This window comes from Nocardioides sp. NPDC059952, assembly GCF_042730435.1.
Lineage (GTDB): Bacteria > Actinomycetota > Actinomycetes > Propionibacteriales > Nocardioidaceae > Nocardioides.
In genome coordinates, this window is record NZ_JBHWLY010000031.1 from 1 (window position 1) to 57,671 (window position 57,671).

The 57,671-nt window shown below is 69.4% G+C and carries 51 protein-coding genes; 17 read left to right on the forward strand and 34 right to left on the reverse strand.

Annotated features, from left to right (window positions below):
* Positions 1-49 precede the first annotated feature (49 nt).
* From ACFV9G_RS15575 to ACFV9G_RS15605, 7 genes are all read right to left on the reverse strand, one after another.
* Positions 50-373 (reverse strand): Lsr2 family protein, encoded by a 324-nt coding sequence (locus tag ACFV9G_RS15575; RefSeq protein WP_141801691.1) that lies wholly within the window; start codon positions 371-373, stop codon positions 50-52.
* Positions 374-493: 120 nt separating this feature from the next.
* The gene (locus ACFV9G_RS15580) at positions 494-1,276 is read right to left on the reverse strand and encodes a type III pantothenate kinase (protein WP_378728382.1); all 783 of its coding nucleotides are present in this window, start codon (positions 1,274-1,276) and stop codon (positions 494-496) included.
* A 6-nt stretch (positions 1,277-1,282) separates the two neighbouring features.
* Positions 1,283-2,212: a carboxylating nicotinate-nucleotide diphosphorylase gene (gene nadC, locus ACFV9G_RS15585; protein ID WP_378728383.1), complete on the reverse strand. Its 930-nt coding sequence runs from the start codon at positions 2,210-2,212 to the stop codon at positions 1,283-1,285.
* Positions 2,212-3,867: an L-aspartate oxidase gene (locus ACFV9G_RS15590; RefSeq protein ID WP_378728384.1), complete on the reverse strand. Its 1,656-nt coding sequence runs from the start codon at positions 3,865-3,867 to the stop codon at positions 2,212-2,214. Before ACFV9G_RS15590 ends, nadC begins: the two co-directional genes overlap by 1 nt.
* Before the next feature lie 9 nt (positions 3,868-3,876).
* Positions 3,877-4,302, reverse strand: a complete 426-nt coding sequence (panD, locus tag ACFV9G_RS15595; protein WP_176883766.1) for an aspartate 1-decarboxylase — start codon at positions 4,300-4,302, stop codon at positions 3,877-3,879.
* The gene (panC, locus tag ACFV9G_RS15600) at positions 4,299-5,165 is read right to left on the reverse strand and encodes a pantoate--beta-alanine ligase (RefSeq protein ID WP_378728386.1); all 867 of its coding nucleotides are present in this window, start codon (positions 5,163-5,165) and stop codon (positions 4,299-4,301) included. The genes panD and panC overlap by 4 nt, the downstream gene beginning before the upstream one ends.
* The gene (locus tag ACFV9G_RS15605) at positions 5,165-6,115 is read right to left on the reverse strand and encodes a Rossmann-like and DUF2520 domain-containing protein (RefSeq protein ID WP_378728388.1); all 951 of its coding nucleotides are present in this window, start codon (positions 6,113-6,115) and stop codon (positions 5,165-5,167) included. The genes panC and ACFV9G_RS15605 overlap by 1 nt, the downstream gene beginning before the upstream one ends.
* A 302-nt stretch (positions 6,116-6,417) precedes the next feature.
* Between ACFV9G_RS15605 and ACFV9G_RS15610 the strand changes: the two genes are divergently transcribed.
* Genes ACFV9G_RS15610 through ACFV9G_RS15620 form a run of 3 tightly spaced genes read left to right on the forward strand, consistent with a single transcriptional unit; the run spans position 6,418 to position 10,543 of the window.
* Entirely contained in the window at positions 6,418-7,833 is a 1,416-nt protein-coding gene (locus ACFV9G_RS15610; RefSeq protein ID WP_378728389.1) for an SDR family NAD(P)-dependent oxidoreductase, read from the forward strand.
* A gap of 4 nt (positions 7,834-7,837) precedes the next feature.
* Entirely contained in the window at positions 7,838-8,974 is a 1,137-nt protein-coding gene (locus tag ACFV9G_RS15615; RefSeq protein ID WP_378728390.1) for an acyltransferase family protein, read from the forward strand.
* A gap of 9 nt (positions 8,975-8,983) precedes the next feature.
* Positions 8,984-10,543 carry a class I SAM-dependent methyltransferase gene (locus ACFV9G_RS15620; RefSeq protein WP_378728391.1) on the forward strand — a complete coding sequence of 520 codons (1,560 nt, stop codon included), beginning with the start codon at positions 8,984-8,986 and terminating at the stop codon, positions 10,541-10,543.
* A 10-nt stretch (positions 10,544-10,553) separates the two neighbouring features.
* On the opposite strand, the gene ACFV9G_RS15625 is transcribed toward ACFV9G_RS15620, so the two are convergent.
* Entirely contained in the window at positions 10,554-12,491 is a 1,938-nt protein-coding gene (locus ACFV9G_RS15625) for a glycosyltransferase (protein WP_378728392.1), read from the reverse strand.
* A gap of 147 nt (positions 12,492-12,638) precedes the next feature.
* On the opposite strand from ACFV9G_RS15625, the gene ACFV9G_RS15630 reads away from it, so the two are divergent.
* Complete coding sequence (locus ACFV9G_RS15630) at positions 12,639-14,993, forward strand: hypothetical protein (RefSeq protein ID WP_378728393.1); 2,355 nt, start codon at positions 12,639-12,641, stop codon at positions 14,991-14,993.
* A 74-nt stretch (positions 14,994-15,067) separates the two neighbouring features.
* On the opposite strand, the gene ACFV9G_RS15635 is transcribed toward ACFV9G_RS15630, so the two are convergent.
* The 5 genes from ACFV9G_RS15635 to ACFV9G_RS15655 form a co-directional block, all read right to left on the reverse strand.
* Complete coding sequence (locus tag ACFV9G_RS15635) at positions 15,068-18,625, reverse strand: CDP-glycerol glycerophosphotransferase family protein (RefSeq protein ID WP_378728394.1); 3,558 nt, start codon at positions 18,623-18,625, stop codon at positions 15,068-15,070.
* 66 nt (positions 18,626-18,691) lie between these two features.
* Positions 18,692-19,096 carry a hypothetical protein gene (locus tag ACFV9G_RS15640; protein WP_378728395.1) on the reverse strand — a complete coding sequence of 135 codons (405 nt, stop codon included), beginning with the start codon at positions 19,094-19,096 and terminating at the stop codon, positions 18,692-18,694.
* Complete coding sequence (locus ACFV9G_RS15645) at positions 19,096-19,872, reverse strand: SDR family NAD(P)-dependent oxidoreductase (protein WP_378728396.1); 777 nt, start codon at positions 19,870-19,872, stop codon at positions 19,096-19,098. The genes ACFV9G_RS15640 and ACFV9G_RS15645 overlap by 1 nt, the downstream gene beginning before the upstream one ends.
* Positions 19,865-21,088, reverse strand: a complete 1,224-nt coding sequence (locus ACFV9G_RS15650; protein WP_378728397.1) for an AMP-binding protein — start codon at positions 21,086-21,088, stop codon at positions 19,865-19,867. The genes ACFV9G_RS15645 and ACFV9G_RS15650 overlap by 8 nt, the downstream gene beginning before the upstream one ends.
* A complete protein-coding gene (locus tag ACFV9G_RS15655) occupies positions 21,085-21,336 on the reverse strand; it encodes a phosphopantetheine-binding protein (protein ID WP_378728398.1) in 252 nt (83 codons plus the stop codon). The genes ACFV9G_RS15650 and ACFV9G_RS15655 overlap by 4 nt, the downstream gene beginning before the upstream one ends.
* Before the next feature lie 99 nt (positions 21,337-21,435).
* On the opposite strand from ACFV9G_RS15655, the gene ACFV9G_RS15660 reads away from it, so the two are divergent.
* Both ACFV9G_RS15660 and pseI read left to right on the forward strand, forming a co-directional pair.
* On the forward strand, positions 21,436-21,972 hold the full coding sequence (locus tag ACFV9G_RS15660; RefSeq protein ID WP_378728399.1) for a GNAT family N-acetyltransferase: 537 nt from the start codon (positions 21,436-21,438) through the stop codon (positions 21,970-21,972).
* The gene (gene pseI / locus ACFV9G_RS15665) at positions 21,972-23,027 is read left to right on the forward strand and encodes a pseudaminic acid synthase (protein WP_378728400.1); all 1,056 of its coding nucleotides are present in this window, start codon (positions 21,972-21,974) and stop codon (positions 23,025-23,027) included. Before ACFV9G_RS15660 ends, pseI begins: the two co-directional genes overlap by 1 nt.
* Here pseI and ACFV9G_RS15670 read toward each other — a convergent pair.
* Positions 23,024-24,082, reverse strand: a complete 1,059-nt coding sequence (locus ACFV9G_RS15670) for a PseG/SpsG family protein (protein ID WP_378728401.1) — start codon at positions 24,080-24,082, stop codon at positions 23,024-23,026. The genes pseI and ACFV9G_RS15670 overlap by 4 nt on opposite strands.
* A 108-nt stretch (positions 24,083-24,190) precedes the next feature.
* Between ACFV9G_RS15670 and pseB the strand changes: the two genes are divergently transcribed.
* From pseB to ACFV9G_RS15690, 4 genes are all read left to right on the forward strand, one after another.
* On the forward strand, positions 24,191-25,225 hold the full coding sequence (gene pseB / locus ACFV9G_RS15675) for a UDP-N-acetylglucosamine 4,6-dehydratase (inverting) (RefSeq protein ID WP_378728402.1): 1,035 nt from the start codon (positions 24,191-24,193) through the stop codon (positions 25,223-25,225).
* Positions 25,225-26,346, forward strand: coding sequence for a DegT/DnrJ/EryC1/StrS family aminotransferase (locus tag ACFV9G_RS15680; protein ID WP_378728403.1), 1,122 nt, complete (start codon positions 25,225-25,227; stop codon positions 26,344-26,346). Before pseB ends, ACFV9G_RS15680 begins: the two co-directional genes overlap by 1 nt.
* The gene (locus ACFV9G_RS15685) at positions 26,343-27,065 is read left to right on the forward strand and encodes a cytidylyltransferase domain-containing protein (RefSeq protein WP_378728404.1); all 723 of its coding nucleotides are present in this window, start codon (positions 26,343-26,345) and stop codon (positions 27,063-27,065) included. The genes ACFV9G_RS15680 and ACFV9G_RS15685 overlap by 4 nt, the downstream gene beginning before the upstream one ends.
* 75 nt (positions 27,066-27,140) lie before the next feature.
* The gene (locus ACFV9G_RS15690; protein WP_378728405.1) at positions 27,141-28,289 is read left to right on the forward strand and encodes a hypothetical protein; all 1,149 of its coding nucleotides are present in this window, start codon (positions 27,141-27,143) and stop codon (positions 28,287-28,289) included.
* A gap of 102 nt (positions 28,290-28,391) precedes the next feature.
* Here ACFV9G_RS15690 and ACFV9G_RS15695 read toward each other — a convergent pair whose 3' ends face one another.
* On the reverse strand, positions 28,392-30,704 hold the full coding sequence (locus tag ACFV9G_RS15695; RefSeq protein ID WP_378728406.1) for a hypothetical protein: 2,313 nt from the start codon (positions 30,702-30,704) through the stop codon (positions 28,392-28,394).
* A 73-nt stretch (positions 30,705-30,777) separates the two neighbouring features.
* On the opposite strand from ACFV9G_RS15695, the gene ACFV9G_RS15700 reads away from it, so the two are divergent.
* Genes ACFV9G_RS15700 through ACFV9G_RS15720 form a run of 5 tightly spaced genes read left to right on the forward strand, consistent with a single transcriptional unit; the run spans position 30,778 to position 36,063 of the window.
* Entirely contained in the window at positions 30,778-31,776 is a 999-nt protein-coding gene (locus ACFV9G_RS15700; RefSeq protein ID WP_378728407.1) for a glycosyltransferase, read from the forward strand.
* The gene (locus ACFV9G_RS15705) at positions 31,773-32,777 is read left to right on the forward strand and encodes an NAD-dependent epimerase/dehydratase family protein (protein WP_378728408.1); all 1,005 of its coding nucleotides are present in this window, start codon (positions 31,773-31,775) and stop codon (positions 32,775-32,777) included. The genes ACFV9G_RS15700 and ACFV9G_RS15705 overlap by 4 nt, the downstream gene beginning before the upstream one ends.
* Positions 32,774-33,532: a class I SAM-dependent methyltransferase gene (locus ACFV9G_RS15710; protein ID WP_378728409.1), complete on the forward strand. Its 759-nt coding sequence runs from the start codon at positions 32,774-32,776 to the stop codon at positions 33,530-33,532. Before ACFV9G_RS15705 ends, ACFV9G_RS15710 begins: the two co-directional genes overlap by 4 nt.
* A gap of 60 nt (positions 33,533-33,592) precedes the next feature.
* Positions 33,593-34,432, forward strand: coding sequence for a hypothetical protein (locus ACFV9G_RS15715; RefSeq protein ID WP_378728410.1), 840 nt, complete (start codon positions 33,593-33,595; stop codon positions 34,430-34,432).
* Complete coding sequence (locus tag ACFV9G_RS15720) at positions 34,429-36,063, forward strand: hypothetical protein (RefSeq protein WP_378728411.1); 1,635 nt, start codon at positions 34,429-34,431, stop codon at positions 36,061-36,063. The genes ACFV9G_RS15715 and ACFV9G_RS15720 overlap by 4 nt, the downstream gene beginning before the upstream one ends.
* 8 nt (positions 36,064-36,071) lie before the next feature.
* On the opposite strand, the gene ACFV9G_RS15725 is transcribed toward ACFV9G_RS15720, so the two are convergent.
* The 8 genes from ACFV9G_RS15725 to folP form a co-directional block, all read right to left on the reverse strand.
* Positions 36,072-38,366, reverse strand: coding sequence for a glycosyltransferase (locus ACFV9G_RS15725; RefSeq protein WP_378728412.1), 2,295 nt, complete (start codon positions 38,364-38,366; stop codon positions 36,072-36,074).
* Between the two features lie 9 nt (positions 38,367-38,375).
* Entirely contained in the window at positions 38,376-38,738 is a 363-nt protein-coding gene (locus ACFV9G_RS15730; protein ID WP_378728413.1) for a hypothetical protein, read from the reverse strand.
* Positions 38,735-39,415, reverse strand: coding sequence for a hypothetical protein (locus tag ACFV9G_RS15735; RefSeq protein WP_378728414.1), 681 nt, complete (start codon positions 39,413-39,415; stop codon positions 38,735-38,737). The genes ACFV9G_RS15730 and ACFV9G_RS15735 overlap by 4 nt, the downstream gene beginning before the upstream one ends.
* A gap of 226 nt (positions 39,416-39,641) precedes the next feature.
* Positions 39,642-40,235, reverse strand: a complete 594-nt coding sequence (locus ACFV9G_RS15740; RefSeq protein WP_378728415.1) for a hypothetical protein — start codon at positions 40,233-40,235, stop codon at positions 39,642-39,644.
* A 15-nt stretch (positions 40,236-40,250) separates the two neighbouring features.
* Positions 40,251-40,688 carry a DUF3180 domain-containing protein gene (locus ACFV9G_RS15745; RefSeq protein WP_378728417.1) on the reverse strand — a complete coding sequence of 146 codons (438 nt, stop codon included), beginning with the start codon at positions 40,686-40,688 and terminating at the stop codon, positions 40,251-40,253.
* Between the two features lie 82 nt (positions 40,689-40,770).
* The gene (folK, locus tag ACFV9G_RS15750; RefSeq protein ID WP_378728418.1) at positions 40,771-41,337 is read right to left on the reverse strand and encodes a 2-amino-4-hydroxy-6-hydroxymethyldihydropteridine diphosphokinase; all 567 of its coding nucleotides are present in this window, start codon (positions 41,335-41,337) and stop codon (positions 40,771-40,773) included.
* Positions 41,334-41,726, reverse strand: coding sequence for a dihydroneopterin aldolase (gene folB / locus ACFV9G_RS15755; protein ID WP_378728419.1), 393 nt, complete (start codon positions 41,724-41,726; stop codon positions 41,334-41,336). Before folB ends, folK begins: the two co-directional genes overlap by 4 nt.
* Complete coding sequence (gene folP / locus ACFV9G_RS15760; protein ID WP_378728448.1) at positions 41,723-42,526, reverse strand: dihydropteroate synthase; 804 nt, start codon at positions 42,524-42,526, stop codon at positions 41,723-41,725. The genes folB and folP overlap by 4 nt, the downstream gene beginning before the upstream one ends.
* A gap of 105 nt (positions 42,527-42,631) precedes the next feature.
* Here folP and ACFV9G_RS15765 point away from each other — a divergent pair, with 105 nt between their 5' ends.
* Positions 42,632-44,158: a polysaccharide pyruvyl transferase family protein gene (locus tag ACFV9G_RS15765; RefSeq protein ID WP_378728420.1), complete on the forward strand. Its 1,527-nt coding sequence runs from the start codon at positions 42,632-42,634 to the stop codon at positions 44,156-44,158.
* Here ACFV9G_RS15765 and folE read toward each other — a convergent pair.
* The 6 genes from folE to dacB all read right to left on the reverse strand — a co-directional run bounded on the left by folE (position 44,155) and on the right by dacB (position 51,025).
* On the reverse strand, positions 44,155-44,793 hold the full coding sequence (folE, locus tag ACFV9G_RS15770; protein WP_378728421.1) for a GTP cyclohydrolase I FolE: 639 nt from the start codon (positions 44,791-44,793) through the stop codon (positions 44,155-44,157). The genes ACFV9G_RS15765 and folE overlap by 4 nt on opposite strands.
* A gap of 10 nt (positions 44,794-44,803) precedes the next feature.
* Positions 44,804-46,867, reverse strand: coding sequence for an ATP-dependent zinc metalloprotease FtsH (ftsH, locus tag ACFV9G_RS15775; protein ID WP_378728422.1), 2,064 nt, complete (start codon positions 46,865-46,867; stop codon positions 44,804-44,806).
* 151 nt (positions 46,868-47,018) lie between these two features.
* Positions 47,019-47,570 carry a hypoxanthine phosphoribosyltransferase gene (gene hpt, locus ACFV9G_RS15780; RefSeq protein WP_378728423.1) on the reverse strand — a complete coding sequence of 184 codons (552 nt, stop codon included), beginning with the start codon at positions 47,568-47,570 and terminating at the stop codon, positions 47,019-47,021.
* 10 nt (positions 47,571-47,580) lie between these two features.
* Positions 47,581-48,564, reverse strand: a complete 984-nt coding sequence (tilS, locus tag ACFV9G_RS15785; RefSeq protein WP_378728425.1) for a tRNA lysidine(34) synthetase TilS — start codon at positions 48,562-48,564, stop codon at positions 47,581-47,583.
* A gap of 7 nt (positions 48,565-48,571) precedes the next feature.
* The gene (locus ACFV9G_RS15790; RefSeq protein ID WP_378728426.1) at positions 48,572-49,621 is read right to left on the reverse strand and encodes a zinc-dependent metalloprotease; all 1,050 of its coding nucleotides are present in this window, start codon (positions 49,619-49,621) and stop codon (positions 48,572-48,574) included.
* A gap of 24 nt (positions 49,622-49,645) precedes the next feature.
* Positions 49,646-51,025, reverse strand: a complete 1,380-nt coding sequence (dacB, locus tag ACFV9G_RS15795) for a D-alanyl-D-alanine carboxypeptidase/D-alanyl-D-alanine-endopeptidase (protein WP_378728427.1) — start codon at positions 51,023-51,025, stop codon at positions 49,646-49,648.
* Positions 51,026-51,111: 86 nt separating this feature from the next.
* Here dacB and ACFV9G_RS15800 point away from each other — a divergent pair, with 86 nt between their 5' ends.
* A complete protein-coding gene (locus tag ACFV9G_RS15800; protein WP_378728428.1) occupies positions 51,112-51,603 on the forward strand; it encodes an inorganic diphosphatase in 492 nt (163 codons plus the stop codon).
* A 157-nt stretch (positions 51,604-51,760) separates the two neighbouring features.
* Here the strand turns inward: ACFV9G_RS15800 and ACFV9G_RS15805 are convergent, their stop codons facing one another.
* The 5 genes from ACFV9G_RS15805 to ACFV9G_RS15825 all read right to left on the reverse strand — a co-directional run bounded on the left by ACFV9G_RS15805 (position 51,761) and on the right by ACFV9G_RS15825 (position 57,564).
* Positions 51,761-52,312, reverse strand: coding sequence for an AAA family ATPase (locus tag ACFV9G_RS15805; protein WP_378728429.1), 552 nt, complete (start codon positions 52,310-52,312; stop codon positions 51,761-51,763).
* Between the two features lie 26 nt (positions 52,313-52,338).
* A complete protein-coding gene (locus ACFV9G_RS15810; protein WP_378728430.1) occupies positions 52,339-53,280 on the reverse strand; it encodes a type IV toxin-antitoxin system AbiEi family antitoxin domain-containing protein in 942 nt (313 codons plus the stop codon).
* Positions 53,281-53,512: 232 nt separating this feature from the next.
* Positions 53,513-55,426, reverse strand: coding sequence for an acyl-CoA dehydrogenase (locus ACFV9G_RS15815; protein ID WP_378728431.1), 1,914 nt, complete (start codon positions 55,424-55,426; stop codon positions 53,513-53,515).
* A 30-nt stretch (positions 55,427-55,456) separates the two neighbouring features.
* Complete coding sequence (locus ACFV9G_RS15820) at positions 55,457-56,524, reverse strand: phosphatase PAP2 family protein (protein ID WP_378728432.1); 1,068 nt, start codon at positions 56,522-56,524, stop codon at positions 55,457-55,459.
* A gap of 11 nt (positions 56,525-56,535) precedes the next feature.
* The gene (locus tag ACFV9G_RS15825; RefSeq protein ID WP_378728433.1) at positions 56,536-57,564 is read right to left on the reverse strand and encodes an ABC transporter ATP-binding protein; all 1,029 of its coding nucleotides are present in this window, start codon (positions 57,562-57,564) and stop codon (positions 56,536-56,538) included.
* Positions 57,565-57,671: the final 107 nt, after the last annotated feature.

Sequence of the window (57,671 nt, forward strand, 5' to 3'; positions counted from 1 at the left end):
GGCCCCGGAGGGCGCGGCAGCCGCCTTGCGGTGCCTCGAGACCTGTCGGTCAGTGGGCCGCTTCGAAAGCCGCCCGGACGTCAGCCGGAATGCGACCGCGGTCGGGAACCGTGTAGCCGTTGGCCTTTCCCCACTCGCGCATGACCTTCGGGGTGGACCCGCCGGCCGCGGGGGCCTTCTTGGCGCTGCCACGACGGCCGCTCACCTTCTGGGCGTGACCCACGAAGAGCGCAAGAGAATCACGGAGCTTTGCCGCATTGGCGTCGCTGAGATCAATCTCGTAGGACGTGCCGTCCAGAGCGAAAGAAACCGTCTCCGCAGCTTCCGAGCCATCGATGTCATCCTCGAGGATGATCTGAACCTTCTTAGCCATGTTCCTACCTTCACTGCTCTTCACCCGGAAATGGGCCGATTATCGCCATCGCGGTTAAGCGAGATGCCCATAGCATTACATACGATCCGGATGAATCAACAGGTCGCCATACTGAAATGACTAACGAACGGCATTTCGCTGGAATATGAGTTCCAGTCCTTGCATCGTCAGCCACGGAGAATGCAACGAGAAACATTTACTCTCGTCGAGAACGAAGTCCGCCAGATAGCCGGTCGCAATCACTGTCACTTCGTCGGCGGAGACACCCAGCTCGGCGATGATCCGAGCGACCAGACCCTCGACCTGCGCCGCGACTCCGTAGACCATTCCGGACTGCAGCGCCTCGACCGTGTTCTTGGCGATCACCGACCGCGGGCGAGCGAGCTCGACCTTGCGCAGCTGCGCACCACGCCGTCCCAGAGCCTCCAGCGACAGCTCGATCCCAGGCAGGATCGCGCCACCGACGTACTGCCCGGCGGCGTTGACCACGTCGAAGGTCGTCGCCGTGCCACGGAAGTCGACCACGATCGCCGGGCCACCGTGGAGCGCCACGGCCGCGACGGCGTTGGCGATCCGGTCGGTGCCGACCTCGCGCGGGTTGTCCATGAGGATCGGGATGCCGGAGCGTACGCCCGGCTCGACCACGACGCTCTCGACCGAGTCGAGATGGCGGGTGATCATCTCGCGCCACTCGTGCAGGACCGAGGGCACCGTCGCGCACACGACCACGCCGTCCACGCTCGCCACCAACTCATCGCCCATGGTCCCCCGCAGCAGCGCCCACCATTCGTCGGCCGTGCGGTGCTCGAGCGTGGAGACCTTCCAGTCCGCGGACACCACGCCATCGGCGATCAGCCCGAGACCCGTGTGGCTGTTGCCGATGTTGACAGCGAGGAGAGCCACCGTCGGTCAGCCCTCGGACAGGTCGAAGCCGATGTCGAAGACCTTCACCGAGTGGGTCAGCGCACCGACGGAGAGATAGTCGACACCGGTCTCGGCGACCTCGCGAGCCCGGTCGAGGGTCAGTCCACCGGATGCCTCGAGCACCGCACGTCCGGCGGTGATCTCGACGGCCTCCTTCATCGTCGCGGTCGACATGTTGTCGAGCATGATCCGGCCGCAGCCGGCGTCGAGAAGGGCCTTGAGCTCGTCGAGGGTGGTGACCTCGACCTCGATCGGCACGTCCGGGTAGGCGAACTTCACGGCCTCGTAGGCCTGCACCGCGCCACCGGCGGCGACGATGTGGTTGTCCTTGACCAGCGCCATGTCGGACAGCGACATCCGGTGGTTGGCACCGCCGCCGCAGCGCACGGCGTACTTCTCCAGGGACCTGAACCCCGGGAGGGTCTTGCGGGTGTCGAGGACCTGCGCGCCGGTGCCCTCCAGGGCCTCGGTCCAAGCCGCGACACCGGTGGCGACACCGGAGAGGTGGGAGGCGTAGTTGAGCGCCGTACGCTCCGCCGTCAGCAGCCCGCGGGTCGGCCCGGCGATCCGCATGATGACGTCCCCCGCCTTCACCTGGGAGCCGTCCTTGACGCGGTCGGTCACCGTGACCGAGTCACCCATGACGTACGCGAAGACGAGCTCGGCCACGCCGAGGCCGGCCACGACGCCGTCCTCCCGAGCGGCGAAGACGCCGATCCCGGTCGAGTCGGGGGCGATGGTCGCCACCGAGGTGACGTCCTCGCTGGGCATCTCACCGGGAGCGGACGTGGGCAGGTCCTCGTCGAGAGCGAGCTCTACGGCGTCGTAGACCTCGCCGGCGTCCAGGCCGGCCTTGGTCAGCTCGTCGCGCAGAGACTGCGGGATCTCGTCGAAGGGCACGCGTCGGATGGTCATCAGGCTCCTGCCATGGTTGAGGGGTCGGTCGCGGGCGTCGGGGTGAACGCGGCAACAGTCTCGCCGTCCCGGAGCCGTACGTCGAAGTGGCCGGCGAACCCGGCGTCGTCACGCTCGGCGAAGTCCTCGCGCCAGTGGGACCCGCGGGTCTCCTCTCGCAGCAGCGCCGACTTCGCGAGCGCGAGCGAGACGGTCAGCAGGTTGGTCGCCTCCCAGGCGGCCGGGTCGATCTCGGTCGCCGGGGTGTCACCGAGCTGCTCGAGCTCGTCGATCGCCTCGGCGAGGCCGGTCGCGTTGCGGAGGACTCCGACCTTGGTCGTCATCGTCTCCTGCAGCTGCTTGAGCGCCGCGCCAGGGACGAGCGGGCGCCCGGCGCCGAGGCCGGGGGCGGGATCCTCCAGCTGACGCAGCTCGCCGGGCAGGACCTCCGCGATCCGGCGCGAGAAGACCAGCCCCTCGAGCAGCGAGTTGGAGGCGAGCCGGTTGGCGCCGTGGACACCGCTGCAGGCGACCTCGCCGGTGGCGTAGAGGCCGGGCACGTCCGAACGGCCCCACAGGTCGGTGCGTACGCCGCCCGAGGCGTAGTGGCACGCCGGGGCGACGGGGATCAGGTCGACGGAGGGGTCGACGCCGTGCCGCTCGCAGGAGGCGAGGATGTTGGGGAACCGCTTCTCCCAGAACTCGCGACCGAGGTGGCGGGCGTCGAGCCACATGTTGGGGTGGCCGGTATCGAGCATCCGCTTCATGATCGCCTTGGAGACGATGTCGCGCGGAGCCAGGTCGCGGAGCTCGTGCACGCCCTCCATGAGCCGGTTGCCGTCCCAGTCCACCAGGAAGGCGCCCTCGCCGCGTACGGCCTCGGAGATCAGCGGCTGCTGGCCGCGGGAGTCCTCACCGAGGTACATCACCGTGGGGTGGAACTGGACGAACTCCAGATCGCGCAGCGTCGCACCGGCTCGCAGCGCGATCGCCATCCCGTCGGCGGTGGCGACGGCGGGGTTGGTGGTCTGGGAGAAGACCTGGCCGAGCCCGCCGGAAGCCAGGACGACAGCCCTCGTACGCACGATCCCGACGCCGTCGGCATCGCCCTCGCCCATCACATGGATGGTCAGGCCCGCCACGCCGCCGTCGGCAGCCGTCAGCAGGTCGACGACCATGGCGTGCTCGAAGACCAGGATCTCGGGAGCCCGTCGGACGGCCTCCATCAGCGCCCGCTGGATCTCGGCGCCGGTCGCGTCGCCGTCGGCGTGCGCGATCCGGTCGCGGCGGTGGCCGCCCTCGCGGGTGAGCGACAGGTTGCCGTCCGGGTCCTTGTCGAAGTCGGCGCCCCACTCGATCAGCTCACGGACCGCTTCGGCGCCCTCGCCGACCAGGACGCGTACGGCCTCCAGGTCGCACGCCCCGGCGCCTGCCACGAGCGTGTCGACCTCGTGCTGAGCCGGGGTGTCGCCCTCGCCGAGAGCCGCAGCGATGCCGCCCTGGGCCCATTGCGTCGAACCGGCCTTGAGCTCGTCCTTGGTGACGACGGCGACCCGCTCGACCTGGTCCTTCAGCCGCAGTGCCGCGGTCAGCCCGGCGATCCCCGAGCCCACCACGATCACGTCCGCCCACTCGGTCCAGCCCGGATCGCGGGCGGACAGGAGCTCGATGTTCATGCCCGCACGCTACTGCGTGAGAACGAGCGGTCCACGCATCTGGTCGGTTCCTGGAACCGGCTCGCTCCGGTCGGAGCCGAGCGCGACGATGTGGTTGGCCCCGTCGACGTGGACGACGTGCGGCTCGAAGGCCTTCGCCTCCTCGGTGGTCATCTGCGCGTACGCGATGAGGATGACCAGGTCACCGGGGTGGACCAGGTGGGCGGCAGCGCCGTTGATCCCGAGGACACCCGAACCCCGCTCGCCCGCGATCGTGTAGGTCTCCAGGCGGGCACCGTTGGTGATGTCGACGATGGAGACCAGCTCGCCCGGGAGGATGTCCGCGGCGTCGAGGAGGTCGGCGTCGACGGTGACCGAGCCGACGTAGTGGAGGTCTGCCTGGGTGACCGTGGCGCGGTGGATCTTGCCGGTCATCATGGTGCGCAGACGAGTCATCGGGATGCTCCGATCGTGAGGCTCATGTTGTCGATGAGTCGGGTCGTGCCGACCCGGGCGGCGATGAGGATCCGGGCTTCGGTGGCCGGCTCAGGGTGGGTGGACAGCTCCGCGAGCGCGGGGTCGGTGACCACGAGGTAGTCCACGTCGACCCCCTTCGCCTGGCGCAGCTCGGTGCGGGCCGCCTGGAGAGCGGCCTCGACACCGTCGGCGGCCTCGCGCTGCGCGGCGTAGAGCGCCCGCGACAGCGTCGTCGCCTCCTCCCGCTGCTCGGGCGAGAGGTAGCGGTTGCGCGAGGAGAGGGCCAGGCCGTCGGCTTCGCGCTGCGTAGGTGCGCCGACGACGTCGACCCCGAGGCACAGGTCGGCCGACATCCGGCGGATCAGTGTGAGCTGCTGGTAGTCCTTCTCGCCGAAGACGGCGACATCGGGCTTGACCAGTCCGAACAGCTTCGCGACGACGGTGAGCACACCGCCGAAGTGGCCCGGCCGGGTCTTGCCCTCGAGCACGTCGGCGAGCGGCCCGGGAGCCACGGTCACCTGCGGCAGCCCGCCTGGGTAGACCTCGTCCACCGACGGCGCGAAGACGACGTCGACGCCCTCCCGTTCGCAGACCTCCAGGTCCGCCTCGAGCGTGCGCGGGTAGCGGTCGAGGTCCTCCCCGGCGCCGAACTGCAGCGGGTTGACGAAGATCGACACGACGACGGGACCGCCGCCGACCCGCTCACGGGCGACGCGCATCAGCGACGCGTGTCCCTCGTGCAGCGCGCCCATCGTCGGCACGAACCCGACGCTCGCGCCTTCACGGCGGGCGGAGTCGAGGAGCTTCGCAAGCTCCTCGCGAGTGGAAGCGAGAACGGTCATCACTGGTTCCAGAGGTGGGCGGGACGCGGGAGCGGCTGCACGGCAGCCCTGTCCGCGTCGTCGAGCAGGTTCTTGATCTTGAGCGCCCGGATGGGCAGCAGCCGTCCGTCCGAGACGGCTCGGTCGAGCGTGGCCCGCGCCATGGAGACGTACGACGCCAGGGTCTGCGGAGCGTTGGTGCGGATGTCGTCGAGGTGGGCGGCCACCGTGCCGGCGTCGCCGCGGACGATCGGGCCGGTCAACGCGGCGTCGCCGTGGTCGAGGGCGTTGTCGAGCGCGGCCGTCAGCAGGGGACGCAGGGTGCCCGCGGGGTCGGTGGCGCCGGCGGCGGCGAGGATCTCCATCGCCTCGGAGACCAGGGTGACCAGGTGGTTCGCGCCGTGGGCGAGCCCGGCGTGGTAGAGCGTCCGCATCTCCTCGGGCACCCACATCGGCTTCCCGCCGAGGTCGAGCACCAGCGACTCGGCGAAGGCGCGGTCGGCGGGCGTGGCGGCGGTCAGGCCGAAGACGCAGCCGGAGAGCCGGGCGAGGTCGACCGAGGTGCCCGAGAAGGTCATCGCCGGGTGGACGGCCATCACGTGGGCGCCGATCGCGGCGGCCGGCTCGAGGATCGCCAGGCCGTGGCGGCCGGAGGTGTGCGCGACGTACATCCCGGGCCGGATCGCGCCGGCGTCGGTCATCGTCTTGACGACGTTGCCGAGCATGTCGTCGGGGACGGTGAGCAGAAGGAGGTCGCACGCGCGAGCGACAGCTGTCGGCTTCTCGACCGGGACACCCGGGAGAAGCGCGGCGATGCGTGCGCGAGAGGCGTCGGACTCGCCGGCGACCGCGACGATCTGATGACCTCCTGCCGAAGCGGAGCCCGAGGCGATCGACGGAGTGCGAAGCGCTGCTGCCAGGACGGCCCCGACGCGACCCGCGCCGACGACGCCCACCCTGAGTGGGTTCATGGTTGTAGACCTTTCGTTCCAGTCCCTCCGACCACTCCCCCGTGTGAGCGGAGCCGGGATGGGTACCAGACGTTGTGCCTGCCTGCTCAGCCACCGTGACCGAGCCGAAACAACCGTACGCCGCCCGTCACCCATCCGAAACATCAAGATCACGTGACTGCCATCACATCAACGCGACCCCGGTCACGGACCACACGCTGAGCCAACGGCTGGGTATCACCTCGCCCCCAGCATTGGAGTCCCCGGTGCGGGGCGTGGAACAATCCACCCCTCCTCGTCATCTACCAAAGGGTCTGAGTTCAGTGCTTCGTAACGTTGCCGTGCTGCTTGCCGGCGGTGTGGGCTCCCGCGTGGGTCTCGACATCCCGAAGCAGCTCATCAAGATCGCCGGGATGCCGATCATGGAGCACACCCTCGGCGTGCTCGACCGCCACCCGCAGATCGACGAGATCATCATCCTGATGGCCCCCGGCCACCTCGACGCCGTGCACGCGATGACCCGCGACGGCCGCTACCCGAAGGTCTCCAAGATCCTCGAGGGCGCCGACACCCGCAACGAGACGACCAAGCGCGCCCTGGCCGCCCTCCCCGAGGGCGAGGACTGCAACGTGCTCCTCCACGACGCCGTACGTCCGCTGCTCAGCGAGGACGTGATCACCGACTGCTTCAAGGCGCTGGTGACCTACCAGGCCGTCGATGTCGCCATCCCGTCCGCGGACACGATCATCGAGCTCAACGACGACAACACCATCTCGCAGATCCCGGACCGCTCGCGGCTGCGACGCGGCCAGACCCCGCAGGCCTTCCTCGCCTCGACCCTGAAGCGGGCCTACGAGATCGCCGACCAGGACCCGGAGTTCAGGGCGACCGACGACTGCAGCGTCGTGCTGAAGTACCTGCCCGACACCAAGATCTGGGTGGTCGACGGTCACGAGCAGAACATGAAGGTCACCGAGCCGATCGACGTCTACATCGCCGACAAGCTCTTCCAGCTCACCGCTCACCAGCAGTTCCCGCAGAAGACCGAGGACGACTACCGGGCCGCCCTCGAGGGCAAGAACATGGTCGTCTTCGGCGGCAGCTACGGCATCGGGGCCGACATCGCGGAGCTGGCAGAGTCCTACGGCGCCAACGTCGCCTCCTACAGCCGCTCGGCCACCAGCACCGACGTCTCGAAGCGGGCCGACATCGTCGCCGCGGCCGCCGACGCCGGCAAGCGCTTCGGCTCGATCGACTTCGTGGTCAACACGGCCGGTGTGCTGCCGCGCGGCGAGCTCGCCACCGTCTCGGAGGAGACGATCTACAGCGCGACCGAGATCAACTACATCGCGCCGGTCCTGATCGCCCAGGAGTTCTTCCCCTACCTCGCCCGGGCGAAGGGCTCGCTGCTCTTCTTCACCTCGAGCTCCTACACCCGCGGTCGCCGCGGCTACGCGCTCTACTCCTCCGCGAAGGCGGCCACGGTCAACCTGACCCAGGCCCTCGCCGACGAGTGGGCCGACCAGGGCGTACGCGTCAACGCGATCAACCCCGAGCGCACCGGCACGCCGATGCGCACCAAGGCGTTCGGCCAGGAGCCGTCCCACACGCTCCTGGAGTCGAAGGCGGTCGCGCGGGCGTCACTCGACACCCTGATCGCGTCGAGCACCGGCCACGTCATCGACCTGCGCCGCATCGATCCGATCCAGGAGGCCCTGGACGCCGCGGCGGGGAACTGACCCGATGACCAGCGCTCCCACGGTTTCCGAGGACACGGCCCCCGCCCCCGCACCCGCGCCCGAGCCCGCGCCGAAGAAGGCCATACGCCGCTCCCGGCTCGGCGCGCTCGACGCGCTCCGCTTCATCGCGGCAGCGGTCGTCGTGGGCTACCACCTCACCGGCATCGCGACCCCTTACTGGGGCATCGACCCCCGGGAGGTCTTCCCGACCCTCAACCACGTCACCCGCTACGGCTACCTCGGCGTGGAGCTCTTCTTCATCATCAGCGGCTTCGTGATCCTGATGACCGCGTGGGGTCGCGACCTGCCCCGGTTCGTCTCCTCCCGGGTCGCCCGGCTGTTCCCGGCCTACTGGGTCGCGGTGATCATCACGCTGATCCTCCAGGCCTACTGGAAGGGCGGCCGCGACCAGGGATTCGTGGGCGGCCTCATCAACATGACGATGACCCAGGACGGCTGGAACGTACTCAGCGCCCAGGGTGCCTTCTGGACGCTCTGGATCGAGCTCAAGTTCTACCTGCTGATCGGGGTCTTCCTGCTCGTCGGGATCACCAAGCAGCGGGTGATCGCGGTCGTGTTCTTGTGGCCGCTGCTGGCCCAGATCGCCCGGGCGACCGACTCCGGCATGCTCAACTCGCTCCTGTTCGCCGAGTACGCCCCGTTCTTCGCGATGGGCATGGCGCTGTTCCTCATCTACCGGTTCGGCAACTCGTTCATCGCCTGGCTCGCGGTGGCCTACAACGTGATCCTGGGCATCCGCCAGGCGACCGAGTACGCCGACCGCGCCACGGAGCTCGTCGGCGCCACCGTGTCGCCGGTGGTCACCGGCTGGGCGATCGTGGGGTTCGCGGCGCTCGTCTGGCTGGTCTCGGCCGGTCCGCTGGGTCGGGTGGAGGCGCGTTTCCTGACGACGCTCGGGGCGCTGACCTACCCGCTCTACCTGATCCACGCGCAGTTCGCGTTCTGGATCATCGACGAGTTCCACGGCCGCTACGACGAGTACGTCGTCCTGGCCGCTGCCGTCTCGACCGCCCTCGTCCTGGCCATCGCGCTGCACTATCTCATCGAGCGCCGCCTTCACGACCCGGTGCGCGACGCCGTCTTGCGTGGTTTACGGGAGACTCCGCTTCCGGGGCGCTAATGTCGCTCCATGTGGCCCAGAGGCCGGCAGGATCGCGGCAGAGCGGTTCAGCCCCGGCACATCAATCCATCCCGCGTACGTCTCCGTCAGGAGATGGCGCGCTTCGCCAAGGGCACCAAGCGCGGCATGCGTGTGCTCGACGCCGGTGCGGGCCGCTCGCCCTACCGGAAGCTGTTCAAGCACGCCCGCTACGAGGCCGCTGACTTCGCCCAGCTGAGCTCGGCGTACGCCCCGCTGGACTACGTCTGCGACATCACCGACATCCCGGTCGATGACGGCAGCTTCGACCGGGTGATCTGCAACCAGGTCCTCGAGCACGTGCCCGAGCCGGAGAAGGCCATCGGCGAGCTCTACCGCGTGCTCAAGCCGGGCGGGCGGATCTTCCTCTCCGCGCCCCTCTTCTTCGCCGAGCACCAGAAGCCCTACGACTTCTTCCGCTACACCCAGTTCTCGCTGCGGAAGATGTTCGAGGAGGCCGGCTTCGAGATCGCCCGGATGAACTGGCTCGAGGGCTACTTCGGGACGGTCGCCTACAGCTACCAGATGATGGCGAAGAACCTCCCCGCAGGCGTTGATGAGCTCCGCGGGCGAGGCCTGCGCTGGAAGCTCGCCTACGTCGCCCCGATCGTGCTCCTCAACCGGAAGCTCGCGGTCCGGCTCAGCCGCCTCTACGCGCGGCTGGAGGTCTCCGGCCGTCGCCTCGAGCGAGGGATGCCGAAGAACTACGTCGTGGTCGCACGCAAGCCGGCCGACGACACGCGGCCCGTGACGAAGCGGCCCGAGGCCGAGACGAGGGCCGCGCACACCACCGCGGAGCTCCAGGCCGAGGTCGAGAGGCTGAGGACGGAGACCGTACGCACCCGGGAGTCCGTACGCGACCCACTGGTCGACCTCACGCTCCCCGACGAGGTCCGCACCGTCCTCGACGCGGTCCGCGCCGAGCACCTCACCTACCTCAAGCCCGAGAACCTGCAGGTGCTCGCCCGCCAGGTGCTGGACGCCGACATCCAGGATCGGCCGGGCCTGATCATCGAGACCGGAGCCGCGCTGGGCGGCTCCGCGATCGTGATGGCGGCGGCGAAGGACCCGAAGCGGCCGATGCGGGTCTATGACGTCTTCGGGATGATCCCGGAGCCCTCCGAGCGCGACGGTGAGGACGTGCACGAGCGCTATCGGAAGATCGTCAGCGGCACCTCGAAGGGGATCGGCGGCGAGACCTACTACGGCTACCGCGACAACCTCTACGACGAGGTGGGCGACTCATTCACCAGGCACGGGATCGACCCGGCACAGCACAACGTCGAGCTGGTGCAGGGCCTGTTCCAGGACACCCTGAAGATCGACGAACCGGTCGCCTTCGCCCACCTGGACGGCGACTGGTACGAGTCGACGATGACCTGCCTCGAGCGGATCGCCCCTCACCTGGTCGCGGGTGGACGGATCGTGCTCGACGACTACTTCCACTACAGCGGGTGCCGCGACGCGGTCGACGAGTACTTCAAGGACCGTCCCGGTTTCCGGCTGGAGCGGCGTACGAAGCTCCACGTCGTCCGCACGGGCGGATCCTGACGACCGCCGGTCAGCGCCGCTGCAGGTGAAGCACGTCGTTCGGACCGAACGACACCTCGAAGTTCGGACGGACCTCGCGGGGCCGGCCGAGCCTGGTCTGCCAGTTCCAGTTGTGGACGGTGAACCGGAGCCGCAGGTCCAGGTTGCGCGCGTCCTCGGAGAACTCCTCGAAGACCTCCGCGAGGTCGAACCTGGAGGCGAGCCGGAACTCGCCCCGGCCACCGGGCGAGACGTCGAGCGGCAGCGCGGCCACCTCGCCGGTCTCGTTGCAGACGGCGTCGAGGGTGACGATGCGGTCGGCCATCACGCCCTTCGGCCACTCGCCCATCACGGTGAGCGTCGCGTCGAAGCGGAGCGTACGAGAGTCACGGAAGGCGGCCGAGCTCGCCTGGGTGCGACCCAGCCGGCCGGCCGGACCCGGCAGTCGGGTCGCGACGCCCTCGGGCATCGGGCGTGCCCAGCCGAGGGCGTGCACGTCGAGCCGGGCGCGTGCCTTCTCGATCCGGCCCGGCCGCTGCGCGACCGCACCCTCGAAGGCGACCCGCCAGTCCTCGAGGAACGCGCGCCAGTCGTGCTTGCTCGCCTTCTCCAGCGCCTTGCGGGACATCTCGGCCACCTTCGCGGGGGCGTCGATCATCTGGATGCAGCGCTCGGCGACCGCGTCGATGTCCTCGGCCTCGACGATGAAGCCGTCGACACCGTCGGAGATCTGCTCGCGCGGACCGTAGTTGATGTCGTAGCTGATCACGGGGCAGCCGAAGGAGAGCGACTCGAGGGTGGCGAGCGGGTAGCCCTCGTTGACGCTGGTCATGATGAAGCCGGTGGCGTGCAGCAGCGCTTCCTTGGCTCGTGGGTCGTGACCCATGAGCTGGACGTTCTTGCCGACGTCGAGGGTCTCGATCAGGTCCGCGAGCGGCTTGTAGAGCTTGCCGTCACCGTAGATCTGGAACTTGGCCTCGGGCCGCTTCTCGATCACCTTCGCGAAAGCCTTGATGGCGTGCTCGAGGCGCTTCTGCGGCTCGAGCCGCGCGACGGTCACGAACGTCGCCGGCTCGCGCTCGGGCATCGTCTCGGGCAGCTCCGGCAGCTCGACCGGGTTGGGCACGACGAACCGGTGCGAGGTCGAGCCGTATCGCATCGCGAGGTGCTCGGACTGACGATGGGTCAGGTTCACCAGGGCGTCGTACTCGTGGATGTTGTCGAGCAGCGGCGCGTACTTGCCGGAGAGCTGGGAGTTCCAGCGGCGCTCCCTCACGACATGGTTGTTGTGCATGAGGTGGAGGAAGTAGAAGCGGTCGTCCTGGCGGGGCATGACGTCGCGCAGCGCGAACCGGGAGTCGGTCACGAAGAAGACCCGCTCGGCGTCGCCGGCGAGGATCTCGAGCCAGTGCCACAGCCAGCCGCCCACGGTCTCCCACGACCGGATCGGCAGCCCCTCGGCGTCGGTGAGGATGTAGGGCACCCGGGACGCGGCCGGGGCACCCGGACCCGGCGCCCGCAGGTAGATCGACCCGTCGGCGCGGCGGTAGTCGCGCGCCAGGTCCTTCCCGGACTGCGAGTGGGCCGTGTAGTAGACGGTGCCGTCGGGGTGGAGCACGTCCGAGGTGGTCGTGCCGGCGACCTCGGCCAGCCGGCCCCCGAGCGCGGCCACGGACTCGTCCGGCGCGTCGGTCGGGGTGTTGTGGCGGTACCACTCGTAGAGGTTGAGGAGGTCCATGCCCTCGACCAGCTGACCCGAGTCGCGCAGCACCTGGCGCACCTCGTCGTAGACGGGCTTCGACTCGGTCGTCAGCAGGGTCGTCGGGATCCCGGTGTGCTGGGTGATCAGGCGGTTGCGCATGATCATCGCCCGCGTCTGTCCACCGAACTTGGTCGCGATCTCGTTGCACATCGTGAGGTAGCGGCCCTCGGGGAACGCGACCTGCTCGTGGGGGTTGGGGATCGGCATGCGCAGAGATTAGTCGGCGTCTTTGGGGATTGCCGATTCTTCGGGCAGGATATCCGGCCTGGATCATAGGGGGAAACGTGTGAACGGACCGCGAACATCGCGGCTCCGCCCGACGACACTGCGTCGAACCATCAATGAAGGAGTCCCATGGCCAGCCCAGCTCGACGACTCGCTCGCCAGCTGCTTCCCGAGCGCCTGCGTCAGAGCCTGACCGCTCGCGTCCCGTCCATCTCGGAGGGCGCACCGCAGGCGGACGTGGCCGGCAAGCCGGCGCCGATCTCCATCGAGGTCGAGCCGCTCGTCGTCGCTGCTGACCTCGACGGCGCCGTCAACGCCGCCGGTGGCGGCTTCTACGAGCGCGCCTGGGCCCTCTTCCAGGGCATCCCGGTCGAGCAGTGGGCCGCCAAGGCCGCCGACGAGTACGTCATGTCCGGCCTCCACGTCGACCCCGACGCCACCCGCGCGACCCTGCGCGACCTCGCCGAGTCCGGCGCTGCGTACGTCCCGGGGCGCGCCTGGCTCGCGATGACCAGCCGCGTCTTCGGCTTCGGCGACCAGGAGCTGGCCCGCAGCCTCTACGCCCGGCTCGACGAGGCCGTCGGCGACGGCACCAACGGCGACACCAAGTGGGTCGTCGAGAGCCGTGACTGGCTGCGCTCGTGGGTGGCGGCCGACAACAACGAGCCCGACGCCCCGGCCGCGCCGGAGGGCACCGTCTCCTACGCCGTCGTCGACTACGGGCACCCGGGCCGTTCCCGTGCCTCGGCCAACATCGGCGACCACGTCCAGACCGTCGCCTCGCTCGGTCACGTGGTGCGCCACAAGGACCTCGAGTTCACCGGCGAGTCCGAGCTCGACGACCTGGCCAACCGGCTGCGCGAGCGGGTCCGCCCCGAGCGCGTCCGCGAGGGCCTGTCCGCCAAGGTCCAGCTGATGACCCTGCAGCGTGACGCGTCGATGTACCAGCCCGTCCCGAAGGACACCTGGATGCTCGGCTTCGGGTGGTACATGCACCCGATCTTCGAGATGCGCTACGGGATGCCGTTCCACAAGAACCTGCGCCCGATCTTCGTCTCGTTCCACTGCAGCACCCGCGCCATGATGACCGACGAGACGATCGAGTACCTCAAGAAGTACGCCCCGATCGGCTGCCGCGACTGGACGACCGTCGACATCCTGCTCTCCGTCGGTGTGCCCGCCTTCTTCTCCGGCTGCCTCACCACCACGGTCTCGACCGTCTTCCCCGACGCGGACGAGCTGCCCGGTCCCGACGCCCCGATCGGCTACGTCGACGTCTTCGACGGCAGCATCCCCGAAGGCGCCCCGACCTACGCCCAGGGCGGCCTCGACGAGGTCCGCTTCCGGCCGTTCGTGCAGAACATCGACGACGCGATCACGATGCTCGAGGGCTACCGTCGCGACCACCACACGCTGGTCACCAGCCGCCTGCACTGCTACCTGCCCGGTCGCAGCATCGGCATCGACATCGACTTCCGCCCGAAGAACCTCTCCGACCCGCGCTTCGCCGGGCTCAACCCGCTCACGCCGGACGAGTTCGACGGCATCCGCGAGGGCATGAACGACCGGCTCGAGACGATCCTCACCAAGATCTTCTCCGGCGCCAGCGTCGAGGAGGTCTACACGCAGTGGCGCGAGATGAACGCCGCCGACGTCGAGATCGCGCGTGAGCGCCGGGCCGGTGCCCGCAAGGTGGGCGAGCTGGTCAGCTCGATCGCCGAGGACGTACGCAGCAACCCGGTCAGCACTCCGGAGCAGGTCCCGGCCGACGCGATCCACGTCGCCGTCTCGGCCCGCCCGAAGCAGCGCCCCAAGCTGCGCCGGCTGATCAAGTCCATCGCCGCCTACTCGTCCCGTCCGGTCCACCTGTGGGTCCACACCGGCGGCACCGACCTGCGGCTCGACGAGCTCGCCCGGCCGGGGATCACGCTCAGCGCGCTGGACGTGTCGGGCTTCGACGGCATCAAGCAGCCCGACGGCAGCACGCTCCCGATCGGCCAGGTCGAGCGGCTCGTGGTCGCCGACCTGCTGCCCGACGTCGACAAGCTCGTCGTCCTCCCGGTCTCCGCGGTGCTGACCGAGGACATCGCCGGGCTGGCCGACACCGACCTGCAGGGCAACCTGCTGGCTGCCGCCGACGTCGTCGGCACCCGTGCGGTCAGCGGTTTCCAGCAGATCCACGCCGCCGCCAACAAGCAGGCCGAGCGCACCACCGAGGCGGCCGACCTGCGTCGTGACGGCCACCAGCGGCACGCCTTCGACTTCGACGCCTTCGACACCGACGTGCTCGTGCTCGACGCCGCTCAGTGGCGTGCGAAGGACCTGCTCACCTCGCTGGCGCCCTATGTCGAGACGTACGGGATGACCTACCGCAGCGTGGTCCTCCTCGAGGTCGGCCCGCACCGCGCGATCCTGCCGGAGCGCTGGAACGCGATCCCCGAGAAGACCTCGGTGGCCAAGCCGGCTCTCGCCCGGTTGCCGTGATCCTGGGCTGAGCCCGTAGAACGCAGATGGCGCGGTCCCCGCAAGGGGACCGCGCCATCGTCGCGTCTGGGGCCTCAGGGCTTGTCGAAGAACCGCTCCACGACCCGCTCGGTGGCCTTCCCGTCCTGGGTGTACTGGTACTTGGCGTTGAACTCCGCGATCCGGTCACGGTGCTCCGCCTCGAGCCGATCCAGGTCGGACAGGGCCGCGACGACCTCCTCGGCGGTGTCGAGCATCGGCCCGGGGGCGGTGTCGGCGTAGTCGTAGAGGAAGCCGCGGATGCCGCCGGTGTAGTCGGACAGGTCCGGCACCAGGAACACCATCGGCCGCCCGGTGAGGGCGAAGTCGAAGCGCAGGCTGGAGTAGTCGAGCACCGCCGCGTCGGAGGCCAGGATCAGGTCGTTGATCTCCGGGTAGTCGGTGACGTCGATGATCCGGGCGGTGCGCTCGCTGCGCTCGCTGCCCTTGGAGTTGAACCGGTGACCGCGCAGCAGGATGACGTACTCGTCGCCCAGAGCCTCGCTGGCCGCGACTACGTCGAGGTGCTCCACCATCTTCGCCGAGCGGTAGTTCAGCGCCAGGTGGTCGCGCCAGGTCGGGGCGTAGAGGACCACCTTCTGGTGGGGGGCGATGCCGAACAGGTTGCGCGTACGCTCGCGGTCCTCCGTCGCCGACGGGCGGACCAGCGCGTCATCGCGCGGATAGCCCTCGCTGTGGATCGGGCCGTCGTAGGCGTACTCCTCGCGGTAGTAGCGGTCCATCTCCGGCGTCGGGGTGAGGATCAGGTCCCACCCGGCGGTCGTACGGTCCAGCTCGGCCTCGCAGCGCAGCGGCGAGAACATCTTCGCGCGCCACATCCGCAGGCCCATCGACTTGGCCGGGTAGCCGTGGAAGGTCTGCAGGAAGCGCTGGCCCTCCCGCTTGTGCCACCAGCGGTCGAAGTCGATGTTCTGCACGAGGTATTTCGCGGTGCCGATGACCCGGTACCACTCCGGGCTCTGCAGCACGACCGCGATGCCGCCCTCGGGGACCCGGGAGGCGTGGTCGGCGACGCCCCAGTAGAGGGTGAGGTCGGGCCGGGTGCGACGCAGGTGCTCGTGGATCGCGAGCTGCGAGTCGGTGCCGGTCGAACCGGCGTAGGTGGAGAGGTAGACCGCGGACTCGTCGATCGGCTCCTCGGCCGCCAGGACGCGCTCGCGGGCGAGGTTGTGGGCGTAGCTGCCGGCGTGGTCGACGGAGATCGGCGGCTGCAGGGTGACGCCCGGGCCGTTGCCGTTGACCGGGCGCAGCCGGACCTCGTCACTGGTCTGGAACTCGGCCTGATGCTCGAGGAACGCGCTGGTGTGGCGTACGTTGCCGCTGCGCTTGGCGCCGCAGGTGAGCTGGAACTGGTAGATGCCGCTGGGCAGGACGGACTCGCCCAGGCCCCACTCGTCCCAGCGCAGCGTGAAGACGACCTCGAAGCTGTCGGCACCGGTGTCGATCTTGATGGTCTCGCTGTGTCGCGAGCCCGACATGGTCAGCCGGGCGTGCTTCGGGATGGAGCTGAGCCAGTGGCCACGCACCGTGACGCGGCCCTCGCCGAGCTCGACCTGGTCGAGCGCGACGGTGTCGGCCACCTCGATGATCTGGGCGTAACCGCGGCCGTCTCGCGAAGCCAGCACGCTGCCGCCGCGTTCGCCGGTCCACGGCTCACCGACCGCGTCGGTCCAGACGATCCGGCCCGAGGTGCCGTCCTGGAGGGTCTCCAGCCGCCAGGCGGCGGGCGCCCCCGGCTCGACGGCCCCGTGGGCGGGGAGGCTGAGCGTGACCGTGGCGTCCTTGACCGGGGCCTCGATGCGTACGCCGCCACCGATCGCCCGCACGGCCTGCGGAAGCTGACCGGCGAGGGTGAGCGAGATGCTCCGGCCCTCCACCCGCACCTGCTCCACGGTGGTGGTGGTCGTCGTCGGGACTGCGCGGAAGCTGAGCTGGTCCTCGAAGCGGTCGCAGGCCACGGACAGTCCGGCGGAGGTGTGGACCCGGGGCCGGTAGCGCGTGGCCAGGTTGCCCGCCGGGCCGCGGGTGTCGATCTGGACCTCGCTGGTGGTGCGGACGACGCCGTCGACGGCGACGGTGACCTCGAGGTGCCAGCGCCCGGCGGAGAGCCGGGTGAGGTCGATCTCGGTGCGGCACCCGCCGGCGCGGTAGTCCTGGTATTTGTGACCGATGGTCATGTTGGCCTGCTCGTCGCGCCGCGGCGTGACGGTCAGGTCGATCGGGTCGGGCAGCGCCGCGTCGGGGTCGCTCGCGACCCCGTCCTCGTCGTCCGCGCTGACGTAGTCCGGCACCAGGCGGGCGGTGAAGAACGGGGTCGTCTCGGCGAGGTCGACGAGCTCGATCCGCGCCACCAGGTCGACCAGGACCCGGTCGGAGTCGAGAGGACGTACGTCTCGCACCAGCACCCGCGCCGGCGTCTCGTGCTCGTTGAGCGTGGTCACGGCCGCGGGCAGGTCCGTGTCGGGGAAGATCCCGTGGATCTGCCCGCCGGCGACCCGCGTCCGCAGGTTGCCGCGCTCGAACCAGCGCGACGCGACGAACGCGGTCAGCTCCTCACGCTGGTCGGCGATGAGGTAGGTCAGCCGGGCCCGCACCTCGACCGGGAGCTTGAGCCACACCTCCGGAGCGACGTCGCGCTCGATCTCGACGACGAGGTCGCGCAGGGCGGTCCACTGCTCCGCGCTCATCCGCTCGACGTCACCGAGGATGGTGTTGGCACGACCGGCGAGCCCGCCGAGCGCCCAGTGGTCACGCAGGCCCGAGGCCAGCTCTCCGATCGCGACCCACGTCGACCGGGTCTGCTCGATCCACTCCTCCATCCCGAGGGTCTGGTCGTGGAGCTGCTCGACCGGGGTGCCGTCGGCGCGGTCCATGTCCACGCACACCGGCGCCGTGACCACGTCGAAGCGGTTGGCCCTCAGGTAGCCGTCGAACCCGACGGCGTCGGCGCCGCCGCGGCCGCCGAAGCTGAATCCCTGCCGGCGCCAGAACGAGGTGCGGAAGAGCCGGTTGCTCACCCCGACGTCGCTCAGCGCCACCGGGAACTCGTCGAGGGTGAGGCCGGAGCGGTTCTCGGCGTGCACGAGATCGTAGGCCGGCACCACCGGCGGGGAGAGCCGCTGGCGGCTCTCGATGCGACCGACCGCGAGGTCGGACCCGCTCTGCTCCAGGGAGGTCACCAGCGTACGCATCGCGTTCGGGGTGAGGAGGTCGGCGGCGAGCAGGAAGCAGACGTAGGCTCCCCGCGCCGCGCGACCACCACGGTCGCGGGCCTCGGCCTGCGTCGCGGAGCTGTCCAGCAGCCGCAGGCGGTAGTCGTCGGGGAGGTCGGCGAGGATCTGGTCGCTCACCACGCTGGCCTGGCCGTAGGGCGCGATCAGGATCTCGAGGGTCGTATGGGTCTGCTCACGCACGGAGAGGAGCGACTCGGCCAGGTATTGCTTGTCCTGGTCGGTCACCGTCACCACGACCGAGACGAGCGCGCCACGCTCGTGGCCGAGAACGCGATGCCCGGCGTCACGAGCCAGTCGACGGACGCCCTGCGGCATCCTTCGTTCGGCGCGACGCAGGACGTCGACGATTCCCTGACCCATGCACAATCCCTCTCGGTTCGAGGTCGTCCCGATTGACGCGCTCGCGAATCTGATCGAACTCAGAGGTTACAGGCGAACGAACAGTCTCCCGCACTCCGGCCGATACCCCTCCGGGGAACCTTCGCCAGGGAGTCTGCCGATCGACACCACGATCCCGTCCCGTAGACGCAGGGTGCTCAGGCGCACGTCGGTGGTGGGCACCTCGCCCGCCATCAGGGCCACGATGTCGACGACGCCGCGGCCGGTGAGCTTCACGACGCACTCCGCCCGGGTCCATCGCTCCCAGAACCCATCGGTGCCGAACCGCCTCGCGAGGGCCTCCGGGACCGTACGCTCCACCTCGGCGTCGACCGCCACCGGGACGTCGTCGGAACCCGTCCAGGCGACCACCCGGCCGTCGTGGAGGTGGCTGCGGGCGCGATATCCGGCGAGCTCGGCATCGCTGCCGACCCGGAGCCGGCCGCCGGACATCAGATCGAGCCGCCGCCGTCGATGACGATCGACTGACCGTTGATGTTGGTCTGCTCGAGCAGCAGCATCCGGACGGTCGGCACGACGTCCTCGGGTGTGGTCATCGCGCCCGAGGGCGTACGCCGCGCGATCGACTCGAGCTGGTTCGCACCGAGCACCGCGGACATCTCCGAGGCGAAGAACCCGGGAGCGACCGCGTTGACCAGCACCCGGCCACCGAGCTCGCGGGCCAGCGAGCGGGTCGCGGCGTCGAGACCTCCCTTGGTGGCCGAGTAGGCCACCAGGCCCTGGTAGCCACGCTGGCCACAGATCGAGGTCACGTTGACGACCCGGCCCTTCAGGCCCTTGCCGATCAGGCGCCGCAGCACGAACCGGGTCAGCACCAGGGGCGCGGTCAGGTTGGTCTCGATGATCTGCGCGATCCGGTCCGAGGAGGTGTGCACGTGCAGCGAGTCCTGCCCGATCGCGGCGTTGTTGACCAGCCCGTCGATGACGCCGAGCCTCGCCTCGACCTCCTTGACGAACGCCTGGGCCGCCTTCTCGTCGGTCACGTCGACCGAGCCGACGTGGGTGGCCTCGGGGTACTTCGAGGCGAGCGCCTCGAGCTCGGGGGTCACCGTGCGTGCGAAGGCCGCGACCTTCACCCCGCGCTCGAGCAGGTCGCTGACGATGGCGAGACCGAGGCCGCGGGAGGCACCGGAGACCAGCACGACCGATACGGGCGGAACAGCACTGATCGCCTCGGGCTTCGCTTCGGCAAGTTGGAAATCAGACATCACTCTTCAGCGTCTCCTTGGCCGGGATCTCGTCGAGCATCTTGATACGCCGCGGCACGGCGTACTCGGGCAGTCGCTCGGCGGCCCAACGGGTCAGGTCGTCAGCGGTCACGCCCGAGTCCTGGCCGGCGACCACGTCGGCGACGACCATGGTCCCGACCAGAGGCGCCTTGCGACCGCGTACGGCCGCCCAGGCGATCGCGGGGTGGGACTGCAGCAGGTCGCGTACGGCACCGGCCGACACCTTGGAGCCGCCGACGTTGAGCTCGTCGCGGTCGAGGCGACCGGTGACCAGGACCCGGCCGTCCTCGACGCGGGCGGCATCGCCGGTGCGTACGGCCCCGGCCATCTCCGCGCCCGAGGCGTCGGTGCCGTGGTGCGGCGAGGTGATCACCAGCTCGCCGTCGACCACTGACAGTCGCGGGCGACCGGGGAGGTCACGGTCGAGCCACTCGGCCGGGAAGCCCGCGCGACCGTCGTGGACGACGATCGAGGCGCCGACCTCGGAGGAGGCGTAGATCCAGGACACGCGCGCGTCCGGGAAGACCTCGCTGAGCTGCGACAACACCGCCTGGTCGACCGGTTCACCACCCAGCGTGACCTGCTCGAGCGCGAGCTTCCTCAGCTCGGCGCCGTGACGCATCAACGTACGTCGCCAGAACGTCGGGGTCCCGGACACCGCGGTGACGCCGTGCTCGAGCGCGGGCGTCACCCAGTCGTCCAGGTCGGCAGGGTCGACGAGCACCAGGTCCTGACCGGGCACGCCCAGCCCGAGCGTGATCACCTGCCACCACGCGTAGGTGCCGGGCGAGTAGGGGCACAGCCAGGTGCGCGGAGCCAGCTCGCCGGTCACGGTCGAGAGCGACGCCAGGGTGTGGCCGACCCGCTTGGGCCGGCCGGTCGACCCGGAGGTGAGCAGCCAGACCCGGCCGTCCTCGGCCACCCGGGGGCTGGTCGCCTCCTGGACGTCGTCGCCGGCGGCGAGGTCGAAGCCGGCCCCGCGCAGCTCCGCGCGGAGTGCCTCGTCGAGCCGTCCCGCGGCCACGACGAGGAGCTCGCCGCCGTCCTTCAGACCGGCGACCGCCGGCAGCGCATCGACGCTGTGCTCCACCACGCGGGCCGTCGGCGCCGGCCGTGGGCCGGCGTGCCGACCGAGCTCACCCCAGGTCGCGCGCCTCCCCGTCCGGGCGTCGACGACGAGGTTGTCGGCGATCACTGCCCCTGGATCTCCACGAGCAGGTCGAGCACGTCTCCGATCGTCTCGATCGAGCGGAGTCCGGCCGCCTCGAAGTTGAGCTCGTCACCGATCTCGTCCTCGACGCGGAGCGCGAGCTCGGAGAAGTCGAGGGAGCGGAAGCCGATGTCGGCCAGCTTCGCGGCGTCGTCGGCGGGCAGGGTCTTTCCCTGCACCGCCAGCACCTCGCCCATGAGCTTGCGGACCGCCGGTCGGTCAAGAGTCTCCATGGCCTCGGACCATATCGTGACGCCCGGCGAGGAAAACCTCTCCGGTCCTGAACGTGCGGGTAACGTGAGCGCGCATTCCACTGACGTCTGAGGAGATCGATGTTGCGACGGGCGACCGCCGACGACCTGCCGAACATGCTCGCGTGGCGCAACCAGGACGCCAACCGGTCGGTGAGCATCAACCAGCATCTGATCACCGCTGAGGAGCACGCCGCCTGGTGGTCCCGGGTCTGCCAGGATCCGACCCGGCGGGTGCTCATGTTCGAGTACGCCTCCCGCCCGCTCGGCGTGGTGACCTTCTTCGACCACGACCCCGCCGCCAGGTCGGCCTCCTGGGGTTTCTATCTCGACCACGACGGCACCACCGCCGACGGCACCGCGCTGCTGGCGTGGACCAAGATCATGCGGGAGGCCGTGGCGTACGCCTTCGCTCCCGGACCGGACGGGCTCGACATCGACGTTCTGGAGGGCGAGGTGCTCCCCCACAACGAGTCCGTGCGCGCCATGAACCGCCGGCTCGGGTTCACCGAGGGCGAGCCCTATGAGCAGACCGTCGGCGACGGCTCGGTGACCGCGATCCCGGTCAGGCTGCACCGCGACGACCGACCCACCCGACGTTCCGGCAAGGAGCAGTGATGACCGTCCACGAGATCACCGTCGGCGACCGGCTGATCGGTCCCGCGCACGAACCGTTCGTGATCGCGGAGATGTCCGGCAACCACGGCGGCGACCTGGAGCGGGCGCTCGACATCGTGCGGGCCGCGGGCGAGGCCGGCGCGCACGCGCTCAAGATCCAGACCTACACCGCCGACACGATCACGCTGGACGTCGACACCCCCGCCTTCCGGCTCTCGGCCGACCACCCGCTGTGGCCCGGCCGTCGCCTTCACGAGCTCTACGAAGAGGCGCACACGCCGTGGGAGTGGCACGAGCCGATCTTCGCGCTGGCATCCGAGCTGGGCATGGTCCCCTTCTCCGCCGCCTTCGACCCGACCGCGGTCGACTTCCTGGTCGGGCTCGGCGTGCCGATGCTGAAGTCGGCCTCCTCCGAGATCACCGACCTGCCGCTGGTGCGCGCGATCGCCGAGACCGGGTTGCCGACGATCATCTCCACCGGCACGGCGACCCTCGCCGAGATCGACGCGGCGGTGCGTGCGGCACGGGCGACCGGCAACGACGATCTCGTCGTGCTGGCCTGCACCGCGTCCTACCCCGCTCCTCCGGAGGCCTCCAACCTCCGCGGGATCCCGGTGCTGCGCGACGGGCTCGACGTCGCCGTCGGCCTCTCCGACCACACGCTCGGTATCGGCGCCTCGGTCGCGGCCGTCGCGCTCGGCGCGTGCGTGATCGAGAAACACATCACGCTCTCCCGCGAGGACGGTGCCGTCGACTCCGACTTCTCCCTGGAGCCGGACGAGTTCGCCTCGCTGGTCAGTGAGACGCGGATCGCCTGGCAGGCGCTCGGCGAGGCCCGGATCGGCCCGAAGTCGGCCGAGCGCGAGGGCCTGCGCTTCCGCCGCTCGCTCTTCGTCACCCGCGACGTGCGTGCCGGGGAGAAGGTCGGACCGGACAACGTACGTTCCGTCCGCCCCGCCGACGGGCTGCCGCCGGGCGACGTCGACATCGTCTTCGGCCGCACCTTCACCAAGGACGCCCCGGCCGGCACCCCGCTCAGCTGGGACCTGGTCTAGACGCGATCGCGGTCGAGGGCGAGGAGCGCGTCGGCGACGCGCTCCGGCCCTCGGCCGTCGACCATGGCCCAGCAGGCGGCGCGCAGCCTCTCCCGAAGGCGTACGTCACCCAGGAGGTCACGCATCCGAGCCACGGCGTCCGCGGAGTCGCCGTCGAGCTCGGCCAGGGTGGCGATCCCGACGGCGAGCTGTTCCTGGTCCATCCGGACGTACGCGTCCTTCTGGTTGTCGGCGACGCAGACGAACCCGACGGCCGCGCCGAGGCAGAAGAGCTCCCAGGCGGAGGTCCCGGCGGCACTGAGGACCACGTCCGAGTCGGCGACGAGCTCGGCCAGGGTGTCGGTCGGCCCGATCACGTGGACGGCCTGGCCCGGCGCAGGAACGATGCCCGCGATCTCCTCGGCCAGCTCCGCGGTGGCAGCGACGGCGGTCAGCTCCACGGCGATCCCCGCTCGCGTGACCAGGCGCACGATTCGTGGGGAGACTCCGAAGGCGTCCGTCCCGCCGAAGAACGCCAGCACCCGCACGGGCGTGTGCTCGTCGGCGGCGGCCTTCGGCGCGCTCGGACGCTGCCGGACGATCTCACGTCGCTGCTGGGCGTAGGCGAGCCCGCCGAGATGCCCGGACCCCTCGGGGAGTGCCCAGGTGGAGGCCTCCGCACCGAGGTTCTGGTCCAGGTACAGGTCGGCGACCCGACCGCGCGGGTCACCGTCGATGAGCGCCAGCAGCGGCCAGCGGTCGCGCAGGTCGGCGTAGACCGAAGCCGGGAGGAGATAGGAGTCGACGACCACCGACGACGGCTCGAGGCGGGCGAGGACGTCGCGGACATCGCCCGGCCCCGGCGACGCGATCTCGATCCCCCGGCGACGCACCTGCTCCGCCGCCCACGGCACCCGGTCCAGGTCCGCGACCATCACGACGCGTACGCCTCGGGCGACGAGCTCCTCCCCGAGGGCCAGGCAGCGCATGACGTGCCCGATCCCGACATCGGGACCGGCGTCGCACACCATCGCCACCCGCCGCAGCCGTACGTCCTCGGACGATCCCACGGACATGTCAGCGCAACCTCCCGGATTCGTCCGTTCCGACGGACGGCACGTGTGTCACCTTTTGCGCGCCACATCGTTGGCGCACCAGTGAGGCCCAGAGTAGAGAGCATCCCCGTGACCGTGCCCAATTCGGACCCCCGAGAGTCCGTCGCCCCGATCGACCATCCTCTCGACGGTGCCAGCGTCCTGGTCACCGGCGGGACGGGCTCCTTCGGGAAGGCGTTCATCCGCCACGTCCTGGACAACCTCAACCCGCGGCGCGTGATCGTCTTCTCGCGCGACGAGCTGAAGCAGTACGAGTGCCGCCAGCTGTTCGGCAACGACCCGAGGCTTCGCTGGTTCATCGGCGACATCCGCGACCGCGACCGCCTGCACCGGGCGCTCCACGGCGTCGACTACGTCGTGCACGCCGCGGCGCTCAAGCAGGTCGACACCGGGGAGTACAACCCCTTCGAGTTCATCAAGACCAACGTCCTGGGTTCGCAGAACGTCGTCGAGGCCTCGATCGACGCCGGCGTCAAGAAGGTCGTCGCACTCTCGACGGACAAGGCCTCCTCGCCGATCAACCTCTACGGCGCGACCAAGCTGACCGCCGACAAGATCTTCATCCTCGGCAACAACTACGCCTCCTCCTACGAGACCCGGTTCTCCGTGGTGCGCTACGGCAACGTGACCGGCTCGCGCGGTTCGATCATCCCGAAGTGGAAGGCGATGGCCGAGCGCGGCGAGGCGCTCGGCATCACCGACATGCGGTGCACCCGGTTCCTGATCACGCTGCCGCAAGCGGTGCAGATGGTGCTCGACACCTTCGAGATCATGCAGGGCGGCGAGCTGCTCGTCCCGCACATCCCCTCCCACAAGGTCGTCGACCTGGCGAAGGCGGTCGCCCCCGACGCGAGCTTCGTCGACATCGGGCTGCGCCCCGGGGAGAAGCTCCACGAGGAGATGATCAGCCCCGAGGAGGGCCGCCGCGCGGTCAGCATCCGCGACGGGAAGTACTACGTGATCGAGCCCGAGAACCCGCAGTGGGGCTACAAGCCGATCATGGACGCCGTGCCGGTTCCCGACGGCTTCCACTGCGCCTCGGACAAGAACGACATCTGGTACGACGCCGAGGACCTCCGCAAGGTCCTGGAGTCGGGGATCTAGTGCTGCCCTACGGCCGCCAGTCGGTCTCCGAGGAGGACATCGAGGCGGTCACGGCGATCCTGCGTGGCGACTGGCTCACCACCGGGCCGACCGTCGCCGCGTTCGAGCAGGCGCTCTCCGACCTGGTCGGTGGGCACCGGGCGGTCTCGTGCACCTCCGGCACCGCTGCCCTCCACATCGCGTACGCCGCCGCCGGGGTGGGTGCCGGCGACGAGGTCGTCACCACCCCGATGACGTTCGTCGCGACCGCGTCGGGGGCCTCGCTGCTCGGCGCGAAGGTCGTCTTCGCCGACGTCGATCCGGACACAGCGCTGATCGACCCGGCCGCGGTCGACGCGCTCGTCACCGACCGCACCAAGGTGATCGCCGCCGTCGACTACGCGGGCCACCCGGCCGACTACGCCGTGCTGCAGCCGATCGCCGACCGGGTCGGCGCGCTGACCCTCGGCGACGCCGCCCACTCGATCGGTGGATTCTCCGGCGGACGCCCGGTCGGAGACCTGGCCGACCTGACCACGCTCTCGTTCTTCCCGACCAAGAACCTCACCACGGCCGAGGGCGGTGCCGTCGTCGCCAAGGATGCCGCCGTCGCGCAGCGGGCCCACGAGTTCCACTTCGTGGGGCTGATGCGTGACGCCGACCGGTTCCGGATCAAGGACGAGGGTCCGTGGCACCAGGAGGTCCACGAGTTCGGGCTCAACTACCGGCTCACCGACCTGCAGTGCGCCTTCGGCCTCTCCCAGCTCAAGCGCCTGGCCGGGTTCAAGCAGCGGCGCGCGGAGATCACCGCCCGCTACAACGCAGCGCTCGCCGACGTCGACGGGCTTCGGCTGCCGGTCCGGCGCGAGGGCGTCGACCCGGCGTGGCACCTCTATCCGGTGCGTGTCCTCGAGGACCGGCGGCGCGAGGTGTTCGAGAAGATGCGGGCGGCCGGCATCGGCGTACAGGTCAACTACATCCCGGTCTACTGGCATCCGGTCTACGCCGACCTGGGCTACCAGCGCGGGATGTGCCCGAACGCGGAGGCGTTCTACGCCGAGGAGCTGTCCCTGCCGCTCTACCCCGACCTGACCGACGACCAGGTCGACCAGGTCGTCGAGACGCTGGTCGGAGTCCTGTGAAGACCGCAGTCATCACCCAGGCACGCATGACCAGCACCCGCCTCCCCGGCAAGGTGCTTCGCGAGGCGGCCGGCGTCACCATGCTCGAGCACCACCTCGCCCGGCTCACCGCCGCCGGGCTGCCGGTGATCGTCGCGACCACCACCAACCTCGACGACGATCCGGTCGCCGTCCTGGCCGACAAGCTCGGCGCCGGGGTGGTCCGCGGCAGCGAGCCCGACGTACTCTCGCGCTTCGCGCTGGCGGTGCGGGAGTTCGAGCCCGACGTCGTCGTCCGGGTGACCAGCGACTGCCCCTTGATCGACGGCGAGGTCGTACGCCGCGGCATCGACGCCTGGGCCGCCGCCGACGATCCCGCGCTCTATGCCAGCAACGCCCTGGAGCGCACCTACCCACGAGGCCTCGACTTCGAGGTCTTCTCCGCGACGGCGCTGCTGGAGGCCGACGAGCTCGCGACCGAGACGCCCCACCGCGAGCACGTCACCCCGTGGCTCTACACCGACGAGACCCGGCCCCAGCTCAACCTGCCGTGGGAGCGGGACGCCTCGGCGTACCGGATCACCCTCGACACCCCCGAGGACCTGCGGCTCCTGCAGCTCCTCATCGAGGACCACGACGCCCACCGGCTCGACACCCGCGGTCTCGTCGCCCTCCTGGAGACCCATCCCGAGCTGGTCGAGATCAATGCCCAGATCGAGCAGAAGAAGCTCGGCCAATAAGCCCCGGAGGGTAAGATTCGCACTACGCGGGACGTCGCGCCGCTCTCCATCCCAGCGACATTCGGGGAGCGTTGCATGCAGAAGACTCTGATCGTCCATTCCGGCACCTTCAAGACCGGGAGCACGGCGATCCAGACCTTCCTGGCCCGCGCCCACCGCGAGGGAAAGCTCCCTCCCGAGGTGGCCTACCCCACGATCGGCCGGGGCGAGCACAGCGTCCAGCACCAGAACCTCTACTCCCAGCTGCTCGGCGAGGTGCTCTTCACGCCCGCCCTCGGCACCTGGGAGCAGCTTGTCGAGTCGATCGCCTCGGGCACCGCCGAGACCACGGTGATCTCGTGCGAGTCGTTCTCGCTGCTCAAGCCGGAGCACATCAGCGCGATCGCCGACTACGCGCGTCAGGCAGGCGCGAAGGTCCGTTGGGTCCATTACGTTCGCGATCAGGCCACGTTCTACAACGCCTTCTACGTCGAGCGGCTGATGGTGATGAGGCCCGAGCACGCCGAGCTGGTCGATCTCCCCTTCGAGGAGTTTCGCGACTGGTCACCGCTCGACATGAGCTTCCTGCGCTACGGAGAGTTCGTCGACACCATCACCACCGCCATCCCCGACGTCGACCTGCGGCTTCGTCCCTTCATCCGCAAGGAGCTGCGCCACAGCAACGCCGTCGCGGACTTCCTCAGCACGTGCGAACTCCCGATGCAGGGCGAGGGGGCGGGGTCGAGCAACGTCGGATCGGGCTGGCGGACCGTCGAGACCGCGCGCCACCTGGCGCCGATCGTGGCGGCGGCCCCGATGCGTGGTCGGCTCCGAGGCGTCGACTCCTACAAGGCCACTCGTCTCAGGTGGATCCAGATCCTCCGTGGTGAGCTCGTCACCAAGGCGACCCAGCTCGGTTGGAACAGCTCCAGCGCGGTCTACATGACCTCCGAGTTCCGCCAGGAGCTTCTCGACGACTACCGCGACGACAACCTCCTCATCGGCAAGCTCGGCGGCTTCTCCTTCACCGAGATGATCGAGCAAAGCACCTTTCCGGACTACAACATCGGCGACTACGCCGAGATCCCGGGCGATGAGGTGATGCAGGTCGTGAAGCTGGTCATGCAGGGCCTGCACACGATGCCGGAGGAGATCCAGCAAGAGGTCGAGGACGCCCGCGCCCGCCGGAGGGAAGCGACGCCACCCTCGCGACGGGACCGGCTCCGGGCCATCCTGCGCCGCTGACCGGAGCCCACTGCCGAACAACGCCGAGTCGGCTCATCCTGACGCTCAGCAACGCCGAGTCGGCGCGTCATAACGCGCCGACTCGGCATTCTCAGCGGTCTCCTAGCGCAGGTCGAACACGGAGTACAGGCCGCGCTTGAACCTCGGCTGGCCGAGCTCGCGGCGCAGGCCCGGGAGGTCGGCCCGATAGCGACGGTCGACGACGAGCCAATCGACCCCGTGCTCCTCGCGCAGCGTGGCGAGCGTCGCCGGAGACGGGTGTGTGATCGCCGCGTCGTTGGCCGCGAGCAGCTCCGGATCCCAGAACGGCAGGTAGGCGGAGTTGTTGAGGTCCGTGGACGGCAGCCCGACCACGAGCGGGTCGATGTAGGCCCATCCTTCGACCAGGACCCGACGCTCGGCGTACGCCGCGATCCAGAAGTTCCGGCGATCGCAGTCGGGCACGGGCAGCCCGATGCAATGGGCGTTGGTCGCGATCAGGTCATCGGGCTGCGAGTGCTCGCGGACGAACCGCGCGGCCGCGACTCCGCCCGGGCCGATGATGTCCGTGTCGACCGCCCGGGAAACCGCCGGCCCGATCGTGGCGAGAGCGATGGTCTGTGGCGCCCCGGCGAGCACGACCCCCAGCATCAACGCCACGACGGCCGGGAGCGTCGCGACCCTCGAGCGCCTCACGTAGACGAGCACGACGACGAGGGCGGCAGCGAGCACGAGCAGTCCGATGGCGAGCTGGGTCAGCAACGTCGGCGTGAAGACCTCGCCGCCGGCCGGCATCTCGCTGCCGACCATCAGTCTCACGGTCACGACCACGAGCCAGCCGAGGGCGGCGCAGCCGACGATCCGGACGCCGTCGCGCAACGACAGGTCGACGGGGACGATGTCCGAGAGCGAGACGGCGATGAGCACGGCGAGGAACCCGCTGGCGCCCAGAAGGAAGTACGCCTGGCTCAGCGCGGGATGGCTCAGGACCATGAACGCGCCGGCACCGGCGGCCCAGGTGCCCGCCAGGAACAGGAAGTCGGGGCGTCGCCAGCCGCCACGCACCAGGGCCACGATCACCGGCACGGCGAGGAGGACGAACCCGACCGTGAAGCAGACCCAGATCGCCCACGGCGCGGACCCGGGCAGGGTCTCGCCCTCGGGCAGCATCAGGATGCCCAGCCGCTGAACGGTGCTCCCGTTGAGATCGATGCCGGTCGCCCGGGTGCCGCCGCCGTAGAACAGCTGCTGGGCGACCAGGAAGACAGCGACGGCCGACGCGAGCAGGGCGCCGAGGGTGCGGACCATCCGCGGGCGACGCAGCACCGCCGAGATCACCAGCGCCAGGAACAGGCCGGCGATGATCGTCGGCAGAGCCGACGATTTCGCGCCGGCCACAGCGACCATGACGACCACGGTCAGCACCCACGGTCCCCAACGCCACCGCTCGCGCCGGATCATCTCCACGACCAGCACCATCAGGACCATCTGGAGCGGGATCACCAACGCGTGAGTCGGGCTGTCGAACGCGCGCGTCACGGAGTCGAAGGCCAGCTGCGCGGGGCTGACCAGGCTCGTCCAGCCGAAGAAGTCGGGGGTCGCCCCCGTCGCGAGGACGAGTGCAGCGACGAACCCGGCCCACTTCCGTCCCGTGAGACGGATGGCCGCGGCGTACGCTCCACCGACCGCGAGCAGGACGAGCAGCGCGATCGACATGCTGCGCATGAGCACGATGAGCTCGATGTGCGTGACCGTCGCTGCCGACGCCAGGTGGACGTAGACGAGCCAGTGGTAGAAGAGCGGGGTGCCGTCCACCCACGGCATCTGGGCGGGAAAGTGGTGCAGCAGATCGCCGGCGATCGCGAGGTGGAAGGGCTCGTCGACGTACGGCGCCCGCAACGCGTCGACCGGTCTCTGGGTCCAGACCTGGTTCGCCACCAGAAGAACCTGTACGCCCGCCACCGCCGCACCCGCCCACGACCACACGCGCGCCCGTCCGATCACCACCGGACCCACCCGTCGGCGGCGCCGGACGACCAGCAGCGCGCCGAGGAGCACCGCGACCGGATACCCGTAGATCAGCTGGGTGAGATCGAGCAGCCGCAGCAGCACGTAGAGCGGTGCTTCGAGGACGAGCCCGAGGATGGTGCCGAGCACCAGGTCGTTGCCGAGGCTCGGTCCGGGCTTGGCGACCGCTCGCCACACCACGGTGCCGGGGAGGGTGAGGAACGCCAGGACGTACGCGGTGAAGAGCAGAGCCTCGGCGAGATCGACCCCGGCGACGCGGATCGCGAGCACGAGCGTCGCACCCACGACCAGCACCCCGGGGAGCAGCCCGGACCAGGACCCACCTGGGAAGACGCGGTCCGAGAGCGTGCGGTCCGAGGAAGGCTTCGCGCCAGGTGCGACGCCTACGGTTGCCGGGTCTGCAGTCACGCGGGCGATCATGCCAACAAAACGCCTACACGGAGTACACCGAAGCCCCTCCGGATGCGCTATTTTCCTAGCGATGTCCCTCACCCACACCGTCTCCGTCGTCATCCCGGTCTACCGCGGTGCCGACACGCTTCCGGAAGTGGTGAGCGAGGTCGTCGACCTCGCCGAACCGTTCGTCACTGCGGACGGGCACCAGGGACGTGTCACCGAGATCCTCCTGGTCCACGACCACGGCCCGGACGCCTCCGATCTCGCGCTCCGGCAGCTCGCCGAGAAGTACGACATCGTTCGCCCGATCTGGCTGAGCCGCAACTTCGGCCAGCACGCCGCGACCCTCGCCGGACTGGCCTCGTCGGGGTCGGACTGGATCGTCACGATGGACGAGGACGGGCAGCACGACCCGGCGTACATCTCACCGATGCTCGACACCGCGCTCAGGGAACGGGCCGCGCTCGTCTACGCCCGCCCCACCAATCCGGCGCCCCACGGTCCGCTGCGCAACCTGACCTCGCGCGGCTCGAAGGTCGTCGTCGACCGCCTCATGCCCGGTGGCAGCGCCCGGCAGTTCAACAGCTTCCGGCTGATCCTGGGCGAGTACGGCCGGAGCGTGTCCGCCTACGCCGCCAACGGGGTCTACCTGGACGTCGCGCTGAGCTGGGTGATCTCGGACGTGGCGACCTGCCCGGTGGAGCTGCGCGAGGAGGGCGAGCGACCCTCCGGCTACAACTACCGCTCCTTGATGTCGCACTTCTGGCGGATGGTGCTCACCGGCGGCACCCGTCTGCTGCGGGCGGTCAGCATCTGCGGAGCCCTGCTCGCCGCCTCCGGCATCGTCCTCGCGGTCGCGCTGGTCGTCGCTCGGCTCGCTGGCGGGGTCCCTGTCCAGGGCTGGACCTCGTTGATGGCGGCCGTGCTGGTCTGCTCCGGCTCCATCATGCTCACTCTCGGAGTGATCGCCGAATACCTCGGTGTCTCCGTCAACATGGCCATGGGCAAGCCGCTCTACGTCATCGTCAGCGACCCCGCGAACGGCCCGCTTCGCGAGGGACCCCGGCCCGGTCGCCCCGAGTGACCGGCGCCCCGGATCCGTCCAGACCGCCCACGCTCGTCGTCGGTGGTGGCGGCCTGCTCGGCCGCCACGTACGCACCGCGTTCGCGTGCTCCGGGTCGTCCGTGCACACGACGAGCGTGCCCTGGGGCGACCCGGCCGCCGCCCGCGCCGTCCTGAGGTCCGAGCTCGCCGCCTTCATCGGCTCGTCGCCGGACGGCCGGGTCAACATCGCCTGGTGCGCCGGCGCGGGCGTGGTGTCCACCCCGGCCGACGAGCTCGAAGCCGAGGTGTCGCTCTTCCGCGAGGTGCTCGACGACCTGCGTACAGCTCTGCTGCCCACCACCCGGCTCGCGTTCTTCTTCGCATCCTCCGTGGGTGGGGTCTACGCCGGCTCGGCCGACCCCCCGTTCACCGAGCTCTCGGAGCCGCGTCCGCTGGTGGCGTACGGCAGGGCCAAGCTGGCCATGGAGGAAGCCCTGGCCGCATTCTGCGCCGAGACCGGATCGGTGGCGCTCCTCGGCCGGATCACCAACCTCTACGGGCCCGGCCAGAAGCTCTCCAAGCCCCAGGGCCTCGTCTCTCAGCTGTGCCTGGCCCAGCTGCGCGGCACGCCGCTGCCGGTGTGGGTCTCCTTCGACACGATCCGCGACTACCTCTATGTCGGCGACTGCGCGGAGATGGTCGTCGACGCCCTCGACGGTCTCCACGAGCACGTCAGGGATGCCGGGTCGAACGCCGTCGTCAAGATCCTGGCCACCGGCACCGGAACGACCCTCTCGGCCGTCGTCGGAGAGATCAACCGGGTCTTCAGACGGCGGGCACGGCTGCGCATCCCGGGAGCCGGCACGCCCGGCCAGGCCCGCGACCTTCGGGTCCGCAGCGTCGTCTGGCCGGAGCTCGACAAACGGACACAAACGCCTTTCTCCGTTGGCGTGCGTCGCATCGCCGATGAGATCGCGCTGGCCTACGCTGCTGGTACCTCCGCCCCTCCGACGCACGTGAGCGAGATCTCCATCCGATGACCGAAACGGGCATGCTGCTGGGCAGCACGACGGGCGGCTCTCCCTCGATCGCGCAGAGCGACTACTGGTGGTACCGAGCGCGCACCCGGATCCTCGAGACCGTCATGAAGCCGTACGTCGGGACGCCACGCCGCCTCCTCGACGTCGGCAGCGCCGACGGGCCCAGCGTCACCTGGCTCGAGGGCACCGCCGAGCACCACGTCTCGCTCGACGTCGACCCGCGTGGCCTTGCCGACGGCGGTGTGTGCGGCTCCGCGACCCGGCTCCCGTTCGCCGACGGCTCCTTCGACGTGGTCGCGGCCTTCGACGTCATCGAGCACTGCGATCCCGAGGCCACCGCGCTCGCCGAGATCGAGCGCGTCCTCGCCCCCGGAGGCCGCTTCCTCATGTCCGTGCCGGCGTACAACTGGGCCTGGACCCGCCACGACGACCACAACCACCACTACCGGCGCTACACCCTGCCGCGGGCGGTCGAGGCGATCCGGGCGGCCGGGCTCTCGCCCGTGCGAGCGACGTACGGCTTCACGGGTACGTTTCCGATGTTCGCCGCGCAACGCCTGGTCACCCGGGTCAAAGAGCGCGGTCCGGCCCGTGCCCGGCAGCTTCCCGACGGCGGCGTCGCACCGCTGCCCGAGGTCTCGCCCGGGATCGAGAAGGTCCTGCTCGGCGCCACCCGCATCGACGAGCGGCTGCTGCCCCGACTCGATCTGCCGTTCGGGTCCTCGGTGCTGGTCGCGGCGGTCAAGACCGACTGAGAATGCTTACACTTCGATGGCGGGACGGTCGCCGTTCGCCAGACCGTGGAGACTGAAGACTTGGACACGAGCAATCACTGGTACGGACACGCCCACATCCTCTCGGAGTACTGCGGACTCCCGTTCGAGCAGCCGCGCCCGATCTGGGGCGTGCTCCAGCACGGCTGGAACCTTCTGCACGGCTTCGGCCCCGGCCACGAGCCGCCCTACGGCTTCCCCAAGTTCGTCTGGTCCCACGCGAACCTGCGCCGAGGCCAGGCGGTCGGCTGGCGCGACTACGCGGTGATCGGCGCTCCCTGGAACTACCTGCTCGAGCTCAAGAAGGACGTCGAGCCCGTCCCCCCGGCAGCCGAGCGTGAGGGCACGATCTTCTACCCGTTCCACACCTGGGACCACGGTGAGATCAACGGCGACCACGACCGGCTGATCGCGGAGATCCGCGACACCGAGGACGGCCCGGTGACCGTCTGTCTCTACTGGATCGAGTACGACATGCCCGAGATCCGGCGCCGCTACGAGGACGCCGGCTTCCGGGTCATCTGTCACGGCAAGCGCGGCACGCTGCGTCAGGGCACCGACATCCGCTTCCTCCACAAGCAGTACGCGGAGCAGATCCGCCACCGTCGGGTCGCGTCGAACCGCCTGACCACCGCCATCTTCTACGGCGCGTCGGTCGGTTCCGAGGTCGCGGTCTACGGCGACCCGATGACCTTCGCCGACGTCAGGGACGCCAGCGTCAGGGACGGGAACGAGCAGGCCAGACGCCTGTTCCCCGAGTTCCATGGCGTCGAGACCGACGCAGAGGAAGTACGCGCCACGACTGTGCGCGAGCTCGGGCTGGACGCCATGGCGTCGCCTGCTGAGCTGCGCGCGCTCTTCGGATGGGAGATCACAGCATGAACGACACCGACACGCCTTCGAAGCTCGACGCCTACAGCGTCGTGTCGGGAGACATGTACGACTGGTCCGACATGGTCGGCGCTCGTACGCTCCCTCGCGGACCGGTCCTGACCCGCTTCGCCGTCGCGACGGCGGACAACGCCTCCCACCTCCTCGTCGTGGGCCCGCACGACCTCGATCTGCTCGATGCGGCCATCGGCCGAGCCGCGACGACGACCGTCGTCCTCCGCACACATCCCGACGCGAAGCTCGTCTCCGAGCGGTACGCCGACAGGTCTGTCGACGTCGTCTGCGGTGACCTGCGTTCGTGGACCCCCGATCGGCCGGCCGACGCCGTGCTCGCGCTGGACGGGTTCGGACGGGTCGCGACGATCGACGCGGCCCCGACGGACTGGCACGCGATCGCCGAGCACCTCGTCGGCCTGGCGACACCCGACTCGCGGCTGGCGGTGGTCGTTCCCAACCCGGCATCCCCGCTCACCCAGCTCAGGACCGTCGCTCCCGAGGCATCCGACGAGGATGCCGACTGGTCGTTCCCCGTCCATGATCGGGCGAACCCGCCGAGCCTCGCGGACGCGAGCGCACGGTTCGCAGGTCGTGGCTACACGCTGTGGCCCGACGTCGGTTCGCCGACCCTGGCCGCGGCTCCCGAATCCTGTTCGGTGGCGCTCGCGGTCGCTCACGGACGCCCCTCCGACACCCCCACGCTGCGGGAGGTCCAGCCCACTCTGGGTCGGACGCTGGACACGCTGGGAGCCGAGGCGGCTGCCGGCGGTTGGCTGGTCGCGCGGGGCCTGGAGCCCATCGCGGCTGTCGTCGGCGTCGATCGGACCGGCGACGAGACGTCCTGGACCGCTGCCGAGCGGTCCTGGCTGGTCGAAGCGATGCGCGACTCGGCACGCCGGGACGCCTCAGGCCTTCGCCGCCACGTACGCCTGCTGCGCGAGGCCGTGGCCGACGCACCCGAGCGATGGTGCGGTCTTCAGGTCGACGAGATCGGCCTCGACGCCGGCAGCGTCGTCCCGGTTCACGAGTCGACGGTGAAGCTCGGCGAGTCCGCCGAGGAGATCCTCCTGGGGCTGCTGGACGAGCTCGCCGCGTTCATCTGCGCGGCGGGATGGCGTCACCCCTGGCCCGCCGGTCGCGGCCGGGACGAGCTCACCGTCCTGCTCGCGGCGACCATCGACGTCGCGGTGACTCCGGCGGACGTACGCAGGGTGCGTCAACAGCGAGAGTCGTCGCTCACCTCGAGCGGCATGACACCGGTGGTCGCACCGCGGCAGGCACCGCAGGACGCCGATCCGGGCGAGCTTCGGAAGCTGATGGCCGAGAACGAGGCGCTGCGCGGCCAGGTGACCTGGTTCAAGCAGCAGATGCGTCAACGTCAGACGATGACCCACGAGGTACGCACAGCAGCCCGCCGCGACGTCGCGGGACTGAACGATCGCATCAAGGAGCTGGAGGACCAGCTGAGCGCTGCGCAGGCCCCGGCGGTCAACCGGGTCGCCAAGCGCGCCTCGACCGTCCCCGGGCGGGCACGCTCCGGCATCGGACGCGTCCCCGGTGTCCGGCCCGCGGCCCGCCTGCTCCGTAGGGTTCTCCGCGCGATCCGACGCGTGGCCAGGCGCTAGTCAGCCGGTCACGCGTCGGTGGGCACCGGCGGCGCGAGCCGCAGGTGGATCTCGTCCGACCAGCCGAACTCGAGCTTCGCCGCCTCGGCAGCGGCGGGCTGAGGCACCCGTTCGGAGAGCTCACGGGCAACGACGATCGGCTTGTGGTCGCGGCCGTCCAGCAACGACCACTGCGACGTCTCGCACGCATCGTGCTCGACCGCGGTGCTCCGCAACGCGCCCACCGGCACGGTGATCAGGAAGACCCCGTCACGGTCGGCCACGTCCAGGGAGACATCGAGGGGCTTCTCCGGGGTCGGCCAGGTCCGGAGCACCGCTCCCGTGGACTCCAGCCGGGGACCGTCCGGACCACGCAGGATCAGGTCCTCACCCTGCCACCAGGCATCGTGAACGACGGGACGGTCGGGCGTCGCGGTGATCACGAAGGAACCGTTCGGGTCGCGGGTGGCGTTCACCGCGCGCCCCTTCAGCAGGGATCGAGACCCGATAAAGTCCGGATGCACCGGCAGTGGAGACGTACGTCCCTTCCGGGACAGTTTCACCCGGGTCGGCACGATCTCCTCCATGGGCATGTCCAGTCCGGACTTCTCGAGGACAGCCTCGACGGGCACCGTCAACCGCCACGGGGTGATGCCCCGCTCGCCCCGCTCACCGATCGTCAGCGGGTGGGTCACCACCGAGCCGCTGCGGTCGGTGAGGGTCAGCTCCGCCGACTCGGGAGGAGTGCCTCGGAACGCGCCTCGGATCTCGATCTCGTCGCCGAGATCCGTGGTGTGATCCACCCAGGCGTCCGGAAGGTCACGAACGGTGACCCCGAAGCCTCCGGGAAGGCGTCCTGGGCGGCACCAGCGGTTGCCGATGCGCCGCCAGCCCTGCCATCGCTCCCGTCCGTCTCCCGACGTCGTCACCTGGATCACGTCGCGGACATCGCGGTTGCGGATGCCGATCATGAGGCGCCACTGGCGATCCCCTGCCAGGTGTGACGGGTCGATGCTCAGCTCGAGCGTGGACCGGTCCACCTGGCCGAACGGGATCGCCCTCGGCAGAGCGACGTGCTCCACCGGCACCCTGCCGCCGGCGGGACTCTCCAGCCACACCTTGAAGCGGGTTCGTGGCGCGAGCGCGAGGGTGTTGATGCCGATGTTGACCCGGACCGCGACTCGGGATCCGCTCCACCAGGCCTCGGTCGCCACCGCCTTGGCCTTCATGTACGCCGGGGCCAGCCGGAACACCGAGTCGGGGACCCCGACCGCGGCGTCCTCGAAGGAGGGGAGCTTGGCGTACCAGCCGTCCTTGCGGCGGGCCAGCGGCGCCTGGGTCCCGAACTCGGCGCGATAGCGGGTCAACCTCGTCAGCGCGTCACGTCGACGGCGCTTCAGCAGGTCGAACACCAGTCGCTCGAACGGTCCCTGCCGGTTGAGGATCGCGTCGTCGACGCGCGCCAGATAGCGCTCGGCCAGGTCGAAGATGCGCCCGGACTCGTCGGCCGGATGGTCCTCGATCGACCGGGCGAGCACCTGGACATCGGTCGCCGCGAGATGCGACTTGACCAGGTCGGACAGGTAGGGAGCCTGACCCTCGACCATGTCGAACAGCATCTCGGCTGAACGTACGCGGTCGGTGAGGTTGTCGAGGTTCCAGTGGCTCTGCGTGATCGAGGCCTCGCCACCGTCGCGGTGCCGCCAGTAGTAGATCGGCTCGGCGAGAACGTCGACCTGCCGGGCGCGGATGTGCGCGGCGAGGGCGACCGGGTAGTCCTCGTAGAGCATGTCCGGGTAGCTGAGGCCGGCGGAGTCCCAGAAGTCACGCCGGTAGACCTTGTTCCAGATGTAGCGATCGATGCCCAGGATGTGGGTCCGGCTGCAGTGCGTCGCGATGCGGGTGGTGACGAACGGGCGCCGGTGCGACCACGACTGCCAGACCGACACCGAGTCGAAACGGCGGGCGTTGCCCGCCACGAAGTCGGAGCCCGAGCGCGCCAGCGTGTCCGTCATGAGCTGGTACGCGTACTCCGGGACGTAGTCGTCGGCGTCGACGAACGCGAGCAGGTCGCCCCTGCTCTCCTGGACCCCGATGTTTCGGGCCACCCCGACACCGACCTTCTCCGAGGAGACCACCCGGAAACGCGAGTCGCTCGACGCGAACCGATCGGCAACTGTTGCGGACCCGTCGGTGGAGGCGTCGTCGACCATGACCACCTCGAAGTCCGAGAAGGTCTGGGCGCGGAGCGACTCCAGGCACGTCTGCAGGAACGGCTCCACGTTGTGAAACGGGATGACGATGCTCAGAGCGGGATGCGGCACATTCTCACCTTAAGTCGCTCCGTCCTCGAGCCTTCGCAACCGCTCCTCGAAACGCGTGGCCGCGGTGATGCGAGCGCGTACCTGCTCCTGCTGACGCTGGATCTCGGCCCAGATCGAGGAGGCGTCGACGTGGCCGTCCGAGGGCGCTTTGGCTGCGAGGTTGCCACGCTCGACGGTGTCACGCAGGGTCTCCAGACGTGCCTCGAGGGCCGCTACCTGCGGGCTAACACGAGCAAGCTCACGCTCGAGGTCGCCGATACGGACGCGCTGCCGGTCCGTGATGGCACGCAGCTCCTCGATGGTGGCCCGAGCTTCGTCCAGGTCGGCTGCAGAACCGGCCAATCTGTTGACCTTGCCGCGCAGTCGGTTCATCGCCATAGGGTTACGCGCTCCTCCTCGAGCCAGTCGGTCATGACGCGTGCCTCCGCCTCGATCCGATGCTCCGGCGCCACGGGCGAGGAGCCGCCGGCCTGGTAGGTCCACTCCGTCTGCCCGGGGTTGTCGACGAACGAGAACCCGGACAGCAGGATGTCGGACTCCGGGAACAGGTTGACCGCCAGCCATGCGGCGGTGAAGCCCGTGGTCGGCGCCAGCTTCTCGGTCCGCCAGGGGATGTCGAGGTCGTTCCCGGTGCCGGCGAGCAGCTCGCCGTTCGGGATCGGGACGAAGCCCAGGTCGGGCGGCCAGGACATCGGCCACACCTCGAGGCGGCCGTGGAAGCGCATCGGTTCGGCGAGAAGGTAGAGACGCTCGCGGTAGCGGTCGAAGGTGAACCGCGTCGGGCGAGTGATCCGGTTCCAGATCACCACGTCGGCCCGTGATCCCTGGGCGCGCGGCTCACCCGGGACATCCAGCACGAAGCTGTTGACCCGGATCACCAGATCCGAGTCGTCGATGGCCTGCGCTCGGTCGTCGCTGGGCCCCAGCGGAGCGTTCCCGAGCACCGCGACCGACCTCACCGGCGCCCTTCTGGCGTACGTGGTCATCAGGTCGCGTAGGTAGGCGAAGCCTTCAGTGATCGTGACTGCCCGTTCGGCGATCAACGTCACCGGCTTCCCCTTTCCAACGACTCTTGTCGCAGCGTCGTCACAGATCGCAGGGACGCGGCAGGCGCGTTACCCGTTCGGAAAAATCATAACGAGCCAGACCTCCGACAGTTACCCACCCGAGTATCGATTTGAGCGTGGCGGCGCGATTTCACGCGTGCCGGCGCAAAAGTGCCATGACGCTGTTGACGCCGCGTCACCATCCATACATCTGTGTGTCGTGCGCTGGTCAGGCGGACTGAGCCCCGGTCCAGCTCGTACGCTCGGCCTCCAGCTCGGCACGTACGGCGTCCAGCTCGGACTCCAGCTCGGCGACCCGGATGGCCGCCTCCGCAGCGTCGGCTTCGACGGCCTGGAGCCTCGCCTCGAGCTGCTCGCCGCGCAGCTCGGCCTGGGCGGCCCGGCGGGCCTCCTCGCCGCGGCGACGGACGGCCTCGGCGGCGCGCTGGTGAGCGGCGGCCAGGGCGCCCTCCAGCTCCTCGACGGCCTGGACGCGTTCGGCGAGCTTGGCATCCATGTGCTCGCGGAACTCGGCGTTCTCCTCGGCCCGCTTCTCGGACTCGACGCGGAAGGCCTGGGCCTGCTCGGCGCGGTCACGCGCCCAGTCGCGGCGGGTCTGGAGGAGCTCGGAGTGAGTGATCTTGGTTGCGGCAGCGCCACAGGCGAGCCCGAGAACGGCTGCCAGCACGACAACCAGCCAGGACCCGGAGGCCACTGCGGCGGCGATCGTGACGGCGGCCAGCGCCAGCAGGGCTACAGCAACCGTCAGGCGTGTGCTGCGCTGACGCCTGCGTGTGACTGAAGTTGCGGATGGGGAAGGCATACATCCACGGTACGGCTAGTTTTCATCGCGTTTGCGGACCCGGCACGCGTGTTCGAGGAGTCGAGCGGCGATGAGGATCGCGGTTCCGGCCACGGCCGCGAGGGCCGAGCGCACCAGCCGCTCCCCTGCTGCGGTGTTGGCGTCGTAGCCCAGCCAGCTCACCGCGTATCCCAGATAGCCGCCGGCGAGGAGCGCGCCGACCAAGGTGCAGGCGCGGGCGAGCACCAGCCGGTTGACCGCTTGATGGGCCTCGATGCGCTCGCCGCGTACCTGCAGCTGGCGGTGGGTGATCCAGGCGGTCACGCCCAGGGCCGCCGCGATCAGTAGCAGCACGATCGGCTGCGCCCAGGTGATCACCGGGGCCACCCCGCGCCAGGACTCCAGCACGGGGTGAGCCAGCCAGCCACCCACGATCCCGATCACGGCCCACGCCGTGATGGCTCCACCCGACATCGGGCGGAGCCGGCGCTCGTCGTCGGCGGGATCCTTCTCAGGACCCTGGTCGGGATCCTCGGGTGCCGTGCTCAGTTCCGGCTCAGAGCTCGAGGGCGAGGTCGTCGCGGCGGGTGATGCCGGACTGGTCGGACTGCTCCAGCAGCTCGGCGATCGGGCCCACGCCGGGGAGATCGGCGCTCGGCTCCAGGTCGAGCCACGGCTTGAGCACGAAGGCTCGCTGATGCGCACGCGGGTGCGGCAGCGTCAGCGACTCCTCCTCGAGGATCTTGTCGCCGACCGAGATCACATCGATGTCGAGCGTGCGGGGCTCGTTGAAGATGCCGCTGCGCGAGCGTCCGTACGCGTCCTCGATGGTGAGCGCACGCTCGAGCAGGCGCGTCGGGGTGAGCGTGGTGTCGGCGAGGACGATGGCGTTGAGGTAGAGCTCAGCATCTCCGGGCGAGTCGACCGGCTCGGTCTCGTAGACCGGCGAGATCGTCGTCACCCAGACATCCGGGGTCTCGGCGAGAGTGTTCAACGCGTCCTGCAAGTTTGCCAACCGGTCCCCGAGATTGGAGCCCAGAGACAGCACCGCCCGCCGGATCGGCCGCATCTCCCCGGTGAGCGTGTCGGCGTCGATGATGTACGGGTTGGGTACCTCTGTCACGTGCTCTGCCTCCGGGTGATCGTCAGGGTGACGTCTTTGAACGTCGTTTCGATAGGCGCCCCCGGTTTGTGAACCGTAACACGTACCCAAAGTGCGCGGATGTCTGCAAGGCAGATGTCCGCGATCCGCTGGGCAAGCGTTTCGATGAGGTCCACCGGGTCGCGCTCAACATTTGTCTTGACCGCCATTGCGAGACTTCCGTAATCGACGGTGTCATGCAAGTCGTCCGAGTCCGCGGCCTTGCGGGAGTCGGTGCCGATGACCAGGTCGATGATGAACTTCTGCCCCTCACGGCGCTCGAAGTCGAAGACCCCGTGGTGGCCGAAGCACTCCAGACCGAGGATCTGGATTTCGTCCGCGGGTTCCGCAATGTTCATCGATTCGTTCATCGTGCCTCCAGCTTCGCTGCCGCCGCGAGGGTGTCCCTGGCGGCACGTACGTCATGAACACGCGTGGCCCAGACACCGCGTTGCGCGAGAAAGACGGTGATCGCGTCGTGAGCGTTCTCACGCTCGGTCACCGGGCGCAGCGTGCCGTCGGGTGCGGCCAGCAGGCGCCCGAGGAAGGTCTTGCGGCTGGCCCCGATGAGCACCGGGAAGCCGAGCTTGTGGAACTCCTCCACCCCCGCCAGCAGCCGCCAGTTGTCGTCGGCCGTCTTGGAGAAGCCGAGTCCCGGGTCGACCACGATGTTGTCGTCCTGGATCCCTGCGACCCGCGCCGCCTCGATCCGCTGCTCCAGCTCCGCCTTGACCGTCGCGACGACGCCGTCGGCGTAGACGAGATGGTCATCGTGCTGCATCTCCGCGCCGTGCGCGCGCCAGTGCATCACGACGTACGTGGCGCCATGGTCGGCCGCGACCTTCAGGATCTCCGGGTCGGCCAGACCGCCCGAGACGTCGTTGATGATCTTCGCCCCGGCCTTCAGGGCCGCCTCCGCGACCTCGGGACGCATCGTGTCGACCGAGAGGGTCGCCCCCTCCTCGGCCAGCGTCTCGATGACCGGCACCACCCGGGCCAGCTCATCGGCCACCAGCGGCCTGGTCGCCCCTGGACGGGTCGACTCACCGCCGATGTCGAGCAGGTCGGCTCCTTGCGCCAGGAGCGCATGACCGTGAGCCACCGCGTCATCGGTCGCCAAGAACCGTCCGCCGTCGCTGAACGAGTCGGGCGTGACGTTGACGATTCCCATGACCTGCACGTCACGACCCTATCCGGCGACGCCGGAAGGGCAGACTTGACCGGGTGGGCCCGCTCAGCCAGGCTGCCCGCCGACTCATATACCCATGGAGGCATCGTGGCCAAGATCCTGCTCCGCTCGGCGAGGGACCCGTTCGACGTGATCGAGGCGGGCGACCCGCGTGCGTGGGGCATCGGGTTCTACGGCACGAACGTCGGCAACCTCCTCTTCGCCGACTCCACGCACCGGCTCCTCAGCGTGCCCGGCACCGAGATCGTCGCAGACCGCTTCGCCCATGAGCGACGAGCGTTCACCGCTGATGAGGTCGCCGCGACCAACGAGGCCTACGACCACTTCGTGGTGCCGTTGGCCAACGCCCTCCGGCCGGAGTTCACCCGCCCCTTGACCCGCCTGACTGCCTTCATCGAGCAGCTCTCGATCCCGACCACCATCGTCGGCATGGGCGCGCAGCTCTCCCTCGACGACCTCGACACCGCTCCCGACGACGAGCTGGCCGCGCTCCACCGCCGCTTCATGAACAGCGTCCTCGAACGGTCCCCCAAGGTCGGCGTACGCGGCGAGATCACCGCCGCCTACCTGCGGCGGCTCGGCTACGGCGACGAGCACGTCGAGATCATCGGCTGTCCGTCGATCTACCTCAACGGCCCCGAGCTCACCGTCCGCGACGAGCGCTCCACCCCGATCGCCGACGAGGACCCGATCGCCGTCTCGATGAGCCCGCTGACCGCACCCTGGTTCGAGACGTACGTCGACGCCTTCGCCAACAGGCACCCGCACATGACCTACGTCGGCCAGACCCACCATGACTTCGCGATGCTCCAGTGGGGACGACACCGTCAGCCCGAGATGGGTATCGACCGCGACCACCGGCTCTACGCCGAGGACCGGACCCGGATGTTCCTCGACGCCGGATCCTGGACCCGGTTCCTGGCAACCCAGCGGTTCGCCTTCGGCACGCGTATCCACGGCAACGTCGCCGCGGTGCTCGCCGGGACCCCGGCCATGGTCATCGCTCACGACTCACGCGTGCTGGAGCTGTGCGACTACCACGGCCTGCCCTACGCGATGCTCGACTCGATGCTCGACTCATCCAGGGTCGAGACCACGGTCGACGAGCTGTTCCAGGCAGCCGACTACACCAGCTTCCACAACCGCCTGGGCGAGGGCTGGAAGCGGCTGACCGCGTTCCTGGACGACGCCGGCCTGGCGAACGTCGCGCAGCCCGACCGGACGAGTGCGACGTACGACGCCGAGCTCGCCGCGCTGGAGCCGGCGGCGCCCGTCGCCACCCTGCGCGGGTCGGGCGATGACGCCATCCGGCGCATCGAGGATCGGATCCACGCCCTCAAGATCGCCTCCGAGCACGCCGACACCGCCGCGAAGCGGCGGGAGAAGGAGCTGGCGAAGAAGCTCACGGCGTCGGTGAAGAGCCAGGCCAAGCGAATCGCGGCGCTCGAGTCGACCACACGCAAGCAGCAGACCCGGATCGAACGGCAGGCCGGCCGCCTGGACCGCCAGCGGACCTTGATCCACGAGCTGCGCGCGGACCTCGCTCGCCACGAAGAGCGAGCGGGCCTGCGCGGCTTCGTCCGGCGGGTTCGCCGCCGGCTGCGTCGCTCCTAGCGCGTCCCGCCCCGGATCAGGGCCATGGCCTCGGCCCGGGTGGTGGCGTTGGAGCGCATCGTGCCGCGTACGGCGCTGGTGATCGTGCGGGCACCGGCCTTCTTGACGCCACGCATCGTCATGCACAGGTGCTCGGCCTCGATCACCACGATGACGCCGCGCGCCTCGAGGATCTCGGTGAGGGCGTCGGCCACCTGGGTGGTGAGCCGCTCCTGCACCTGCGGTCGCTTGGCGTAGACGTCGACCAGCCGGGCGAGCTTGGACAGGCCGGTGATCTTGCCGGAGCTCGCCGGGATGTAGCCGACATGGGCGACACCGGTGAACGGCACCAGGTGGTGCTCGCACATCGACCACAGCTCGATGTCGCGGACCAGGACCATCTCGTCGTGGCCGAGGTCGAAGGTGGTGGTGAGGACCTCCTCGGGCACCTGGTGCAGCCCGCGGGTCACCTCTTGGTAGGCGCGGGCGACCCGGGCGGGAGTCTCGAGCAGCCCTTCGCGGTCGGGGTCCTCCCCGATCGCGTAGAGCAGCTCGCGCACGGCCGCCTCGGCCCGCTTCTGGTCGAACACCGGTACGTCCGCCACGTCCCGCTCGGGGACGTGGACGGGCGCGACGTCATCGAAGTTGTCGGACATGTGCTCAGTATCAGGCAGGCGGGGTGCCCTCGGGCGAACCGGCCTCGGCCGGCTTGGCGAGGTCGACACCGTTGGCTGACTGGGCACCGGACTGGGCACCGGACTGCTTCCCGGCGGCACGGATCGCCTTGGCGAGGTTCTCCTTGTCGCGCTCGACGATCCACCGCGGGATCTCGACCGCCGGGCGGTCGGAGGGGCGGCGGGTGTCGGATCCGGTCCAGGCCGGACGCGGGTCGCGGCGACGCAACGGCTCGAAGATCTCGGCGACCTCGTGCTTAGAGAGCGTCTCCTTCTCGAGGAGCTGCAGGACCAGGCTGTCGAGGACGTCCCGGTTCTCCTCGAGGATGTCGAAAGCCTCTTGGTGCGCGGTGGCGAGGAGCTTCTTGGTCTCGTCGTCGACGACGGCGGCGACCTCCTCGGAGTAGTTGCGCTGGTGACCGATGTCGCGGCCCAGGAACGGCTCTCCGTTGGACTCGCCGAGCTTGATCGCACCGAGGCGCTCGGTCATACCGAACTGGGTGACCATCGCGCGGGCGAGGTTGGTCGCCTTCTCGATGTCGTTGCCGGCACCCGTGGTCGGGTCGTGGAAGATGAGCTCCTCCGCGGCGCGGCCGCCGAGCATGTAGGAGAGCTTGTTGAGCATCGAGGACCGGGTCTGGCTGTACTGGTCGTCGTCGGGCATGACCAGGTTGTAGCCCAGCGCCTTGCCACGCGGCAGGATCGTGATCTTCTGGACCACGTCCGGGCCCGGCAGAGCCGCGGCGACCAGCGCGTGGCCACCCTCGTGGTAGGCGGTGATGAGCTTCTCGGTCTCGCTCATCAGACGCGTGCGCTTCTGCGGGCCGGCGATGACCCGGTCGATGGCCTCGTCGAGCGCCTTGTTGGTGATCAGCTTCTGGTCGCTGCGGGCGGTCAGCAGCGCGGCCTCGTTGAGCACGTTGGCCAGGTCGGCACCGGAGAACCCGGGGGTCCGGCGAGCGACCGAGTCGAGGTCGATGTCGCCGGCCAGCGGCTTGCCGCGGGCGTGGACCTGGAGGATCTTCTCGCGACCGGCGAGGTCGGGAGCGTCCACCTGGATCTGGCGGTCGAAGCGGCCCGGGCGCAGCAGCGCCGGGTCGAGCACGTCGGGACGGTTGGTCGCCGCGATCAGGATGACCCCGCCGCGTACGTCGAAGCCGTCCATCTCCACGAGGAGCTGGTTGAGCGTCTGCTCACGCTCGTCGTGGCCACCGCCCATGCCGGCGCCGCGGTGACGGCCGACGGCGTCGATCTCGTCGATGAAGACGATGGCGGGAGCGTTCTCCTTGGCCTGCTCGAACAGGTCGCGGACACGGCTCGCACCGACACCGACGAACATCTCGACGAAGTCCGAACCGGAGATCGAGTAGAACGGCACACCGGCCTCGCCCGCGACGGCGCGCGCGAGCAGAGTCTTACCGGTGCCCGGCTGGCCGTAGAGCAGCACGCCCTTGGGGATCTTGGCGCCGACGGCCTGGAACTTCGCGGGCTCCTGCAGGAACTCCTTGATCTCCTGGAGCTCCTCGACCGCCTCGTCAGCACCGGCGACGTCGGCGAACGTCGTCTTCGGCATGTCCTTGGTGATCAGCTTCGCCTTGGACTTGGCGAACTGCATGACCCCGCGACCGCCACCGCCCTGGACCGAGTTCATCAGGAAGAGGAACAGCACGATGATCAGCACGAACGGAAGCAGGAAGCTCAAGATCGAGCCGAGCACGGACGGCTTGGCGACCTCGGAGTTGAACTTCTTGAGGTTCTCACCCTCGGCCTGGGTCTTGCGCACCATCTCGATGAGCGCTTCCTGGTCACCGTCGACCCACGAGGTCGTGACCTCGGAGCCGCCATCACGGGTGCCCTTGACCAGGGTCGCCTTGATCTCCTGGTCGCCGTCGACGAACGTGATCTCCTTGACCTTGTCGTCCTGGATGTACGACGTCAGCTGGCTCGTGGTGATCTCGTCGCCTCCGTTGCGGGGGGCGAGGTACTGCAGCGCCAGGATCACACCGAGCACTGCCACGATGATCCACAGCCAGGGACCTTTGAATATGCGCTTCACAGGCTTCTTTCAACCGTTTACGGGGTCAGACACGCACGCAGGGCAGCGTGCACGTCATTTAGAACGACGGTACACGCCAAATCGTGCCCACCCCATCTGCGCGGTTCCGCTGTTGGCGTAACAGCAGGCGCTCGCCGGCTCAGTTCCAGCCTCAGCTGTAGATGTGCGGCGCGAGGGTCGAGATGTCGCGCAGGTTGCGGTACTTCTCGTTGAAGTCGAGGCCGTAGCCGACCACGAACTCGTCGGGGATGTCCCAGCCGACGTACTTCACCTCGACCGGCATGCTGACCGCTTCGGGCTTGCGGAGCAGGGTGGCGATCTCGATGCTCGCCGGGCCACGGCTGGTGAGGTTGGAGGTCAGCCAGGTCAGGGTCAGGCCGGAGTCGATGATCTCGTCGACGACGAGCACGTGCTTGCCGGTGACGTCGGTGTCGAGGTCCTTCAGGATCCGCACCACACCGGACGACTTGGTGCCGGAGCCGTAGGACGACACCGCCATCCAGTCCATCTCGACGTGGCGGTTCAGGGCGCGAGCGAGGTCGGCCATGATCATCACCGCGCCACGCAGGACGCCGACGATCAGCAGCTCCTCGCCCTCGTAGTCCTTCTCGATCCGGCGGGCCAGCTCTTCGACCTTCGCCTGGATCTCGTCGTGGGTGAACAGGGTCTTCACGAGGTCGTCGCCGACGTACTCGGTGTCCATGTCCGTCACTCTAAGCGCTCGGTGTGAACGGTCCCGATTCGAAGGCGATAGCACCGTTCGTACGCTTCGCCCGCAGGTGTCCCGGGAGGTCGATCCAGCGCTGGCCGCGCCAGCCGGTGATCAGCTCGTCGACGGCCTTGACGTGCTCGCGGGTGAGCTCCGCGGGCGGGCTGCCGGCCTCGAGCGCCGCGATCCGGAGAACCCTGGTGCGGACGGCGGACGGATACCCGGCGAGGGTCTCGACCGGGAGGGACCCGCCGAGCTCGCGGTGCATCGCCTCGGCGATGTCGTCGATGAAGTCGGCGTCCTCACGGAGCTGCTCGGCCGTGCGGGCCAGCGCGGCGGCGACCCCCGGGCCGAGGTCCTCCTCGAGCGTCGGCAGGACCCGGTGACGGATGCGTGCACGGGTGTAGGCGAAGTCGCGGTTGTGCGGGTCCTGCCAGATGTCGAGCCCCTCGACCTGGCAGGCGGTCTCGGTGTCGATCCTGGTGGTGTCGAGGAGCGGTCTGCGGTAACGGTCGAACCCGGCCCGCATCCCGGAGAGGCTGCGCGCGCCCGATCCCCTGGTCAGGCCCAGGAGCACGGTCTCGGCCTGGTCGTCACGGGTGTGGCCGAGCAGGATCACGCTCGCGCCGAGGCGCTCGGCGAGCTGGTCGAGGACCGCGTAGCGGGCCTGTCGCGCCGCGGCCTCGGGACCTTCACCGACGGCCTCGACCTCCACCGTCGCGGTCACCGTCTCATCGACGCCCATCTCGGCGAGCTGTCCGACGACCTTGGCCGCCTGTGCCCGGCTGCCGTCCTGCAGCCCGTGGTCGACGGTCGCGCCGATGATGTGCAGCCCGAGCTTGTGGCCCTCGAAGACCGCGGCGGAGGCGAGCGCCAGGGAGTCTGCTCCCCCGGAGCAGGCCACGATCACCTTCTCGCCCGGCTCGAGCCGTTCGAGCGTGGCACGGACGGGGCGGCGTACGGCTGCGAGGGAGGGGTGGAGGCTCAATCCGGACTCACAGGACCCGGGTCACCCAGGCGTCCGGCTCGACGATCTCGGCCTTGGTCGGGAGGTTCTCGGGGCCGGCGAAGACGGCGTTGAACTCCTCCATGCCGACCCGGTCGACCACGTGGCGTACGAACTTCGCTCCGTCGCGGTACTGCGCCATCTTGGCCTCCAGCCCCAGCAGGCGGCGCAGCAGGCGGTCGAGGACGCCGATGCCCTGGCGGCGCTTGTTGAAGGCCTTGCGGATCGTGGTGACGCTCGGGATCACGCCGGGGCCGACATCGTCCATGACCACGTCGGCGTGGCCCTCGAGCAACGACATCATCCCGGTGACCCGGTCGATGATCTCCTTCTGCTCGGGCTTGGCGAACGCGTCCACGATGCTGCCGTTGCCCTTGAGCGCCTCGGTGACGCGCTGCAGCCCGCCGTCGAAGATCGAGGCCGGGTCCATCGCTTCGGAGAGGCCCTCGATCTGGGCGAAGAGGTGGTCGCGCATCCACGGGCTGGCGGTGAACTGGACCCGGTGAGTCTCCTCATGGAGGCAGACCCACAGCCGGAAGTCGGTCGGGTCCAGGCCGAGCTCGCGCTCGACGTGGACGGCGTTGGGCGCGACCAGCAGCAGCCGCCCCGACGGCCCGAAGAACGGGTCGAACTGGCCGAGGATCTTCGAGGACATGAAGCCGAGCAGACCGCCGACCTCGGCGGCGCTGATCTTGGAGCCGACCGCCTGGGTGAGGGCTCCCGGGGCACGCTTCGCCGTGATCCGGTCGACCACCGGCGAGATCACGTGGGCGAAGGTGTCGGCGTTGGCCTGGATCCAGCCCCTTCTGTCCACCACCAGGACCGGCGCGGTGTCGCGCGGCGCGTCCAGACCGGTGAAGGCGCGCACGAACTCGGTCGCCTTGGCGGCGTCGGCGCGCAGCTCCTCGACGGCGTGCCGGGCCTCGCTGCGCGAGACGATCGGGCCCTCTCCGGCGACCGTCGCACCGAGGCGTACGGCCAGGTCCCAGTCGACCATGCTCGCTCCGGACGGGGCGGGGTCCTCAGCACGATGGGTCATGCGTACGACCGTAGCCGACCGGACCTATGCCGAGCATCGACACGTCGCCACCGCCGTCATCGCGTCATCGAGGGCGTCGCGTACGTCCAGGGTCTGCGCCGGCTTGAACCCGTCGGCCATGAGCACGACGACGAACGGCGTGCCGCGGGCGTCGATCGCGATGCCGGAGAGCCCGGAGACTCCGGTGAGGGTGCCGGTCTTCGCCCGGACGCGGCCGCGACCCGGCTCGGCGTCGAAGTTGAACCGCCGCGAGAGCGAGCCGACCCAGCCGGCGACCGGGAGGCCAGTCATCGCCGGCGCGAGCTCGGGGCGGTTGGGCCTGGCGGCGGTCTGGAGCGTACTCACCAGCAGGGTCGGCGGGATCAGGTTCTGCCGGGAGAGGCCGGAGCCGTCGCGGAGGACGAGGCCGGTGGTGTCGATGCCGAGGTCCTTGAGCGTGGCCGTGATCGCCGCCGTGGAGCCGTCGAACGTCGGTGCTCCTGCGGCGAGGCCGACGTGGCGGGCGAGCACCTCGGCGAGCTGGTTGTCGCTGTGCTGCAGCGTGTACTCGACGATCTCGCGCAGGGTGTCACCCTGGCGCACAGCTAGCTGGGTGCCGGCCTTCGTGCCCCTCGCGGGCTTCCCGTTGACCTTGATCCCATGCCTGATCAGGGCCTTCTTGAACTGCTCGGCCGCCTGCGCGGACGGGTCCAGGCTGTAGCCCGACGACTGGGAGCCGCCGTGGTCGACCAGGAGCGCAGTGATCCCGCCGACCTCCTCGCCCAGATAGGTGCGTCGCCAGGTCGGGCTCAGCGTCGGGCCGGCGAAGAGGCTGTCGTCGTAGGCGAGGGTCACCGACTTGGTGGTGCCGAGCTCCCGGGCCGTCTCCGCGGCGAGGTCGTCGAGGTCGCCGGCACTGAGGGACGCGTCACCTCCTCCGACGAGGGTGACGGTGCTCCCCTGGAGCGTGGTGCTGGTCTCGAACCTGCGCTCCGGGCCGTACGCCTCGAGCACCGCGACGCTGGTCAGCACCTTCGTGACGCTCGCCGGGGTCGCGGCCCCGGTGCCGTGGGTGACCAGCGGGGCACCCTCGAGCGGCGCGATCGCCGCCTTGAGGTGCTTGCCGAGCCGCTTGTCGCCGACCACCTCGCGCATCACCTGCTCCAGCGCCGCCTGATCAGGCTTCCCCGGGGCTCTCGTCTGCTCGCCCGCGACCGCGGCGGGGCTGACGGCGGCGATGTTCAGCGGTGCCGGCGGCGGGGTCGGCGCGACATTGCCCTGGGCATAGCGGACCCACCCCAGGGCGTACGCCGCGGCCGCTGCTCCCACCAGGAGCGCGAGCACCAACGGCAGCACGATCGCCAGCTTCCCGCGTGCCTCGTCCGTCTCCTCTGACGGCCACTTCGGCGAGGTGTCAGGCTCCACGGATATCCTCCTCGATGCCGGGTCTGACGCCGATCGGTGTCAGACTGTCCGGCATTCCGTTTTTGGGTTTGTCTGGAGGCAGAGAAGTGACGCAGGAGTTCGACGTACTGATCGAGGTCCCCAAGGGATCCCGCAACAAGTACGAGGTGGACCACGAGTCGAACCGGCTTCGACTCGACCGCGTGCTGTTCACCTCCATGATGTACCCCGCAGACTACGGCTACATCGAGGACACCCTCGGTGGGGATGGTGACCCGCTCGACGCGCTGGTGCTCACCCCGTATCCCTTGTTCCCCGGTGTGCTGGTCCAGGCCCGCCCGGTCGCGATGTACGTCATGGAGGACGAGAAGGGCCAGGACGAGAAGGTCCTCTGCGTCCCCTGCGACCCCCGCTTCGACCACATCCAGGACCTCGCGGACGTCGACGAGTGGACCCTCAACGAGATCAAGCACTTCTTCGAGCACTACAAGGACCTCGAGCCCGGCAAGTCCGTCAAGGGCTCCGACTGGGTCGGCAAGGCTGCCGCGGAGTCGGAGATCGCCGCCTCCATCGACCGGTTCAAGAACACCGCTCACTGAGTCTTGCTGGATGTTGACCGAGGTAACTCGGTCGGATCGCGGATGTTCACCGAGGTAACTCGGTCGGACCGCGGATGTTCACCGAGGTAACTCGGTCGAGCCGCACTGCCTTCGTGGAACTCCACGAAGGCAGTGTCTGTTTACCGAGGTAACTCGGTCAGCATTCACCGAGCGCGGCTCGCAAGGAGTCGTACGTCGCGTCCACCTCGCCCGCGATGCTCGGGACGACCTTGGTCGCGGGGCGCTGTGCCACCAAGTCGACGAGCTCGGCAGCGTACGCCCGGAGGTGCTCGTCGCCACCGGACTCCGCGACGATCTCTCTGACGATCGGGTGCCATGGATCGCTGCCATCGTCGCGCGCGTGGAAACGGCTCAGAGCGTCGTCCTCGACAGCCTCGAGCATGACCTCCACGAACTCGGCGCCGGCGTCGTTCGCCGCCCTCTCGAAGCGTTGGAGCTCACTGACTCTGGCGAACAACTGCGGAAGCACGACGTCGCCGGACTCGCTCAGGTAGCCCTGGATCAGCCCGAGCGCCGCCGGCCGGATCCGCGCGCCGGCGCCGACGAAGTCGTCTCGCCACCCGCTGATGAAGGTGCGCAGGAGGTCGATGTCACACACCAGGGTGCCGGGATGGTCGGCCGCGAAGCACCTGGCAAGCGTCGACTTTCCTACCCCGGGCATTCCGTTGATGAGGATCAGCCTGGCCACGTCGCCAGTCAACCACCAGCTGGGGCTCAGCCGGCGATCCGCATCCGGGACTCGAACCGACCCAACGTCCGGCGGGGGCTGTCCAGGTCATCCCAGATGACGCGCACGAAACCGTAGTCAGTGATCTCCCGGATCTCGTCCTCGCGCACCTTCTCCTCGAACACTGCATCGCTGGGCGACTGACCAGGCTTGAGCAGCTTTCCGTATTTCACCTTGCCGTCGAACTCACCGAACAACCGGAACTGGGGCCAGGCGAAGTCGACGATGCCGACCAGTGAACCGTCCGCGCGATAGACAGGCACCTGAAGCTCCGGGCGCGGCAGGCCTCCGATGCGGAACAGCCATAGACACCGCGACTCCCCGATCGATCCCGATAACGGATCCGCGTGAGCGACAGCGAGTCCGAGCGGGTGGCTGAAGGGCCACTGATTCATCCGCTCGTATTCGACGATCAGCTCCTCCTTCGTGAATGCCTTCGCTCGGAGACCGGCATCGAGGAGGCACTGAGTGACCTCGTCGTCGGCCTGCAGGCTCGTCTCCAGCACGCATCGAACCGCAGGCAGCGTACGCAGGCCGTCGCGCGTCTCGATCTCGTCCTCCCGGACAGCACCCAAGTGATGGACGACGTCTCCCTCGAGCGGTCTTCCGGCACCATCGAGCCTGGTCACATGCACCTTGGTGAGGTCGACACCCCACAGGTCGATCCCGTGAGCGACCATGCCGGACACGTGGCTCAGGGCGACCTTGCCGCCCAGGGACCGTTGCACGGCTCGAGTACGCACGCGATGTCGCCCGACAGTGTCGAGCGCCTTCCACTCGTCGGCGAACACGTAGGCCCCGCGTCTGATCCGGTGCCACGCGCCCTGGCGGACGATCGCCGTGATCTCGCGGTCGGCGTAGCCCGCGTTCTTCGCTTCGCGCCGGGTGAAGAAGCCTTCGGTGGCGGTGATGATTCGTAGTGGGTCCATGCCTCCAGGGTTCGTCTCTGTACCGACACTTCCGACCGCAAATGGAGTCGCTGTGGATAACCCGGTCCCGAACGTCGCCTGTGGAGAGCCAGCGGCCCATGTCTTGCACCATGTGCGGGTGAATGCTCACCGAGGTAACTCGGCGAGCGACCACTGTCTTCGCGGAACTCCACGAAGGCAGTGGCACCCCACCGAGTTACCTCGGTGAGCATCCGCCCCCGCCGGCCTACCCTCAGCCGATCAGGTCCTCCGCACGCAGCAGCTCCTCAGGCACACCGAAGCCGTCGACCAGCAGCCGCGCGTCGGGGCGGAGCTGGCGGCAGAGGCGGTTGACCTCGGCGGTGATGGCCTTGGATCGCTCGGAGGAGAGGCGGCCGTGCTCCATGAACCAGGCTCGGTCGGCCTCGATGACCGCGAGGGCGCTCAGGTCACAGACACGATCCATCAGATCCCGGACCTCTCCGTCGGGCAGCCCGCGGACCATCTCCCGGAACGCCTCGTGGATCAGCCGCTCGACGTGCGCGTGGGCGACGCCGATGACGTGGTCCTGCACCCTCGAGAAGACGGCACCAGGCTCGTCCCCGGCCTTCACCCCGGACTGCAGGCGCCGGGCGACGCCGGCGAGCATGTGCTCCTCGCGGAAGCGCAGCATCGCCAGGTGGTAGTCGGCGTCGAGGATGTCCGGCTCCCGCTCGCCCGCGATCGGAACGACGTCGCGGACCCGTTCGAGCAGCTTGTGCACGGCGGTCCGCTCCAGGACGGTCTCGACGGCGAGACCGGCGACGAAGCGTACGAGGTCGAGCTGGTCCATCTCCTCGAACTCGCTCGAGTAGCCGGTGAGCAGCCCCTTGGCGACCAGCTGCAGCAGCACGGTGTTGTCGCCCTCGAAGGTCGTGAAGACGTCGGTGTCGGCCTTCAGGGCCGCGAACCGGTTGGCGGCCAGGTAGCCCGCCCCGCCGCACGCCTCGCGGCACTCCTGGATGGTCCGGGTCGCGTGCCAGGTCGCCAGGGCTTTGGTGCCGGCCGCTCGCGACTCGAGCTCGCGCCGGGCGTGCTCCGAGGTCGTGACGCCGGAGAAGACGTCGTGCAGGTCGTCGCGTACGACCTCCTGCGCGAAGCGCAGCGCATAGGTCCGAGCCACCAGCGGCAACAGCCGTCGCTGGTGCTGGCCGTAGTCGAGGAGCAGCGACTCCTCGGCGTCCGACGACGCCTCGAACTGCCGGCGCCGCAGCGCGTAGCGGACCGCGATCGTCAGCGCGACCTCCGATGCCCGGATCCCGGCCCCGCCGACCGAGACGCGGCCCTGGACGAGCGTGCCGAGCATGGTGAAGAAGCGCCGGCCGGCCGACTCGATCTCCGACACGTACTCGCCAGAGGCGGTGACGTCCGCGAAGCGGTTCAGCAGAGAGGTACGCGGCACCCGCACGCCCGAGAACCACAGCCGTCCGTTGTCGACGCCGTTGAGCCCCATCTTGGGCCCGTCGTCCTCGATCCGGACCCCGGGAGCGGGCTCGCCGGAGACCCGGATCGGCACCACGAGGGCATGGACGCCACGCTCCTCGCCCCCGACCACGAGCTGCGCGAACACGACCGCGAGCTCGCCGTGACAAGCGGCGTTGCCGATGTAGTCCTTGTACGCATCCTCCCGGGTCGTCTCGACGACGAACTCCTGCGCATCCGGATCGTAGGTCGCCACGGTCCCCACCGCGGCCACGTTGGACCCGTGGCCGTGCTCGGTCATCGCGAAGCAGCCGAGCAGGCGCCCGGACACGATGTCGGCGAGATACCGATCGTGGTGACGTGCGGTGCCGAGCTGCAGGATCGCGCCGCCGAAGAGCCCGAACTGCACACCCGACTTCACCAGCAGCGACAGGTCGCCGCCGGCCATCTCCTCGAAGGCGGCGATGGAGGCACCGACGTCACCGCCCCCGCCGTACTCCTTGGGAAACCCGAGCCCGGTCAGACCGGTCGCGGAGACGTCGAGAAGCGTCTCGCGCACCCGCTCCCGATACTCGGCCCGAGGCAGCTCCTCGACCTCGTCAAGGAAGTCGGCGCGCTCGGCCAGGGCCTTGCGTACGTCCTGTCGGACCTCGGCATATCGCCCGTCGAGAAGTGAAGTCAGTGCTGCGGCATCGATGGCGTTCACGCCGCCACCCTATGCCGCGACGGCCCAGGATCAGGTCAGCTCGTGGGCGACCTTCGCCTCGCGTTCGGCGATGTCGTCGGACTCCGGAATCAGCCGCCGCACACCCTTGCGCTGGAACTTCTGGTTGGCCACCAGGCCGCCGACGAAGTAGGCGACGAGCGCGATCATGCAGCCCGCGATGTCGTCGGCGAGGTAGTGCCAGCCGAAGTAGACGGTCGCCACGACGGTGATCCCGAAGTTGATCCAGCCGGCCCAGCGGGCGATCTTGTTGTCGATCGTGGCGTGGATCATCAGCGCCACCAGCAGCGTGATGCCGCAGTGGAGCGAGGCGAAGCCACCGACCGACTGCACCACGTTGGCGTCCACGTCGAACAGGACGTGTTGTCGGGTGAAGACCAGCGACTCCATCAGTGTGCTCGCCGGCGTCTCGGGCAGGTCGGCGTAGAGATAGGGGTACTGCAGGCCCGGACCGACCGTCGGCAGGCAATAGTAGGAGACCGTGCCGAGGATCCAGGCGATGCACTGCGAGCTCACGAACCAGTAGCCGTAGGCGAGGTTGCGCGACCACACCAGCCAGCCGGCGACGGCGAACGGCACCAGCGGCAGGAACCACATGTAGATGTAGGAGAGGAACCAGGCCACCCAGCCGGTGCCGAGGAGGTCGTGGAGCAGGATCGCCGGGTCGGCGCCGAAGAGCACCGCCTTGTCGATCAGGTGCAGCTCGTGATCGAACTCATACGTCTCCGGCACCACGAACGGCAGGAACGACTTGAGGTTCCGGTAGCAGACGTAGACCAGGTAGAAGCAGACGATGCCCATCGCCACGAGCGTCAGCCGCTCACGGGTCCAGTGGGTGCGGACCCGCTCCTTGAAGATCGGGCCCATGGCCTTCCACCTGAACTTCGCCAGCCACAGCGTGCGTGGCACGAGGTCGACGAGGAGCGCAGCTCCGACGAGGAGGGGAAGGCGGAGCCAGGACGGTCCGAGGAAGCCCTCCGGGTCGAGCATGCGCTTGTCGACGATCTGCGCGGTCACGACTGCGATCAGGCCGAAGATCAGCGCGCTGCTGACGAGGAAGATCTGAGCGCGGCGATACATAGCCGCTAATTCTAAGTGGCCGGTGGTTGGTCTGCCCATTCCTGGGTGCCTGATCCCTGGGCAGTTTCAGGTATGGCCAGCCGGTTCGGCTCGACCCTCAACGTGACCGACTCCCCCGGCGCCGGCGCCGAGTCGGCGACGGCATCGACCTCACCGACATCGTCGAGACGTACGACGAGCCGGTGCTGCTCCGGCGTGGCCCTGGCCGAGACCACGGTGCCGGTGAGCGGTCCGGCCGGGTCGGCGACGAAGGCGGAGCGGCGCAGCGCCACCGCGCCGGCCGGTGCCATCCCGGCGGCCTTCAGGACCGTGTACGCCGCCGGCCCCTCGAGCACCCGGGCGTAGCCGAGGAACAGGGCGGCCCAGGTGTCGGTCGGCCTCGCCCACACCTCCCGCAGGGTCCCCTGCTGCACCAGGTGACCGTCTCGCAGGAGCGCGATCCGGTCGGCCACGGCGAAGGCCTCTTCCTGGTCGTGGGTGACCATCAGTGCCGTGGTGCCCGCCTCGTGCAGGATCCGCCGCAGGTCGCCGGCGAGCCGTTCCCGCAGTCCGGCGTCGAGCGCGGAGAGCGGCTCGTCGAGGAGCAGCAACCGCGGTTCGACCGCGAGCGCCCGCGCCAGCGCGACCCGCTGTCGCTCGCCACCGCTCAGCGTGCCCGGAAGACGGTCCTGGTAGCCACCCAGGCCGACGAGCTCCAGCAGGTCGGCGACCTTCTTCGTGCGGTCGGCGGCCGGGATGCGGCGCAACCGCATCGCGTACGCGACGTTGTCGGCGGCGCTGAGGTGCGGGAACAGCTGCCCGTCCTGGAACATCAGCGCGAAGCCACGCTTGTGTGTCGGCACCCCGCGCAGAGGCCGCCCGTCCCAGCTGATCTCCCCCGTCGCCGGCTCCAGCCCGGCCACGGCCCGCAGCAGCGTCGACTTCCCCGACCCCGACGGCCCGAGCAGCGCCAGCACCTCTCCGTCCGCCAGCTCCAGGCTGACGTCCGAGACGGCCGCCTTCCCGTCGTACGCCACCGACACCTCACGCAGCGACAGCATCGCAACCTCGATCCCGCCGAAGCGTCAACCCCGTCGGCCGAGTTGGCACGGTCGTGACGCCTCGGCCGACGTAGGTGACGCCTCGGCCGACGGGGGTGACGCTTCGG

Coding starts and splice junctions, on each gene's coding strand:
- folE (WP_378728421.1), bottom strand. CDS start 44,793: ATGTCCGACAACTTCGATGACGTCGCGCCCGTCCACGTCCCCGAGCGG.
- ACFV9G_RS15615 (WP_378728390.1), top strand. CDS start 7,838: ATGACCAGCGCTCCCACGGTTTCCGAGGACACGGCCCCCGCCCCCGCA.
- panC (WP_378728386.1), bottom strand. CDS start 5,165: ATGACCGTTCTCGCTTCCACTCGCGAGGAGCTTGCGAAGCTCCTCGAC.
- pseI (WP_378728400.1), top strand. CDS start 21,972: ATGACCGTCCACGAGATCACCGTCGGCGACCGGCTGATCGGTCCCGCG.
- ACFV9G_RS15790 (WP_378728426.1), bottom strand. CDS start 49,621: ATGACCCATCGTGCTGAGGACCCCGCCCCGTCCGGAGCGAGCATGGTC.
- ACFV9G_RS15670 (WP_378728401.1), bottom strand. CDS start 24,082: ATGTCCGTGGGATCGTCCGAGGACGTACGGCTGCGGCGGGTGGCGATG.
- ACFV9G_RS15620 (WP_378728391.1), top strand. CDS start 8,984: ATGTGGCCCAGAGGCCGGCAGGATCGCGGCAGAGCGGTTCAGCCCCGG.
- ACFV9G_RS15635 (WP_378728394.1), bottom strand. CDS start 18,625: ATGGGTCAGGGAATCGTCGACGTCCTGCGTCGCGCCGAACGAAGGATG.
- nadC (WP_378728383.1), bottom strand. CDS start 2,212: ATGACCATCCGACGCGTGCCCTTCGACGAGATCCCGCAGTCTCTGCGC.
- ACFV9G_RS15655 (WP_378728398.1), bottom strand. CDS start 21,336: ATGGAGACTCTTGACCGACCGGCGGTCCGCAAGCTCATGGGCGAGGTG.
- ACFV9G_RS15740 (WP_378728415.1), bottom strand. CDS start 40,235: ATGCCTTCCCCATCCGCAACTTCAGTCACACGCAGGCGTCAGCGCAGC.
- ACFV9G_RS15645 (WP_378728396.1), bottom strand. CDS start 19,872: ATGTCTGATTTCCAACTTGCCGAAGCGAAGCCCGAGGCGATCAGTGCT.
- ACFV9G_RS15625 (WP_378728392.1), bottom strand. CDS start 12,491: ATGCCGATCCCCAACCCCCACGAGCAGGTCGCGTTCCCCGAGGGCCGC.
- ACFV9G_RS15720 (WP_378728411.1), top strand. CDS start 34,429: ATGAACGACACCGACACGCCTTCGAAGCTCGACGCCTACAGCGTCGTG.
- ACFV9G_RS15605 (WP_378728388.1), bottom strand. CDS start 6,115: ATGAACCCACTCAGGGTGGGCGTCGTCGGCGCGGGTCGCGTCGGGGCC.
- folP (WP_378728448.1), bottom strand. CDS start 42,526: ATGGGAATCGTCAACGTCACGCCCGACTCGTTCAGCGACGGCGGACGG.
- ACFV9G_RS15630 (WP_378728393.1), top strand. CDS start 12,639: ATGGCCAGCCCAGCTCGACGACTCGCTCGCCAGCTGCTTCCCGAGCGC.
- ACFV9G_RS15575 (WP_141801691.1), bottom strand. CDS start 373: ATGGCTAAGAAGGTTCAGATCATCCTCGAGGATGACATCGATGGCTCG.
- ACFV9G_RS15730 (WP_378728413.1), bottom strand. CDS start 38,738: ATGAACCGACTGCGCGGCAAGGTCAACAGATTGGCCGGTTCTGCAGCC.
- ACFV9G_RS15590 (WP_378728384.1), bottom strand. CDS start 3,867: ATGAACATCGAGCTCCTGTCCGCCCGCGATCCGGGCTGGACCGAGTGG.
- ACFV9G_RS15810 (WP_378728430.1), bottom strand. CDS start 53,280: ATGGACCCACTACGAATCATCACCGCCACCGAAGGCTTCTTCACCCGG.
- ACFV9G_RS15745 (WP_378728417.1), bottom strand. CDS start 40,688: ATGTCGGGTGGAGCCATCACGGCGTGGGCCGTGATCGGGATCGTGGGT.
- folB (WP_378728419.1), bottom strand. CDS start 41,726: ATGAACGAATCGATGAACATTGCGGAACCCGCGGACGAAATCCAGATC.
- ACFV9G_RS15820 (WP_378728432.1), bottom strand. CDS start 56,524: ATGTATCGCCGCGCTCAGATCTTCCTCGTCAGCAGCGCGCTGATCTTC.
- ACFV9G_RS15700 (WP_378728407.1), top strand. CDS start 30,778: ATGTCCCTCACCCACACCGTCTCCGTCGTCATCCCGGTCTACCGCGGT.
- ACFV9G_RS15640 (WP_378728395.1), bottom strand. CDS start 19,096: ATGTCCGGCGGCCGGCTCCGGGTCGGCAGCGATGCCGAGCTCGCCGGA.
- hpt (WP_378728423.1), bottom strand. CDS start 47,570: ATGGACACCGAGTACGTCGGCGACGACCTCGTGAAGACCCTGTTCACC.
- ACFV9G_RS15690 (WP_378728405.1), top strand. CDS start 27,141: ATGCAGAAGACTCTGATCGTCCATTCCGGCACCTTCAAGACCGGGAGC.
- panD (WP_176883766.1), bottom strand. CDS start 4,302: ATGACTCGTCTGCGCACCATGATGACCGGCAAGATCCACCGCGCCACG.
- ACFV9G_RS15710 (WP_378728409.1), top strand. CDS start 32,774: ATGACCGAAACGGGCATGCTGCTGGGCAGCACGACGGGCGGCTCTCCC.
- ACFV9G_RS15660 (WP_378728399.1), top strand. CDS start 21,436: ATGTTGCGACGGGCGACCGCCGACGACCTGCCGAACATGCTCGCGTGG.
- ACFV9G_RS15825 (WP_378728433.1), bottom strand. CDS start 57,564: ATGCTGTCGCTGCGTGAGGTGTCGGTGGCGTACGACGGGAAGGCGGCC.